48 protein-coding genes and 1 other RNA gene (1 of these 49 cut by a window edge) are annotated in these 57,542 nt (G+C 64.6%); 21 read left to right on the top strand and 28 right to left on the bottom strand.

Annotated features, from left to right (window positions below; genetic code table 11):
* Positions 1-566, top strand: partial view of a glycosyltransferase family 2 protein gene (locus tag DESPIG_RS13380; protein ID WP_006009181.1) — the 3' portion only. Its footprint begins 265 nt before the window's first position; the window shows 566 of its 831 coding nt (coding positions 266-831); its start codon lies beyond the left edge, outside the window; its stop codon occupies positions 564-566.
* Between the two features lie 200 nt (positions 567-766).
* A complete protein-coding gene (locus DESPIG_RS12065; protein ID WP_006009180.1) occupies positions 767-3,043 on the top strand; it encodes an inorganic phosphate transporter in 2,277 nt (758 codons plus the stop codon).
* Positions 3,044-4,003: 960 nt separating this feature from the next.
* Here the strand turns inward: DESPIG_RS12065 and DESPIG_RS12060 are convergent.
* The 4 genes from DESPIG_RS12060 to DESPIG_RS12045 are packed head-to-tail and all read right to left on the bottom strand — an operon-like array spanning position 4,004 to position 7,923.
* Complete coding sequence (locus tag DESPIG_RS12060; protein WP_006009178.1) at positions 4,004-4,687, bottom strand: phosphate signaling complex PhoU family protein; 684 nt, start codon at positions 4,685-4,687, stop codon at positions 4,004-4,006.
* On the bottom strand, positions 4,687-5,442 hold the full coding sequence (gene pstB / locus DESPIG_RS12055) for a phosphate ABC transporter ATP-binding protein PstB (RefSeq protein WP_006009177.1): 756 nt from the start codon (positions 5,440-5,442) through the stop codon (positions 4,687-4,689). Before pstB ends, DESPIG_RS12060 begins: the two co-directional genes overlap by 1 nt.
* A gap of 2 nt (positions 5,443-5,444) precedes the next feature.
* Positions 5,445-7,238 carry an ATP-binding protein gene (locus DESPIG_RS12050; protein WP_147588969.1) on the bottom strand — a complete coding sequence of 598 codons (1,794 nt, stop codon included), beginning with the start codon at positions 7,236-7,238 and terminating at the stop codon, positions 5,445-5,447.
* Positions 7,239-7,248: 10 nt separating this feature from the next.
* Positions 7,249-7,923 (bottom strand): response regulator, encoded by a 675-nt coding sequence (locus DESPIG_RS12045; protein ID WP_006009175.1) that lies wholly within the window; start codon positions 7,921-7,923, stop codon positions 7,249-7,251.
* 220 nt (positions 7,924-8,143) lie between these two features.
* Here DESPIG_RS12045 and DESPIG_RS12040 point away from each other — a divergent pair, with 220 nt between their 5' ends.
* The 3 genes from DESPIG_RS12040 (at position 8,144) to pstA (ending at position 10,921) form a co-directional block, all read left to right on the top strand.
* Positions 8,144-8,959, top strand: a complete 816-nt coding sequence (locus tag DESPIG_RS12040; protein WP_006009174.1) for a PstS family phosphate ABC transporter substrate-binding protein — start codon at positions 8,144-8,146, stop codon at positions 8,957-8,959.
* Between the two features lie 187 nt (positions 8,960-9,146).
* Positions 9,147-10,034 carry a phosphate ABC transporter permease subunit PstC gene (pstC, locus tag DESPIG_RS12035; RefSeq protein ID WP_006009173.1) on the top strand — a complete coding sequence of 296 codons (888 nt, stop codon included), beginning with the start codon at positions 9,147-9,149 and terminating at the stop codon, positions 10,032-10,034.
* Positions 10,035-10,045: 11 nt separating this feature from the next.
* The gene (pstA, locus tag DESPIG_RS12030; protein WP_006009171.1) at positions 10,046-10,921 is read left to right on the top strand and encodes a phosphate ABC transporter permease PstA; all 876 of its coding nucleotides are present in this window, start codon (positions 10,046-10,048) and stop codon (positions 10,919-10,921) included.
* 364 nt (positions 10,922-11,285) lie between these two features.
* On the opposite strand, the gene cmk is transcribed toward pstA, so the two are convergent.
* From cmk to DESPIG_RS11960, 14 genes are all read right to left on the bottom strand, one after another.
* The gene (cmk, locus tag DESPIG_RS12025) at positions 11,286-11,978 is read right to left on the bottom strand and encodes a (d)CMP kinase (protein ID WP_006009170.1); all 693 of its coding nucleotides are present in this window, start codon (positions 11,976-11,978) and stop codon (positions 11,286-11,288) included.
* Positions 11,975-13,114: a histidinol-phosphate transaminase gene (hisC, locus tag DESPIG_RS12020; RefSeq protein WP_006009168.1), complete on the bottom strand. Its 1,140-nt coding sequence runs from the start codon at positions 13,112-13,114 to the stop codon at positions 11,975-11,977. Before hisC ends, cmk begins: the two co-directional genes overlap by 4 nt.
* An 84-nt stretch (positions 13,115-13,198) precedes the next feature.
* The gene (locus tag DESPIG_RS12015) at positions 13,199-13,642 is read right to left on the bottom strand and encodes a universal stress protein (protein WP_040370153.1); all 444 of its coding nucleotides are present in this window, start codon (positions 13,640-13,642) and stop codon (positions 13,199-13,201) included.
* Between the two features lie 209 nt (positions 13,643-13,851).
* Positions 13,852-14,331, bottom strand: coding sequence for a pyridoxamine 5'-phosphate oxidase family protein (locus tag DESPIG_RS12010; protein WP_006009161.1), 480 nt, complete (start codon positions 14,329-14,331; stop codon positions 13,852-13,854).
* A 41-nt stretch (positions 14,332-14,372) separates the two neighbouring features.
* Entirely contained in the window at positions 14,373-14,975 is a 603-nt protein-coding gene (locus DESPIG_RS12005; protein ID WP_006009159.1) for a flavodoxin family protein, read from the bottom strand.
* Between the two features lie 189 nt (positions 14,976-15,164).
* On the bottom strand, positions 15,165-15,875 hold the full coding sequence (locus DESPIG_RS12000) for a Crp/Fnr family transcriptional regulator (protein WP_006009155.1): 711 nt from the start codon (positions 15,873-15,875) through the stop codon (positions 15,165-15,167).
* A gap of 128 nt (positions 15,876-16,003) precedes the next feature.
* Positions 16,004-17,590 (bottom strand): hydroxylamine reductase, encoded by a 1,587-nt coding sequence (hcp, locus tag DESPIG_RS11995; RefSeq protein WP_006009153.1) that lies wholly within the window; start codon positions 17,588-17,590, stop codon positions 16,004-16,006.
* A gap of 154 nt (positions 17,591-17,744) precedes the next feature.
* Positions 17,745-19,274, bottom strand: coding sequence for a DUF697 domain-containing protein (locus DESPIG_RS11990; RefSeq protein WP_006009151.1), 1,530 nt, complete (start codon positions 19,272-19,274; stop codon positions 17,745-17,747).
* 287 nt (positions 19,275-19,561) lie between these two features.
* Complete coding sequence (locus tag DESPIG_RS11985; protein WP_006009149.1) at positions 19,562-20,659, bottom strand: lytic murein transglycosylase; 1,098 nt, start codon at positions 20,657-20,659, stop codon at positions 19,562-19,564.
* 1 nt (position 20,660) lies between these two features.
* Positions 20,661-21,350, bottom strand: a complete 690-nt coding sequence (locus DESPIG_RS11980) for a LexA family transcriptional regulator (RefSeq protein WP_006009147.1) — start codon at positions 21,348-21,350, stop codon at positions 20,661-20,663.
* Positions 21,351-21,357: 7 nt separating this feature from the next.
* Complete coding sequence (hflC, locus tag DESPIG_RS11975; protein ID WP_006009145.1) at positions 21,358-22,206, bottom strand: protease modulator HflC; 849 nt, start codon at positions 22,204-22,206, stop codon at positions 21,358-21,360.
* Entirely contained in the window at positions 22,206-23,366 is a 1,161-nt protein-coding gene (gene hflK, locus DESPIG_RS11970; protein ID WP_006009144.1) for an FtsH protease activity modulator HflK, read from the bottom strand. The genes hflC and hflK overlap by 1 nt, the downstream gene beginning before the upstream one ends.
* A gap of 349 nt (positions 23,367-23,715) precedes the next feature.
* Positions 23,716-25,380, bottom strand: coding sequence for a ribonuclease J (locus DESPIG_RS11965; RefSeq protein WP_006009140.1), 1,665 nt, complete (start codon positions 25,378-25,380; stop codon positions 23,716-23,718).
* A gap of 10 nt (positions 25,381-25,390) precedes the next feature.
* Positions 25,391-26,872 carry a TolC family protein gene (locus DESPIG_RS11960; RefSeq protein WP_246118329.1) on the bottom strand — a complete coding sequence of 494 codons (1,482 nt, stop codon included), beginning with the start codon at positions 26,870-26,872 and terminating at the stop codon, positions 25,391-25,393.
* Between the two features lie 244 nt (positions 26,873-27,116).
* Between DESPIG_RS11960 and DESPIG_RS11955 the strand changes: the two genes are divergently transcribed.
* The 13 genes from DESPIG_RS11955 (at position 27,117) to ffs (ending at position 40,541) form a co-directional block, all read left to right on the top strand.
* Complete coding sequence (locus DESPIG_RS11955; protein ID WP_006009134.1) at positions 27,117-27,866, top strand: sulfite exporter TauE/SafE family protein; 750 nt, start codon at positions 27,117-27,119, stop codon at positions 27,864-27,866.
* A 47-nt stretch (positions 27,867-27,913) separates the two neighbouring features.
* Entirely contained in the window at positions 27,914-29,068 is a 1,155-nt protein-coding gene (locus DESPIG_RS11950; protein ID WP_006009132.1) for a sulfotransferase family protein, read from the top strand.
* 98 nt (positions 29,069-29,166) lie between these two features.
* Complete coding sequence (locus DESPIG_RS11945; RefSeq protein ID WP_006009129.1) at positions 29,167-30,645, top strand: SLC13 family permease; 1,479 nt, start codon at positions 29,167-29,169, stop codon at positions 30,643-30,645.
* Positions 30,646-30,994: 349 nt separating this feature from the next.
* Positions 30,995-32,908 carry a sigma 54-interacting transcriptional regulator gene (locus tag DESPIG_RS11940; protein ID WP_006009125.1) on the top strand — a complete coding sequence of 638 codons (1,914 nt, stop codon included), beginning with the start codon at positions 30,995-30,997 and terminating at the stop codon, positions 32,906-32,908.
* 242 nt (positions 32,909-33,150) lie between these two features.
* Positions 33,151-33,846, top strand: a complete 696-nt coding sequence (locus DESPIG_RS11935; RefSeq protein WP_006009122.1) for a MotA/TolQ/ExbB proton channel family protein — start codon at positions 33,151-33,153, stop codon at positions 33,844-33,846.
* A gap of 1 nt (position 33,847) precedes the next feature.
* Entirely contained in the window at positions 33,848-34,303 is a 456-nt protein-coding gene (locus DESPIG_RS11930) for an ExbD/TolR family protein (RefSeq protein WP_006009120.1), read from the top strand.
* Positions 34,304-34,309: 6 nt separating this feature from the next.
* On the top strand, positions 34,310-35,305 hold the full coding sequence (gene tolA, locus DESPIG_RS11925; protein WP_006009118.1) for a cell envelope integrity protein TolA: 996 nt from the start codon (positions 34,310-34,312) through the stop codon (positions 35,303-35,305).
* A 164-nt stretch (positions 35,306-35,469) separates the two neighbouring features.
* Positions 35,470-36,273, top strand: coding sequence for a TonB family protein (locus DESPIG_RS11920; RefSeq protein ID WP_006009116.1), 804 nt, complete (start codon positions 35,470-35,472; stop codon positions 36,271-36,273).
* A 25-nt stretch (positions 36,274-36,298) separates the two neighbouring features.
* Positions 36,299-37,612: a PD40 domain-containing protein gene (locus DESPIG_RS11915; protein WP_006009114.1), complete on the top strand. Its 1,314-nt coding sequence runs from the start codon at positions 36,299-36,301 to the stop codon at positions 37,610-37,612.
* A gap of 214 nt (positions 37,613-37,826) precedes the next feature.
* Positions 37,827-38,294: a peptidoglycan-associated lipoprotein Pal gene (gene pal / locus DESPIG_RS11910; protein ID WP_006009112.1), complete on the top strand. Its 468-nt coding sequence runs from the start codon at positions 37,827-37,829 to the stop codon at positions 38,292-38,294.
* A gap of 212 nt (positions 38,295-38,506) precedes the next feature.
* Positions 38,507-39,469 carry a D-2-hydroxyacid dehydrogenase gene (locus tag DESPIG_RS11905; protein ID WP_006009111.1) on the top strand — a complete coding sequence of 321 codons (963 nt, stop codon included), beginning with the start codon at positions 38,507-38,509 and terminating at the stop codon, positions 39,467-39,469.
* Between the two features lie 157 nt (positions 39,470-39,626).
* Positions 39,627-40,424 (top strand): amidohydrolase family protein, encoded by a 798-nt coding sequence (locus tag DESPIG_RS11900; RefSeq protein WP_006009109.1) that lies wholly within the window; start codon positions 39,627-39,629, stop codon positions 40,422-40,424.
* Positions 40,425-40,455: 31 nt separating this feature from the next.
* Positions 40,456-40,541, top strand: an RNA gene (gene ffs / locus DESPIG_RS13375) — signal recognition particle sRNA small type.
* 633 nt (positions 40,542-41,174) lie between these two features.
* Here the strand turns inward: ffs and DESPIG_RS11895 are convergent.
* From DESPIG_RS11895 to DESPIG_RS11850, 10 genes are all read right to left on the bottom strand, one after another.
* Complete coding sequence (locus DESPIG_RS11895; RefSeq protein ID WP_040370150.1) at positions 41,175-42,554, bottom strand: sigma-54-dependent transcriptional regulator; 1,380 nt, start codon at positions 42,552-42,554, stop codon at positions 41,175-41,177.
* A 178-nt stretch (positions 42,555-42,732) separates the two neighbouring features.
* Positions 42,733-44,325, bottom strand: a complete 1,593-nt coding sequence (locus DESPIG_RS11890) for a sensor histidine kinase (protein WP_006009101.1) — start codon at positions 44,323-44,325, stop codon at positions 42,733-42,735.
* 72 nt (positions 44,326-44,397) lie between these two features.
* Positions 44,398-45,738: a hypothetical protein gene (locus DESPIG_RS11885; protein WP_006009099.1), complete on the bottom strand. Its 1,341-nt coding sequence runs from the start codon at positions 45,736-45,738 to the stop codon at positions 44,398-44,400.
* Between the two features lie 83 nt (positions 45,739-45,821).
* Positions 45,822-46,175, bottom strand: a complete 354-nt coding sequence (locus DESPIG_RS11880; protein ID WP_040370148.1) for a hypothetical protein — start codon at positions 46,173-46,175, stop codon at positions 45,822-45,824.
* A gap of 12 nt (positions 46,176-46,187) precedes the next feature.
* Positions 46,188-46,700: a YchJ family protein gene (locus DESPIG_RS11875; RefSeq protein ID WP_040370146.1), complete on the bottom strand. Its 513-nt coding sequence runs from the start codon at positions 46,698-46,700 to the stop codon at positions 46,188-46,190.
* 327 nt (positions 46,701-47,027) lie between these two features.
* Positions 47,028-47,870: a hypothetical protein gene (locus tag DESPIG_RS11870; protein ID WP_006009094.1), complete on the bottom strand. Its 843-nt coding sequence runs from the start codon at positions 47,868-47,870 to the stop codon at positions 47,028-47,030.
* Between the two features lie 110 nt (positions 47,871-47,980).
* Positions 47,981-48,295, bottom strand: coding sequence for a hypothetical protein (locus DESPIG_RS11865; RefSeq protein ID WP_040370144.1), 315 nt, complete (start codon positions 48,293-48,295; stop codon positions 47,981-47,983).
* Positions 48,296-48,425: 130 nt separating this feature from the next.
* Entirely contained in the window at positions 48,426-49,016 is a 591-nt protein-coding gene (locus tag DESPIG_RS11860) for a DUF4881 domain-containing protein (RefSeq protein WP_006009090.1), read from the bottom strand.
* A gap of 11 nt (positions 49,017-49,027) precedes the next feature.
* On the bottom strand, positions 49,028-50,083 hold the full coding sequence (locus tag DESPIG_RS11855) for a sulfite exporter TauE/SafE family protein (RefSeq protein ID WP_006009089.1): 1,056 nt from the start codon (positions 50,081-50,083) through the stop codon (positions 49,028-49,030).
* 18 nt (positions 50,084-50,101) lie between these two features.
* Positions 50,102-50,407: a DVU0150 family protein gene (locus tag DESPIG_RS11850; protein WP_006009087.1), complete on the bottom strand. Its 306-nt coding sequence runs from the start codon at positions 50,405-50,407 to the stop codon at positions 50,102-50,104.
* Between the two features lie 230 nt (positions 50,408-50,637).
* Between DESPIG_RS11850 and DESPIG_RS11845 the strand changes: the two genes are divergently transcribed.
* From DESPIG_RS11845 to DESPIG_RS11835, 3 genes are all read left to right on the top strand, one after another.
* Positions 50,638-53,205: a sigma 54-interacting transcriptional regulator gene (locus DESPIG_RS11845; RefSeq protein ID WP_006009085.1), complete on the top strand. Its 2,568-nt coding sequence runs from the start codon at positions 50,638-50,640 to the stop codon at positions 53,203-53,205.
* Positions 53,206-53,357: 152 nt separating this feature from the next.
* Complete coding sequence (locus DESPIG_RS11840) at positions 53,358-55,928, top strand: PEP/pyruvate-binding domain-containing protein (protein WP_147588968.1); 2,571 nt, start codon at positions 53,358-53,360, stop codon at positions 55,926-55,928.
* 174 nt (positions 55,929-56,102) lie between these two features.
* Positions 56,103-57,332 carry an MFS transporter gene (locus tag DESPIG_RS11835; RefSeq protein WP_006009081.1) on the top strand — a complete coding sequence of 410 codons (1,230 nt, stop codon included), beginning with the start codon at positions 56,103-56,105 and terminating at the stop codon, positions 57,330-57,332.
* Positions 57,333-57,542 lie beyond the last annotated feature (210 nt).

Raw genomic sequence — 57,542 nt, 5'->3', positions numbered from 1 at the left:
TCCCTGATGATGACTGCTGGTACGCCCCGGATACGCTGGCTCAGGCTGTGGAGGCCTTTCAGCGTCATCCCGAGGCTGGAGCTGTCCTAGGGTATTGGACTCCCTCGCCGGAACTTCCCCCTCCTGACAATAGGGAACAGCTTCTTTCCCCCACGGATCTTTTCTCTCAAGGGGGGACTTGCGTCCAATTCTTCCGGGCCGAAGCGGTAAAAGATCTTTGTTTCGACACCCGACTTGGTCCCGGTACGGGACTGCCCTACGGCTGTGGCGAAGATACGGACTACCTGCTGGAAGCGCATAAACGCGCTCCTGTTTGGCGTTGCCCGTCCATCCGAGTCTTCCATCCTTCACCGGATACGCATGTTCCATCTGATACCAAGATCGCCAGCTATGCTGCCGGCCGCATGTATCTGCTCAAAAAACATACCTTTCCCCTCTGGTTCCGTTGCGCCAACGTACTCTATCCATTGTGCATGCTGCCTCTGGATGCACTGCGCAAAGGCCGTAAGGCCGCACGCTATCGCTGGCGCATGTTCGTGGAGCGGCTACGCTATTTTTCATCATGATATACAAGATAAAGCCACCCGGTACCGGGTGGCTTTTTTCAGGCTCCTCTCACCAGCAGGCTGACCCCGTAAAATTACAAACGTCCTCTCCCGGCAGCCCTTCTCTTCCCTGCATTTTCCCGCCTCCGTCACCGATTTGTAACAAAACCTGCCTACACAGAATATGCCTCATTCTCAAACTATTCCGCAGGAGACGGGACGTGGAAAGCATCTTTCTGCTCATACTGGTATTTCTGGCCATCCTGGCCGCAGTGGACCTTTTCGTGGGCGTCAGCAACGACGCCGTCAACTTCCTCAACTCGGCCATAGGCTCGCGCATCGCCAGCTTCAAGGTCATCATGGTGGTGGCCAGCATCGGTGTGCTGCTGGGCTCCACCTTTTCCAGCGGCATGATGGAGATCGCCCGCAGCGGGGTCTTCAACCCCGAGATGTTCACCTTCAACGAGATCATCATCATTTTCTTCGCGGTGATGATCACCGACGTCCTGCTGCTGGACGCCTTCAACTCCATGGGCCTGCCCACCTCCACCACCGTGTCCATCGTCTTCGAACTGCTGGGCGGTGCCGTGGCCGCGGCCCTCATCAAGATCTCCACCTCGGACATCCTGCTCTCCCAGCTGGGGGACTTCATCAACAGCCAGAAGGCCCTGGCCATCGTGTCCGGCATCCTCATCTCCGTGGTGGTGGCCTTCGTGGCCGGTGTGGTGGTGCAGTACATCACCCGCCTGATCTTCACCTTCCACTATGAACGCATGTACCGCCGCATCGGCGGCATCTTCGGCGGCCTGTCCCTGACGGCCATCTTTTACTTCCTGATCATGAAAGGCGCCAAGGGCGCGTCCTTCATGAAGCCGGAATACCTGGCCTGGATCAATGCCCACACCCTGCCCATCCTGCTGGTGCTGTTCGCGGGCCTGAGCGTGGTGCTGCACCTGCTCATGGTGCGCCGCGGCGTCAACATCTTCAAGATCGTCATCCTGGCCGGGACCTTTGCCCTGGCCTTCGCCTTTGCCGGCAACGACCTGGTCAACTTCGTGGGCGTGCCGCTGGCCGCCTGGGAAAGCTGGCAGCAGTTCACCGCCAGCGGCATGGCCCCCGATGCCTTCACCATGGAGGGCTTGCGCAAGGCCGTGCAGACGCCCACCTTCTACCTGCTGCTCTCCGGCCTGATCATGGTGCTGACCCTGTGGTTCTCCAAAAAGGCCCATCGCGTGGTGCAGACCTCCATCAACCTGAGCAGCAGCACCCGCGGCGATCAGGAACAGTTCGGCTCCTCCCTGCCCGGCCGCCTCATCGTGCGCGCCGGTCTGAGCGCCAACAAGACCCTGCACCAGATCCTGCCCCAATCGCTCTTCAACGCTCTCGAAAGCCGCATGCAGCCCGTGGAACAGGTCAAAGGCGCCCCCGTGCTGCCCTTCGACCAGGTGCGTGCCGCCATCAACCTGGTGGTCTCCAGTATCCTCATCGCCTCGGCCACGTCCCTCAAGCTGCCCCTGTCCACCACCTATGTGACCTTCATGGTGGCCATGGGCTCCTCCTTCGCCGACGGTGCCTGGAACCGTGAAAGCGCCGTCTACCGCATCTCCGGCGTGCTGGCCGTCATCAGCGGCTGGTTCCTGACCGCCATGTGCGCCTTCAGCGCCTGCGCCCTGGTCACCTGGGCCCTGTTCGAAGGCGGCAGCGTGGTGGCCGTCATCTTCATGCTGGTGGCCGTGGTCAGCCTGGTGCGCTCCAACTTCTTCGGCAAGAAGAAGGACGAGAGCAGTTTCGACATCGTGGCCGACAACACCGACAAGGACAGCATCCGCGCCAATATCGGCGCCTCGGTGGACGAAAGCATCGATACCGCCGTGCGCCTGATGCGCGAAGGCCTCACCGCCTTCCAGGCCGAGGACGAGAAGGTCCTGAACCGCTGCAAGAACGAAGCCGTGAACCTTTTCGAAGACATCTCCCGCTCCCGCGGTTCCTACTACCGCATGGCCCTGCGCGGCGGTGGCGACGATCTGGACAACGAGGCGCGGCATATCTACTACCGCATCTTCAACGGCATGAAGGAATTGAGCCATGAGCTGCGCTCGGTGCTGGGCATGTCCGCCAACCATATCGCCAACCGGCACCGCCCCTATAGCGGCGCGCTGGGCGATAATCTGGAGCAGATGCTGGGCATCCTGGAAGACGCCGCCCGCCACTTCCGGACCTATGCCGCGGGCGAAGGCTCCCGCGCCGAACTCTCGGCCTATGCCGACCACTGCTCTTCCCGCATCAGCAAGATCCAGATCGAACTCTTGCAGCGCATCGATACCGAAGGCCTGTCCATGCGCAGCAGTGACCTGTATCTGAACTACCTGCAGTTCGCCCGCGCCTTCATCAACCGTTTCACCATCGTGGCCCTGCTGGAACGCGACCTCAACGACGCCTGCCGCCGCAACGTCGCCCGCAAGGAAGAAGATACGGCTGCCGCTTCGGCCCAGGCCTAAGACCGGACACAGACGAAACGAACATCGACGGAAGGGGCTCCTCTCACATGAGGAGCCCCTTTCCCAAGCGCCTCCCTTTCCGGCCATTTTTTCAGATGGTACGGCATGCCCGCCCAATGGCAGACATGGCCGTACGCCCTCCCGAGGACAGTCCCGGAAGCCTGTCCGCCCATCGGGAATGACGAAGCCTCCGCATGGAGGGCTTTTTTGCGTCCTGCGGGCCACCGCCTGCCCGAAACGAGCTGTACGGGGAGAGCTCCACACGGGCCCATCCCAACCACCGGACATGCCTGACAGAGACCGGTGCACGCCATGCCGCCCCCCGGCCCGGCATCAGCCTTCCCTACCAAGGCAGCCCCCAGCCGGAGTATCCCGGCCCGCGTTTCAGACCGGCCAGCCTCTCCCTGCCGCTCCGGGCCTGCTATGAGGCAGCAACCGCCGGGCAGCCCTACGAGTCCCTCCGGCATCGCTGCCCGGTATCCCCAAACACGCCTTCACTTCCCGACATCCGCACAAGACGGACCTCTGCCGAAGAGCGTCCCGCCCTGCGGCGTACCTGCAGCCACTTATCAAAGAGCTCTCCCGACGGTCCCTTCATCGCAGGAAGGCCCCGTCCCATACTTCCAGAGGTATTCCAGCGGCCCGGGAGCAAGCGCGAGCGAGAAAAAGAAAAAACTCCGGCATCTTCTCTCCCCAGCTTTTTCCCTCCCTCCTTTTCCCGGCCCCATGACCAGACATGTCCTTTCCTCCCAGCCGCCAGCCAGCGACGGGGACCGGCGGCCCGACCTGAGGAAAGTTTTTTCGGGGATGGGGAGAGCACGAGAGGGGAAGGGGCAGTTTTTACAAAAAACGCCCCTTCCCCTCTCGTCATCCCCCTACTCCACGGCCTTTCCCCAACAAAAAAAGCGGGGCAGTGGCCTGCACCCGCTTTTACCGGAAAAACAAAGGAACGCTGATAGATTACTTCTTGTCGCCGCTGTGCTTGAGGCTCTGACCGTGCTGCATGAAGTAGACCTGCTCGGCCAGATTGACGGAACGCCGCCAGATGCGCGTCAGGGCACGCACCACCAGCAGGGTATGCATGACCAGCTGGGGATCGGGGCGCTTGCCTTCTTCCTGGCGCAGCAGCTCCAGCAGGCGCTGTACGATGCGCATCTCGTTCTGCAGGGCCTCGTCCTCGCAATTGCGCAGGGCCAGGGCTTCCTGCCCGTTGCCTTCGCGGAAGCAGTCCATGGCGCGCATGAAGGCCTCGCGGGCACGCTGCATCATGCCGCAGACCTCGTCCGCCAGGATGCGGCGCCCGGGCACGTCTTCCATGAGCACGGTCTGCTCGGCCACGGTCACGGCCTCGTCACCGATACGCTCCAGATCCACCACCATGCGCAGGGCGGCCACCACGAAGCGCAGATCGCCGGCCACGGGCTTGATGCGGGCCATGAGGCGCAGGCACAGCTCGTCGATCTCGTTTTCCAGGGCGTCGATGGCCGTATCACCGTCACAGACGGCGATGGCGCGCACGGCCTCGCCCTTTTCATAGGAGCGCGCAGCCTCTTCCAAAGCGATGTCCACTTGCGCATACATGACCAGCAGGCGCGTGCGCAGCGTGGCCAGCATGTGCTGGGGCGTGTAATCCTGAAGAACCATTAACCGAACCTGCCTGTGATGTAATCTTCCGTCTCTTTCTGGGACGGACGGGTGAAGATGACGTCCGTGCTGTCGCTTTCCACCAGACGGCCCATGTAGAAGAAGGCCGTCCGGTCGGAGATGCGGGCCGCCTGCTGCATGCTGTGGGTCACGATGATGATGGTCAGGCCTTCCTTGAGCTCCACGATGCTCTCTTCCACCTTGCGGGTGGCGATGGGGTCCAGGGCGCTGGCGGGCTCGTCCATGAGCAGCACCTGCGGCTCCACGGCCAGGGCGCGGGCGATGCACAGGCGCTGCTGCTGGCCGCCGGAAAGGCCCAGGGCCGAGGAGGAAAGGCGGTCTTCCACTTCGTTCCAGAGGGCGGCGCGGCGCAGGGCCAGCTCCACCTTCTCGGTGATGAGGTTCTCGTCCTTGACGCCGTTGACGCGCAGGCCGTAGGCCACGTTCTCGAAGATGCTCTTGGGGAAGGGATTGGGCTTCTGGAAGACCATGCCCACCTTCTGCCGTAGGCGCACCACATTGGTGCGGGGCTGGTTGACGTCCTCGCCGTCCAGCATGATGCGGCCTTCCACCCGGCAGCCGGGAATCAGGTCGTTCATGCGGTTGAGACAACGCAGGAAGGTGGACTTGCCGCAGCCGGAAGGCCCGATGAGGGCCGTGACGCCGCCGGCCTCGAAATCCAGGCTGACATCCTGCAGGGCGTGGGAAGCGCCGTAGTAGACGTTGATCTTCTGCGCCGAAAGTGCTGTTGCCATAACTACTCCTGCACGGGCGTCCGGGGGGCGTCCGCGCGCCTCAAGGTAAAGATGATGGCCGTGCTGCCGTCCTCGGCCGGGCTTTCCGCCCAGATGCGGCCGCCGTGCCGTTCGATCACATGTTTGCAAATGGCCAGGCCCAGACCCGTGGAATTCTGCCCGCGATGGCGCTCCACCTGATAGAAGCGCTCGAAGATGCGCGGCAGGTCGTCCGCCGGGATGAGCACGCCGTCGTCCACCACGCGGATGACCACGTCGTCGCCTTCCACCCGGCCCGTGACGCGGATGGCCGTCTCTTCTTCGGCATAGCGGCAGGCGTTCTCCAGCAGGTTGCGGAACACCAGCGTCAGCAGACGGTCGTCGGCCAGCACGGGGGGCAGTTTTTCCAGATGGCCTTCCAGACGCAGCTTGCGCTCCTGCAGGCGGGTCTGGCACAGGCTGCCCGCCTCATCGAGGGTGGCGGCGCATTCCGTGGGGCAGAGCTCCAGGGCGCCTCCCTGCCCTTCCAGACGGGCCAGCACCAGCAGATCCTCCAGCATGCGGGCCAGGGAACAGCTGTGGCGGTAGATGATGGCCGCAAAGTGCTGCGCCTGCTCCGAGGAATCCATGCTGAGCAGAGTCTCGGCATAGCCCTGGATGGCGGTCAGCGGCGTGCGCAGCTCATGGGAAACATTGGCCACGAAATCGCTGCGGATGCGTTCCAGCTGCATCAGGTCGCTGATGTCGCGGAAGACCAGCACCGCGCCCAGACGGGCATCGGCCAGCACAGGCAGGGAGATGAGCACCGAGAAGACCCGGCCGCCCAGATGCAGCTGCACCTGGCGCAGCGAACGGGGCACGTCCAGATCCTCGTCCCCGTTGCCGGAGGACGAGCGGGCCACCTGGGCGGAACGCAGCATGGCATCCACGGCGTCCTGCAATTCGGGCGAGGGGATCACCTCGATGACCGGGCTGCCCGCCATGTCGGTCACCTGGGGGAAGAGGCGGGCAAAGGCGCCGTTGCAGCGGCGGATGCGGCCCTGCGGGCCCAGCACCAGCACGCCGTCGCTCATGGTGTTGAGCACGCTCTCCAGCTGGGCGGTCTTGTCCGAGGCGATACGCACCTGCTCGCCGATGCTGTCGGCCATGCGGTTCACGGCTTCGGCCAAGGGGGCGAATTCCGTGCCCGGCAGACGGCGCAGACGCCGTTGCAGACGGCCGCGTGAGATGGCCGAGACCACGTCCACCATCTGGCCTAGGGAACGCCGCATGGCGCCGGAGATGAAGGCGGCCAGCACCACGGCCAGCACCACGGCCAGCAGGATCATGGGCGCGAAGACGTGCAGGCGCTTCTGGATGAGCAGGTTGACGCTGTCCAGCGGCAGGGCCAGACGCAGGATGCGCCCGTCAGGCAGGTTGCGGGCCGCGTAGGCAAAATTCTTATGTAAGGTGCCGCTGGCGCGCAGGGAATAGCCCTGCCCCTCGCTGCGGGCCTGCACCACTTCGGGACGGTCGCCGTGGTTGTCCATGCCCTCGGGCGAAACGCCGCCGGTCTCCGCCAGCACGTTGCCGTCGGCATCCAGCAGGGAAAGGCGCAGGTCGGGCAGGTCGAGCACGCGGGCCAGGACCTCCAGATCGTTTTCGCCGCGCAGCATCAGTTCGCCCGCCACGCGCGCCTCGCGCAGCAGACCGGTGCGTGCTTCGTCGAGCTGGCGCTCTTCCAGCCATTCGCGCGTCAGCCACAGGGAAAGCCCCGCGGCCACCGCGGCCACCAGCAGGATGGCCCAGAAGATCCGGGCCCTAAAAGAACGGAACATCCCCGTCATCTCAGCCTCTCAAACGGTAACCGACGCCGCGCACGGTCTCGAGCGCGGCGGCTTCTTCACCCAGTTTGGCCCGCAGACGCCGGACATGCGTGTCCACCGTACGGGCGTAGCCTTCGAACGAATATCCCCAGACCGCGTTGAGCAGCTGTTCACGGGTACGCACGGCGCCCGCATGCCGCATGAGGTCTTCCAGCAGACGGAACTCCGTGGCCGTCAGGGCCACTTCCTGCCCGTCCAGGGTCACACGGTGGGCCTCCACATCCAGCAACAGGGCCCCGCGGCACAGGGCCGTGCCCATGCCGGGGCGGCTGCCGCGGCGCAGGATGGCCCGGATGCGCAGCACCAGCTCCCGGACGCTGAAGGGTTTGACCACATAATCATCGGCCCCCAGGGTCAGGCCCACGATGCGGTCCACTTCCTCGCCGCGGGCCGTGAGCATGAGCACGGGGATGGCCGCCGTGACCGGCTGGGCCTTGAGCCTGCGGCAGACATCGCAGCCGTCCATGCCGGGCAGCATGAGGTCCAGCACCACCAGGTCGGGCAGCTCGGAGGTCGCCATGTGCAGGCCCCCCAGCCCGTCGGCCGCTTCCAGTACCGCAAAGCCTTCGCGCTCAAGGTTGAAGCGCAGCAGCTGGCGGATATCGTTTTCGTCTTCAATAACAAGTATGCGTTGCATGGAGCTTTCCTTTGCCTTGGAGAAGTAGTGCCTTTCCCATGCGCCAGCAATGCGCCTGAAAGGTTACAATTGTGTGACAGGGCCGTAAAAACCGCGTTTTTCAAAGTGTCTCCGCATCTTCGCCGAGGCGTCACATTTTCGTAACAAAACCTGAAGAAAAGGGAGGTGCTTCGGGATTGAGCCGAAGCAAAGACTTTTTTCCTTTTGAAGGAGCACTATCATGAATCTCGCCAAAACTCTGGTCCTTACCTGTGCCGCCCTGGGTCTGAGCGTGGCCGCCCACGCCCAGGATATCGTCGTCAACGGTTCTACCACCGTGCTGCCCGTCATGCAGAAGGCCGCCGAATCCTTCATGGCCGCCAACCCCGACATCAAGCTGGTGATCTCCGGCGGCGGTTCCGGCAACGGCATCAAGGCCCTGGGCGAAAAGCAGTGCGACGTGGCCATGAGCTCCCGCGACATCAAGGACAAGGAACGCGCCGCCGCTGAAAAGAAGGGCGTGAAGCCCGTGCGCATCGCCGTGGCCGTGGACGCCATCGTGCCTGTGGTCAACCCCGAGAACCCCGTGAAGGACCTGACCCTGGAGCAGCTTTCCTCCATCTACGCCGGCAAGGTGCGCAACTGGAAGGAACTGGGCGGTCAGGATGCCCCCATCGTGGTCATCTCCCGCGATACCTCTTCCGGTACCTTTGAATCCTGGCAGGAACTGGTCATGAAGAAGGAACGCGTGACCCCCGCCGCCCTGATGCAGGCCTCCAACGGCACCGTGGTGCAGGCCGTGGCCAAGAACAAGAACGCCATCGGCTACATCGGCCTGGGTTATCTTGACAAGAGCGTCAAGGGCCTGACCGTGGGCAAGGTGGCCGCCAGCGCCAAGACCGCTCTGGACGGCGAATGGCCCATCGCCCGCGAACTCTACATCTTCACCAACGGCGATCCCAAGGGCGGCGTGAAGAAGCTGGTGGACTACCTGCTGGCCGCCGACAAGGGCCAGAAGGACGTCCTGGCCGTGGGTTACGTTCCCCTGCAGCATTAAGCCCGCAGCGCCGGGCAGACGCTCCCCTTCTCCTGTCGGGGGCCTCTGCCCGGTCCCCCGCAAGGGGAAAGGGCCCGTGCCGGTCTGAGGGATCATACCGGCGTGCGTCCCCCTTTCCCCCGTTTTTCCGCTTTTTTCCCGCTTCCTCCAGCGGGCGCGTCCCGCAAGGAAACCTTCGGAGAAAACCATGTTCAGCTCTTCCCACGAGCGGGCCATCCGCATCTGCCTCACCGCCATCGCGGCCTCGTCCCTGCTGGCGCTGGCAGGTATCGTCATCTTCCTGTTCACCGAAGGCCTGCCCCTGTTCCGGCATGTGAGCCCGCTGGACTTTTTGCTGGGCGACCTCTGGTACCCCACGGAAGATCCCGGCCTGTTCGGCATCTTCCCGCTGCTGGTGGGTTCCGTGGCCGTCACCGTGCTCTCCTCGCTGCTGGCCGTGCCCCTGGGCGTCATGACGGCCGTGTATCTGGCCGAGATCGCGCCGCCCTTCGCCCGCCGCATCATCAAGCCCTTCGTGGAACTGCTGGCGGCCCTGCCTTCGGTGGTGCTGGGCTTTCTGGGCATGGTGGTGCTGGCCCCCATCCTCCAGGACGTGCTGGGCGCCGCCACGGGCCTCAACCTGCTCAATGCCTCGCTGGTGCTGGCCATCATGAGCCTGCCCACCATCTGCTCCGTCTCCGAGGACGCCCTGCGCGCCGTGCCCCGCTCCCTGCGCGAGGCCTCTCTGGCGCTGGGCGCCACCCGCTGGGAGACCATCGTGCGCGTGGTGGTGCCCGCGGCCCTTTCCGGCATCGGCACGGCCATCATGCTGGGCATGTCCCGCGCCATGGGCGAGACCATGGTGGTGCTCATGGCGGCCGGCGGCGCGGCCATGCTGCCCCAGTCCCTGCTGGATCCCGTGCGGCCCATGCCCGCCTCCATCGCCGCTGAAATGGCTGAAGCCCCCTTCCGCAGCGACCATTACTACGCCCTGTTCGCCACAGGCATCGTCCTGTTCCTGATGACGCTGGCATTCAACATGATCGCTTCCCGCATCGCCGAAAAACACCGCCAGGTGGGCTCGGCCAGCCTTTAAGGAGCCCTTCCATGCCTCTTGCCACACCCGACCCGCGCCGCCGTCTTTTCGTCCAGGGCGCCATGCTCGGCACCCTGCGGCTGGTGGCCGCCTTCAACGTCATCCTGCTGGTGGCCATCTGCCTCTTCCTGCTGGTGCAGGGCCTGCCCGCCCTCAGCTGGGAATTCCTCTCCACCCCGCCCCGCGAGATGATGACCGCCGGCGGCATCCTGCCCTGCATCGTGGGCACGGCCATCCTGGCCCTAGGTTCCCTGCTGCTGGCCTTCCCCCTGGGAGTGGCCACGGCCGTCTACCTGCATGAATACGCGGGCAACACGCCCTTCGCCCGCATGGTGCGCCTGGGGGTCAACAACCTGGCCGGGGTGCCCTCGGTGGTCTTCGGCCTGTTCGGGCTTTCGTTCTTCGTGACCTTCTGCGGCATGGGCGTCAGCATCCTGTCCGGCATCCTGACCCTGGCCGTGCTGACCCTGCCCGTGATCATCAGCACCGCCGAGGAGAGCCTGCGCTCCGTGCCCGACACCTACCGCCAGGCCTCCCTGGCCCTGGGTGCCGGCAAGGCCCAGACCATCACCCGCGTGGTACTGCCCTGCGCCATGCCGGGCATGCTCACCGGCGCCATCCTGGGCGTGGCCCGCGCCGCCGGTGAAACGGCCGCCATCATGTTCACCGCCGCGGTCTTCTATACGCCCAAGAACCCGGACTCCATCTTCAGCTCGGTCATGGCCCTGCCCTACCACATGTACGTGCTGGCCACTGCCGGCACGGACATCGAGAAGACCCGCCCGCTCCAGTACGGCACGGGCCTGGTCCTCATCCTGCTGGTGCTGGGCATGAACCTGCTGGCCATCATCCTGCGCGACCACCTGCAGCGCCGTCACCACGCCTAGAAGGTCTCCGCACCACAGACCGGTCTTTTGGGAAAGGGCCCTCTCTCGCATCGGCAGAGGGGGCCCCTTTCCTTTTCCATGGCTTTCCCGGCACGCGCTTTTCGCGGACCGCCACGCCGTTACAGAGATGGCTTTCCTGCGGCACGTGCTCCCCCCCTCCACGACGCTGGGGAAAGCCTGAGAGCCCCCGCCCCTGCCGTGCGGCACTCTTTTCATCTCCCGGGCAGGGAACCGCCTGCCGCAAGAAGTCATCGGTTCCTCCTCCTGTGCCCTGCTCCCGTGGGCCGCAGCAGGAACGCGAACGGGCCGGAAGGGAGATCCCTTCCGGCCCGTCATCTTGCCATACGATGTTTGCCGTCCCCAGCTACGGCAGCAGGGTCACGCTGCCTTCGTGCACGCTGATGCGATGCACCAGCACGCCCAGAACTCCGGCGATGTCCAGTTCCGAGGTATCCACGATGACGGCATCGGCAGCGGGGCGCAGGGGCGCCACGGCCCGGTTGCGGTCCAGGGAGTCACGCTGGCGGATCTGCTCGGTCAGCGTCACCAGATCGGCTTCCACCCCGCGGGCGGCCAGATCGCGCAGACGGCGCAGGGCCCGCACTTCGGGGGAGGCATCCAGAAAGAATTTGAAACGGGCGTCCGGGAAGACCACCGTGCCCATGTCGCGGCCTTCCACCACCAGCGGCGTGGCTTCGCCCATGGCCCGCTGGGCCTCGCGCAGCACTTCGCGCACCACAGGCACCGTGGCGATGCGGGCGGCCAGCATGCCCACCTGCTCGGTGCGCACTTCGCCGCGGATGGGCACGCCGTTGCAGCACACCGCGGAGGCCCGTCCCTTGCCGGACAGGCTGAAGGTCCACTGGCGGCACTTCTCGCGCAATTCCTCTTCGGGCAGGGTCTCCGCACCGGGCCCCAGCTTGAGGGCCAGGCAACGGAACATGGCGCCGGTATCCAGATAGGCCACATGCAGGCTCTCGGCCAGCTGCTGGGCCAGCGTGGTCTTGCCCACACCGGCGGGGCCGTCCAGGGTCACCACAGGCAGGGTCGTCTTCATCCCCGCACCTCCTGCATCCACTGTTTCATGGCCTCCAGGAAGGCCGTGTTCTCTTCGTCGCTGCCCACGCTCACGCGCAGATGTTCGGGCAGGCTGTAGCTCTTGAGCGGCCGGATGATGATGCCGCGTTGCAGCAGGGCCTCGAAGCAGGCCGCCGCCGTGCCGCAGCCCTCGGGCAGCTGCATCATGATGAAATTGGCGGCGCTGGGCCACACCGTGCAGTCCAGGGCGCGCAGGCCTTCGGTCAGGCGACGGCGACCGGCGCGCACGCATTCCAGCGTGGCGGCCCGGAAGGTGCTGTCCTGCAGCACGGCGATACCGGCCTCTTCGGCCAGGATGTTGACCGAGAACGGCAGGCGGGCCCGCCAGTAATACTGGGCCAGCTCGGCCGGCAGGATGCCGTAGCCCAGACGCAGCCCGGCCAGACCGTAGCTTTTGGAGAAGGTGCGCATGATGGCCACGTTGTCCGGGATGTCGCCCGAGGCCAGCAGGGAGAAGCGGGCCTCGTCCTCGGGACTGTCGCCCGCAAAGTCCATGTAGGCTTCGTCCACCACCAGCAGGCAGTGGGGGAAGCGCTCGCCAAGACGCTGCGCCAGGCGGCGCACGTCGGCCAGCGGCGGGCAGTAGCCGGAGGGATTGTCCGGCGTGGTCACGAAGACCAGACGGGTGTCATCGTCCACCAGGGCGAAGAGCGCGTCGAGGTCGAAACTGAAATCCGCATTGAGGGGATGGCGGCGCACTTCCACGCCGCAGACCTGCGCCTGAATGGGATAGATGCTGAAGCAGGGCTCGAAGCAGACCACGGAATGCTTGCCCGGCACCAGGAGCATGCGAATCAGCATGTCGATGATCTCGTCCGAACCGTTGCCCACCACCACCTGGTCGGGGCTGACGCCGTGCGTACGGGCCAGGGCCGCCACCAGACGGGGGTTGCCGCCCTGGGGATAGCGGAAGGCTGTCCCGGCGTGCAGGCCCAGGGCCTCCTTCACCAGGGGCGAGACGCCCAGGGGATTCTCGTTGCTGGCCATTTTGACGACCTTGGACAGGCCGTATTTCTCCTGAATTTCGGCAATGGACATGCCGGGAACATAGGCGCTCAGGGCGGCTATTTCCGGGCGCACGGCGCAGGTGTACATACAGACTCCAGATGCAAAGAAAAAAGGGCCGCCGCAAGTGCGGCGGCCCGAGAAACCGTTGTCAGTTCCCGGTCCGGCCGGGACTTACCTGTTGGGGCGAACGGTCAGCACAGGCATGGACGCGTTCTTGACGACCTTTTCAGCCACGGAGCCGAAGAGGATGCGGTCGATGCCCTTGCGGCCGTGGGTACCCATGACGATGAGGTCGGCGCCTTCGTCATTGGCACGGGTCAGGATCTCTTCGGCGGCGTAGCCGATGAGCACCTGGCCCTTGGCTTCCACGCCGGGGAAGTTCTCGGCCACGAAAGCGTCCATGGACTTTTCAGCGCCGGAGACGATCTCGCCCACGAAGTTCTCGATGGTGTTGGGCGGCACATGGAAGCCCACATACTGGCTCAGCGAGGGAGCCGTGTAGACGACGATGATGCTGGCCCCCAGGCCCTTGGCCAGCATGGTGGCGTACTCTGCCACGGCCGCGCTGTGTTCGGAAAGGTCAACCGCGCAAAGAATCTTCTTGATTTCCTTCATGGTACGCTCCATTACCGCCCAAACGGACAGAAGTAAAATGTTGAAAATCCAGTTCCATCAGGAAAGGGGGGATGGCCCTTTCCTCCGCCGTGCGCCCGGAAATAGCCGCCCTGAGCGCCTATGTTCCCGGCATGTCCATAATGTAAGGACTTTCCCTGCACAAGACAAGGCCTTTTCTCCAATTTGTGCTAAAAAGCACAAACTTTTCCCTATTCCTTGTCCTTGCGGCGCGGCCCGTTCTTGTGGCGGCAGGTCAGGCTCTCCACATCGATGCGCAGGATGTTCACCCGGGCCAGGGCGGCATCGGGCGTGGGACGCGGGCAGCGCGCATCGAAGCGCAGGCTGATGGCGTCCAGGGCCCGGCGCTTCTCTTCCGTATCGGTCACTTCGCTCACCCGGCCGGTACCGCAAAGGCTGCGGAAGTGGGTGGTGGACTTTTCGCGGATGATGCACACGTCCACCGCCGTGGAAAAGCCCACCCGGCCATCCCGGCGCAGCACGTCGATCTTGCGCCCTTCCAGCGCGCAATGGATGTAGATGTGCCCATCCAGCCAGACATGGTTGAAGGGCAGCACATAGGGGAAATCCCCTGTCTGGAAGGCCACGTACAGCGATTCCGCCTTGTTGAGGATCTCGCCGGGCAGGGCCGGATCATCGCTCAGTTCCACGCGGCTCACGATCTTTTCCATGATGTTTTCTCCTCCCCTTACAGGATAACGGGCCCGCGGGCTCAGGACAAGCGTCCCGTCCCGGCGGACCAGGCAAAAAAGTGGCCGCCGTCCACTTCCCCGGCGGCATCGGCCCCGGGCAGGGGCAGGCCCTGACGGCAGCAGTCCCAGCAGCGCACCAGCGCCTGCCGGTCCGCCCCATCGGGATGGCGGGCGGCCTCGGCCAGACGGGCTGCGCGGGCGGGCGTCATGGGATGGTGCCCCGGCTTGCCCGCCAGCGCCACCAGGCGCGGGTTGACCCGCCCCTGGCACAAGAATCCGCCCAGTACCTCGTTGCCGTTGTCCTGCAACAGGCGGCGGGCCACCGCAAGACACTGGCGGGAATGTTCCGAGCCGGGACGTGTGCCGTGGGTGCCGAAAAAAAAGATGCGTTTGCCGCGTATGCCCTGCCACAAGCGCAGGCTGCGGCTGTCGGGCAGGCCGCGGCGCACCCAGAAGCCCAGGAGCAGAGTCCCGGCATGATCGAGCAGCGGCGGATGCCCCGCGGGGAACACGGGGGCCCCGGTGGCGTCGGCAAGGGCATCAGCCAAAGAACGGGTATTGCCGGTGGTGCTGGAGCAAAGGATGCACAGCGGCAAGGAAAGCTGGGGGATGATGTCTGTCATGGCTATCTGTGATACTGTATGCCGCCCTTTGTCAGGCCTGCGCCGCGGCATCACCGGAGCGCGACGCACAGTGGCGGGAGCGTCATGCAAAAAGGCACGGCCGAAGGCCGGGCCTGCCTGCGGCCCTCATCTATGCCGCATAGGGGCAGGCCCGTAAAGGCCGGAGCGAAAAACACGGCCGGAAAGCCGCTAGTCCTGGGCCCGGCGCTCCAGGGCCGCCATGTCCAGCAGTTCCACCCGCCGCCGCTCCAGGCGGATGGCGCCTTCCCGGGCCAGCTTGTTGAGTTCCCTGCTCAGGCTCTCGCGGCTCAGGCCCAGCAAGCGGGCCATGAGCTCCCGGGTACCGGGCAGTTTCAGCTGGCGGCGGCCCTCCTCCATGCGGGAGCGGTGCAGCAGCCATCCGGCCACCCGGCGGGAGACCGAGATCACGCCCTGCGAGCCGGCCACCTTGTTGACGAACAGACGCTGCCGGGCCGCCAGCACCTGCAGGAGCCAGCGGGCCAGCCGGGGATTCTCGTCCAGCAGCCTGTCCATGGTGGCCCGCTCCAGCCAGAGCAGGCGTCCCGGCCCCAAAGCCACGGCCGTGGCGGGCAGGGGGGCCTCGTAGAACAGGGCCCCCGGATCGGGGAAGGCCCCGCCACGGGTCAGGTGCAGGACATATTCCCTGCCCTGCGGCCCCATCTTGACCAGTTTCACCTCACCGGACAAGACGAAGGGCACATGGCGTATCTCGTCCCCTTCACGGAACAGCACATCGCCCGCCCGCATCTCGGCCAGACGGCCCGTGTCCAGCACAAGGCCGGTCTGCCTTTCGTCCAGCCAGCGGCCCAGCGGACTGTGGCGCAGGGCATCCCGCAGGCTCTGGGGATCGGTGGGGCGGTCCCCTTTTTTCCGGTCCATGCGCGACCTCCATGAAAGCTTCGCCCCTGCGGGGCAGGGGCAGGAAAAACGACCGGACGGGGCAGCGGCCCCGCCGGGCCCAAAAACACAGGGGAAGACCGCGTCACGGCCTTCCCCTGCGGAGAATCTTAGCCCAGGATCGCCTTGAGGTCTTCGTCAGGCGTGGTCACGGGCATGATGTTCCACTGCTCCACCAGCACCTTGAGGATGTTGGGGGACACGAAGGCAGGCAGCGTGGGCCCGAGGCGGATGTTCTTCACGCCCAGGGCCAGCAGGGTCAGCAGGATGCTCACGGCCTTCTGTTCGTACCACGAAAGCACCAGCGACAGCGGCAAATCGTTGACGCCGCACTTCAGGGCATCGGCCAGGGCCATGGCCACACGCACGGCGGCGTAGGCATCGTTGCACTGGCCCACGTCCAGCAGGCGCGGGATGCCGCCCAGGCTGCCCAGCTCCTTGTCGAAGAAACGGAACTTGCCGCAGGCCAGGGTCAGGATCAGGCAGTCGGCCGGGATCTTCTCCACCAGCTCGGTATAGTAGTTGCGGCCGGGACGGGCGCCGTCGCAGCCGCCCACCAGGAAGATGTGGCGCAGCTTGCCCTGGGCCACGGCATCCAGCACGGCGGGCGCGGCACCCAGCAGGGTCTCGCGGCCAAAGCCGGTCAGCACTTCCTTGCCGGGCACGTCTTCCTCAAAGCCGGGCAGCTCCAGGGCCTTCCGGATGACGGCCGAGAAATCACGGTCCTTGCAGTGGCCCAGGCCGGGCCAGGACACGTTGCCGGAGGTGAAGACCTTGTCGGCGTAGCCCTTGGGATCCTGGATGCAGTTGGTGGTGAAGAGCACCGCGCCGGGGAAGGCGGGCAGTTCCTTCTGCTGGTTCTGCCAGGCCGTGCCGTAATGCCCGGCCAGATGCGGGAAGGCATGCAGCACGGGATAGGCGTGGGCGGGCAGCATCTCGCCGTGGGTGTAGACGTTGATGCCCGTGTCGCGGGTCTGCTCCAGCAGGGCCAGCAGATCGGGCAGATCGTGGCCGGAGACGAGGATGGCCTTGCCCTTGCGCCGGCCCAGGGAAACGGGCGTAGGCACGGGCGTGCCGAAGGTACCGGTATTGCCCGCTTCCAGCAGCTCCATGGCGCGCAGGTTGGCCTTGCCGCATTCCAGCACCAGGCCCAGCCAGCCGTTGAGGTCACGGCTCTCGGGATCCAGCTCGGTACCGGCGCGCAGGCCGCGATACAGGAAGGCGGCCACGTCGGGATCGCGCTGGCCCAGTTCGGCGGCATGGTCGGCATAGGCGGCCACGCCCTTGAGGCCGTAGAGCAGGATCTGCATGGCGGAACGCACGTCCTCGTCGTCGGACAGGCGGTCGATGGCCGTATCGCGCAGGTCCAAGGCGGCCAGCGGCGAGGGCGACGGGGCACCGGGCACGCGGGCGGCCAGGGCGGTGGTGCGCTCCAGGCATTCTTCCTGCACGGCGCGCAGGGAGACGGGATCGAAATTCACATTGGTCAGGGTGGAGAACAGGGCCTTGAAGGCGAAGTCGTCGGTGGCGGTGTCCACGATGCCGGCGTCACGGGCCATCAGGGCCACGGCCGCCAGTTCGCGCAGCTGCCATACCAGCTTGTCCTGCTGGATGGCCACGGCCTCGTTCTTGCCGCAGATGCCAAGGCGGGTACAGGCCTTGCCCTTGGAGGTCTGTTCACACTGGTTGCAAAACATGGGGGGCTCCTTGTGCTGAGGGGGATGGGTGTCTGTCCATGTCACTAGAGCACATCTCCTCCACCGCAACTGTGACCATCGTCACAAAACAGGGAATCTTTTCACAGTCCCGCCGGACTGCCGGACGATATGCGGAAGATCCCGCCCCTTGCGCTTACTTCCAGAAGCGTTTCCAGCCGGAGGCGGGCGCCTCATGACCGCCCTGCAAACTGCCGCCCAGTCCCAGCCGGTGATCCAGCTCCGCCAGCCAGGCCGCGGCCGCCGCGCCGTGTTCCAGCTCCAGGGACCGGTGGCAGGCCAGCACGTCCTCTGCTCTGCCCCGCCAGAACGACAACTGCGGTTCCAGCAGGTCGAGATCGGGATGCCTGTCCACCAGCGTACGCAGCCCGGCGCTCACGCCTTCCGCATCGCACAGGCGGGCCAGCTGGCGACGGCGCTTCCAGCCCGGACGCCCCTGCGACCAGACCAGCGCCAGATGCAGGACGAAACGCTCGTCCGCCGTGGCTTCCCGCCGCCGGTTGCCGGGCAATATGCCCCGCACGGCCCCCAGCACGGCCTTGGTCCCGCTGCCCAGGGCATCCGCCACGGCACCGGTCCCAGAGCTGACGGCCCCGGCCACGGCCTGCCCGGCACCGATGACGGCACCGGCACCGGAACTCACGGCCTCGGCCACGGCCGTACCGCCGCGCGCCACGCTCTGGGCGGCGCCCCGGGTCTTTTCCAAGGCACTGTCGGCCACGGTGCCCACGGTCTCCGAGATCTTCTGGCCCATGGAGGCAGGCAGATCCATCAGCTGCTTGCGGAAGGCCTCCACGATGGCCCCCACGGTCTCCCGCGAGATCTCCGTCAGCATGGTGCCCGCCTCGCGGCAGCAGGCCTGCTGCCGGGCCTCTTCCCTGCCAAGGGCCGCGAAGCGGAAGGCGCTGCGCGTCACCACACCGGCCCGGATGGCCAGCAGGCAGTTGGCCGCCCCGTCGATGACCGCGGACGTGCACTGCTGCATCATGGGCCCCATGAGCGGCACGCTGGAGGCCGCCATGACGGGCGTGACCGCGGGCAGCAGCTCGTTCATGCTCTCGGTGATGGTCCGGGGGATGTCCAGGGCCTCGATGGAAAAGGAAATGAAGGTGGCCGAGGAGACCGTGCTGTAGACGCTCCACAGCTCCGCCGGGGAGGGACGCTGGTTGTAGATGCCGGAGACCCGCCAGATCATGCGCGCCAGCGAGACGAACATGATGAGCGCATCCAGACGGCCGTTCTGGGACAGGGCCGTGCCCAGGAACACCCGCTTGGCGTTGTTGCGGATCTCTTCCCCGGCACGGGCGTCCAGCACGTCGAGGGCCTTTTCCAGAAAATCCTCATCCGTAGCGCGGATGCCTGCGGCGCGGACGTGGGGATTCTTTTTCAGGCGGCGTGCCAGTTCCCGGGCAAAGGCCTGGCGTTCGGCTTCCGAGGGGTCGTCACGCAGGACAAGACGGGGCGCACGGGCAAACCAGGCCAGGCCCAGCCAGAGCACGGCGCCTGCCTCCAGGGCCAGCAGGGCCACGAAGGCCAGCCAGCCCCAGCCGGGGGCCAGCACTTCCACGGTCTGGAAGACCGTCAGGTCCAGCTGGACCAGCAGCATCAGGATGACGAGCATGAAAAGGGCCGCAGCCGCTTTCAACAAGGTCGAGATAAAGGTCATGTAAGGTACCTGCACAAAGGAAGGATGAGGGGCCCCGCCGCGGGAGTTGCCCGCAGGCCGGGCCTGTCGGGACGGCTCCGGCCAGTACGGTGGAGCCGCTCAAAGCACAACACGGAACGCGTCAGCAGGATGTCAGGAACAGCGGAAAGGATCAGCGGAGCGACGGAAGGCCCCGGGAAAGGAAGAAGGGAAGGCGCAGGATCGCGCCCGGAAAAACACCGGAACGAGCCGGGCCAAGGCACGGCCTGTCAGGAAAGGACGGCAGGCAAAGCCTGCCGTCCCGTGACTCACTTCAGAGCGGCGACACGGTCCGCCAGGGCCATGATGGTGTTGGCGTAGACCGTGGAGTGGTTGTAGCGCATCAGCAGGGCGTGCTGACGCTCGCGGGAAAGCCCGGCCTTCCAGCCGTGCCGGGCAAGATAGTTGGAGAGGCTGGCCACGGCATCGGGCACGGTGAACAGGTCCACACGGCCGTCGCCGTCACCGTCCGCACCATAGGTGGCGATATTGGACGGCATGAACTGGCACAGGCCCACGGCACCGTAGATGGAACCGGGCAGATGCTCCGGCGGCACGCGGTCGCGCAGCATGTGTTCCACCAGGGCCCTGGTCTCCTTGTAGGCCCAGTCCGCGCGCTTGGGCATGGTCTCGGCGATCCAGTCCATGTGCTGTTCATGGTCGCGCAGCTGCGGCAGCCAGTCGCTGATGCTCTCCGGCGTCCGGCTCACGGCCATGCTGGCCAGAGTGTAGAAGGCGTTCTCCGAGGTATCGCCCAGCACCTTGCCGAGGCGGGTCTCCACGAACAGCAGGGCTGCCGCGATGGACGAGGGCACGCCGTAGCGCTGTTCCGCCTGCCGGAAGGCCTTGCTGTTGGCCGTGATGAACTGGCGGCACAAACGCGCGTTGGCGTCCGTGACCACGCCCTTGTAATACTGCGCCTGCGGCTTGTCCGAAGGCGGTGCGGGAAAGAATTTGCGATTGTACAGGGCCTTGATCTTGCGGCCCATGGGCGACTGGGTGGGCGTGGCGGGCAGGCCCGCCAGCAGGGCGTCCACCTGGGGACCGGCGATGCCGTCGGCGGCCAGGCGGCGAGAGAGATCCTGCCAGGCAGGGGCCACGGCCGGGGTGGACGGACGCGCGGTCCTGGGGGCGGAGGACGCCACAGGCGTCACCACCGCAGGGGCCGCCGGAGAAGGCCCGAGAGAGCGTTCCCTGAGACCGTCATCGCTGCCGCCATCGGCGGACGGCGGCTCCAGGATCACGGTGCCGCTGGCCACCACGTCATCCACGGGTTCCTTGCCGCCGCAGGCAGCCAGCAGCAGACAAAACAGGGCGCACAGGACAAGGCGCAGGGCCTTGCGCCCGTCCCTGGCGGAGATGCTCATATCATACCTCCTGGAACGTCCAGACCACACGCCCCAGCATGCGGCGCTGCAACAGGGCGGCATCCAGGGACGTCTCGGGATAGTCCGGGGACTGGGCCCTCAGGACATAGCCCCGCTGCGAGCCGTCCAGGAACACCTGGCGGACCACCACGCCTTCCAGCGGGGCGAACAGGGCGTAGGTCCTGCCGGAGACAGGGGCCAGATCCTCCATGTCCACCCCGATGTAGGCGCCTTCGCGCAGCAGGGGCTCCATGGCCTGCCCGCGCAGGCGCAGCACCTGCAGCGAGGGCCGCAAAAAGGCCTGCGGCAGGGGGACCCTGCCGGAAATGGACAAGGCGGGCCTGGGAGCCTCGTCCGTATAGACACAGGCCATGTCGTAAACGTCCACCACGGTGGACCGGGTGAAGTCGTCCCCGTAGCAGGCCACGGTCTCGGCCAAGGCCTGGGGGGCCTCCTGCGGGCAATACCCTTTGTCCGTGCGCAGATAGAGGGGCCCCACCCCGTACTTGAGCCAGTCGGGGTTGAGGCCGAAGCGCTCGAAGAGCTTCATGTACCAGTCGCCCGGCACAGAATCACGGCGCTTGGCGTCCGAGATGCTGGACTGGCGGATGTTGAGCAGCTCCGCCAGCTCCACCTGGGTACGGCAGTTGGTGGCCAGCTTGATGCGTTCGTAGATTTCCGTAAAGCCCATGGTCCACCTACTTCTGCAGATCCAGCAAGGGCATCTGGCTGCCCAGCACCATCTTGCTGTTCTCCTTGAAGGACTTGCGCAGGGCATCGAGCCAGCGCTGATAGGAATAGAATTCCGGTGACTTGCCGTAGGCCGCGGCGTAGACGGCCGCCGCCTGGGCATCGCCCTGGCCGTAGAGCACCTGGGCCTCGCGATTGGCCTCCGCGAGGATGAGGGCCTTCTGGCGGTCGGCATCGGAACGGATGCGCGTGGCCTGTTCCTGACCTTCGGAACGGTACTGCTTGGCCTGGCGTTCACGCTCGGCCCGCATGCGGTCGAAAATGGAACGCTGGTTCTCCGTGGGCAGGTCGGTGCGCTTGATGCGCACGTCCAGTACCTCCACCCCGTAGGGCTTCATGAGCTCGGAGACCTTTTCCGTCACGCGGGTCATGATGGTGGCGCGCTCCTTGGAGACCACCTCGGTCAGGGTATAGGCGCCCACCAGGGCCCGCAGCTGCGAATAGACCACGTCGTCCAGGCGGGCCTGCGCACCGGGGATGGTACGCATGGTGCGGTAGAACTGCAGGGGGTCGCTGATGCGCCAGCGGGCGTAGTTGTCCAGCACGATGGTCTTCTTGTCCACGGTGAAGGCCTCGCGCGAGCTGGCGGCGTAGTCGAGCACACGGGCGTCGAAATAGACGACCTTCTGGATGAAGGGCAGTTTGAAATGCAGGCCGGGCCGGTAGATCTCGGGCAGGGGGTCGCCCAGCTGGAGCACCAGGGCCTGCTGGGTCTGGTGCACGGTGAAGCAGCACTGGGTCACGAAAACGGCCAGCACCAGCAGCAGGACACCGTAAAGGAGGGGATTCTTGGTCATTATTTCTTCTCCGAGGGCAGGACGCCGAAAGCGGGCGTACCCGGAAGAGGCATATGCGGCAGCACCTTGCCGGAGACCCCGCTGTCCAGCAGGGTCTTGTCCTTGGAGGCGGCCAGGATCTCTTCCATGGTCTCGTAATACAGGCGCTGGCGGGTCACGTCGGGAGCCTTTTCGTATTCCTGGCGCAGCGCGTCGAAACGGCGGGACTCGCCTTCGGCCTGCTGCAGGCGGGCCACCCGGTAGGCTTCGGCCTTGTTGAGGATGGCCGCGGCCTCACCGCGCGCCTGCGGCAGCAGGGCGTTGCGGTAGGCTTCCGCCTCGTTGATGATGCGGCTCTTGTCTTCGCGGGCACTGGCCACGTCCTTGAAGGCGTCGCTCACTTCCTGCGGCGGATGCACGTCCTGCATCTGCACGGCCAGCACCTGGATGCCGGCCTCGTAGCGGTCCAGGACCTGCTGGAGCAGCACGGTGGCGTCGCTCTGGATCTTCAGCTTGCCGTCGGTGATGGCCGAATCGATGAGGCTGTTGCCGATGACCTCGCGCATGGCGGCCTCGGCGGCGTTGCGCACCAGGTTGGTGGGGTCGGTGATGTTGAACAGATACTTGACCGCGTCGTTGATCTTGTACTGCACGCTGAACTGGACGTTGACGATGTTCTCGTCACCGGTGAGCATGGAGGCTTCCTTGGGCACGCTGCGCAGCTCGCCCTGGCGGAAGGTGGTGGCCTGCCCGGTGGAACGGAAACCCACCTCGCAGCGCAGCACCTGGGTCACCTGAGGTTTGTAGACGCTTTCGATGGGAGCGGGCAGCGCGTAGTGGGGACCGGGCCCTTCGGTGCGGTCGTACTTGCCGAAGCGCAGCACCACGCCTTCCTCGTCAGGGTTGACGATATAGATGCCGGACAAGAGCCACAGGCCCACCAGACCCAGCACCAGCCAGATCACCATGCCGCCCGGCATCTTCATGCCGGCAAGCTTCTTCAGGGCATTCCTGCCGTCAAAGCCGTTATCGTCGCCCCCGTTGCCGGAAGGCGAACGCCGGACACGCCGGGGCTGTTCGTCCTGCGTGTCGTTATCATCATCACCGAAGAGCGGACGGGAGGGGCGCTGCCCCTGCTGCCGTTGCCGTTTTTCCTGCAATTTATCCCAATCCCAAGTCATGTGGAGGACATCCCCTTTGCTGAATGGGGTTAAAGAACACTGTGGACGGCGACATTACGCCGGGGACCGGCCCGTACCGCCTTTGCCCGTGGCAGGGACCATCCTGCCGGAAGCCCGCTTTGCTGCCGGGCATACCGACGGGCAAGCTAAAAGACTACAAATATTATGATAATATGTCCCGGGGGTCAAGGCGGCTCGTCTTTCCTGACAGCCCGGAAAATGACAGTATTATAGTAAGAAATACCTGTCTCCTGTCAACGCACCCTGCCCTTCCCGCGTCCCGCAAAAAAGCAAAACAGGGCCGCGGCAACACCACGACCCTGTCCATTCCTGTAAAGATACAAAAGAGTTATACCTCGCTTACGATAGGCACCACCACCGGATCGCGTTCCAGGACCCGACGGAAGAAACGTCGTAACGAGGCCCGGATGCCTTCCTGCAAACGGGTGAGCTGGCCGGGACGGACGGACTCGATCTCGTCCAGCACCAGACACTTGGCATCCTCCAGCACATGGCTGTAGTGCTGCTCGAACACGAAGCCCTTGGAGAACATCTCCGGTCCGTGCAGCACGCTGCCGGTCTCGGCATCCAGCACCAGCACCACGATGACCATGCCCTCGTCGCCGAGGATGCGGCGCTCGCGCAGCACGGCCGAGCCCACGTCGCCCACGCCCTTGCCGTCCACCAGGGTGCATTCCACGGGCACGGGCGGCTCCAGGCGGATGCCGTCCGGCAGCAGGGTCAGGGGACAGCCGTCCTCCAGCAGGACCACGTTGTCGGGCTTGACGCCGCATTCGCGCGCCAGCTGGCCGTGCTTGAACAGATGGCGGTATTCCCCGTGCACGGGCACGAAATATTCCGGCCGCACGGCGCCCAGCAATTCGCGCAACTCGTCGCGGTGGGCGTGGCCCGAGGCATGGATGGCCCGCACGCTCTCGTAAAGGACCGTGGCGCCCAGACGGTACATCTCGTTGATGAGGCGCGACACGGCCTTGACGTTGCCGGGGATCATGCGCGAGCTCATGACCACGGTATCGCCCTTGCGGATGCTGAGCTGGCGGTGGCCGCCCAGCACCATGCGCGACAGCGCGGACAACGGTTCGCCCTGGGCACCGGTCACCACCAGCACCAGCTGCTCGTCGGGCAGGTCGGGCACGCCGTTATGGGCGTTGAAGAAACTGGGCGGCAGCTTGGCGATGCCCAGATCACGGGCCATCTCGATGTTGTTGGCCAGGGATTTGCCGCTGATGACCACGGTGCGCCCGCGCTCGCGCGCCAGGTCGAAGACTTCCTGGATGCGCTGGATGTGGCTGGAGAACAGAGTCACCACGATGCGGCCCGGGGCCTCGTCGAAGACCTTGCCCAGGGACTCCATGACGGCCCGCTCGGTAAGGGAACGGCCGTCGCGCTCCACATTGGTGGAATCGGAGAACAGCAGGCGCGCGCCCTCCGGCCCGGCGAAGTCGCGAAAGGTCGCCAGATCCGTGCCGCTGCCGGCCAGGGGCTGGGGATCGATCTTGAAGTCCCCGCTGTGGACGATGCGGCCCACGGGCGTTTCCACGCCCAGACCGAAGCCTTCGGGGATGGAGTGGCACACGGGGAAGAAATGGAAGGTCATGTCGCCCAGGGCCACCTGGTCGCCGGGCTCTACCGGGCACAGCTCCACCCAGTCCAGCAGCTCGTGCTCCCTGAGCTTGTGCTCCACCAGGGCCAGGGTGAAATAGGAACCATAGATGCGCGTGCCGCGCAGCTGGGGCACCAGCCACGGCAGGGCGCCGATGTGGTCTTCGTGGCCGTGGGTCAGGACGATGCCCAGCAGCTTGTCGCGCACGGCGCTCACGGCGCCGAAATGCGGGATGACCACGTCCACGCCCAGATGGAAATCATCCGGGAACATCAGGCCGCAGTCCACCATGACCACGCCTGCGGAGGTCTCCCACAGCTGGCAGTTGAGACCGATCTCCCCCAGACCACCCAGGGGGGTCACTGTCAAAAATTGTTCAGAATCACTCATACGGGACCGTTTATTTTCTTCTGGCGGCGCCACCTTCCCGCAGCAGGTCGGGATGATATTCGCCCATGGCTACATAGATCTGGGAAAGGGCCGTCAGATAGTCGGCCTTGGCACCGGTCAGGGAGGACTGGGCCGACGTGAGGTTGGCCGAAGCGTCCAGGACGTCGAAGTTGGTGCCCACATGTTCGTGATAACGGGCCAGGGCCACGTTATAGGCCTCCGTGGCCTGCGCCACGCTGTTCTGGGCCACGGCGATGCGCTTGCGGGCCTCCTGCACGGCCAGATACTTGGACTTGATGTCGTAGCCCACTTCCAGCTTGAGGTTCTCCTGCTCGTAACGCATCTTGGTCACCTGCCAGCCGGCCTGCTTGTCGGCGTAGTAGGTGGTGCCCCATTCGAACACGTTCCAGGTGGCCTGCGCCCCCACTTCCCAGTTGGTGACGTGCGAGCCGTTCTCGCCGGAACGCTGCATGCCGGGCGTGTTGCCGCTCTGCGTCATGCTGTAATAGCCCTCGATCTGGGGGTAGTAGTCACTCTGCACTTCCTTCTGGCTCTTGCGGGCGATCTCCACGGCCTTCTGGGCCACATACAGGTCGGGGCGCTGGCGGTAGGCCAGTTCCAGGCACTGCTCCAGCGTATAGCGGAAGCCCACTTCCTTGAGCGTGCCGGTATAGGTATTGACGGCCGTGGCGTCGAAGCCCAGCAGGGTGTTGAGCCTGGCCAGAGTGGTGGCCTGGGTGTTCTCGGCCTCGATGAGCAGGCGCTCGGCCTCGCTCACGTCCACTTCGGCCTGGAGCACGTCCAGACGGGGGCTCAGGCCCACTTCGAAATAGGCCTGGGCGATGCGCAGCTGCTCGCGCAGGCGGGTCAGGCTGTCGCGCATGCTGCGGGTGTTCTCGCCGGCTTTCAGGTATTCCAGGAACGCCGTCTGCACCTGCTCGGTCATGTCCAGCTCGGCCTTGCGCAATGAAGCCTTGTCGCTGTCGGCCTGCAGGGCGGCCTTCTGGTAGGTGGAGAGCAGGCGGAAGCCCTGGAAGATGGGCTGGGTCACTTCGATGCCCCAGCTGTAGACGCCCATCTTGGGGTTCTTGGTGCCCATGGTGGCGGAAGGATCACGCTTGCTCTCGGTCTTGGTGGCGGAATAGCTCACGCCCAGGCGCGGACCGAAGGCACCGCGCGCGGATTTTCGCCCTTCTTCGGAGGAACGGCTCTCGGCTTCCTGCGCCCCCAGGCCGGGGTTGAAGCGCAGGGCATGCTCCACGGCATCGGACATGCCGATGCTCTTGCCCGCCACGGGCCTGTCCGCCGTCTCGGCCGAGCGCTGGCCGCTATAGACGGGCTGCCGGGCAACGGCATCCTGCCGGCCGGCGGACGCGGCAAAAGAAGCCTGGGAAGACCCCAGCATGACCACGCACAAGACCGCCGTGCCCAGATGCCGGACACAGCGTCCCCGGAAGGAAGAAAAGCTTTTCATCAACATAGGTCGCAGCATACACCCTCACCGGCGGGCTTGCAATGCGCTTGTCGACGGCCTGGGCAAGGGCGGCGCGGGATAGCGGCCTTTTGTCCGCAACACTCCACATTTCGATCGTTTCACCTCTTTTTTGCAAAAAACGCATTGCGGCAGCCCGGCCCATATGCAGAAAAAGACATAATAAAAACAATATATTAAATATTATTTTTTCTTTGGCACGCTGCTTGCTCAGCTTGTGAACAACATCACATCGGAGCAAGCCATGATCATTATCCTCCTGGCCGTCGCCCTCATCGTCGGCGGCCTCATCGGAACAGTAGGCGTGGGCGGCATCCTGCTGATCCCCGCCCTGAGCGGCCTTGGCGGCCTGACGACCCATGCGGCCATGGCCACGTCCCTGTTCAGCTTCATCTTTACCGGGCTTCTGGGTACCTGGCTGTACTGCAAACACGGCAGCATCCACTGGGGCATCACCATACCCGTCTGCATAGGCGGTCTTGTGGGCGGCTACCCCGGGGCCCTGGCCAACGCCATCGCACCGGCCTGGATCCTCAACCTCATCCTGGGGTGCATCATCATCTTCGCGGGCATCTATGCCCTGTTCCCCGCCAAAGGCGGCACCATCACCTACCGCCCCGGTGACGGCCGGCAGCGTCTGCAACTGCTGCTCATCGGCGCCACCGTGGGATTCGGCTCGGGCCTGACCGGCGTGGGTGGCCCCGTGCTGTCCGTGCCCCTCATGGTCATCCTGGGATTCACCCCCCTCACCTCCATCGCCACCAGCCAGGTCATCCAGATCACGGCTGCCACTTCCGGCTCCATCAGCAACTTCGCCAATGGTTTCGTCGACCTGCACATGGCGCTTCTGGTCACGGTGGCCGAGCTCGCCGGTGTCGTGGCCGGCGCGAAGCTGGCCCACAGCGTCTCGTCCGGCGTCCTGAAAAAAATGGTTTCCGTCGTCTGCATCGTCGTGGGCGCATTCATCTTCGTCCGCGCCCTGCTGCAGGCCTGATCGAAAAGACCCCCAACGTCAAAAAATCCCCAACAAGGAGAAAAACCATGCCTCTCAACCTCCAAGAACGTCCCATCTTCATGATTGGTGCCGAACGCTCCGGCACGACCCTGGTCATGGCCCTGCTGGGTTGCCATTCCCGCATCGCCGTTCCGGAAGTGGTCTGGTACTATCCCCGCTTCTACCCCTATCTGCACACCTACGGCGACCTGTCCGTCGAAGCCAACTTCCGCACTCTGGCCCAGGAGATGGTCTTTGGCCTCAAGACTCCTTTCTGGGGGATGAAGGTCAACCCCCGTACCATCGTTGATGAAGTCATCGAGCTGGTCCCCGAACGCAGCTTTGCCGGTCTGTACGCAGGTATGCACATGCGTTTTGCCCAGTATGTGAACAAGCCCCGCTGGGGCGAAAAAACGCCGCACAACCTCTACTTCGTGGGCCCCATGCACCACGATTTCCCCAATGCCCAGTTCATCTACATCACCCGGGACGGCCGTGACGCCAGCGTAGACTACATGGAATCCTCCTTTGGCCCCACCAACATCTATTGCGCGGCCCAGTCCTGGAAGCGCTGCTGGAACGCCGTCAAGGAGTGGCGCGAACCTCTGCGTGAAAAAGGTCTGTGGCTGGACGTGCGCTACGAAGAGCTGGTGCGTGAACCGGAAAAAGTCATGCGCGGCGTGTGCGAGTTCCTGGGCGAGGACTTCGAAGAAGGCATGTTCGATTTCTACAAGACCGATATGTGCAAGGCTCGCGGCGCTTCCCGCGACCATGCGCCTCTGGGCAAGCCCATCAGCGACAAGTATATCGGTATCCACAAGGATCTGCTCTCCCTGCGTGACCAGCGCATCTTTGCGGCCGTGGCCGGCAAGGAGCTGGAAGAAGCCGGCTACACCAACACGGTGGAGCCCGAGATGCCCAGCCAGCGCATGATCGAAAAATATCTGGAATTCGACGGCCGCATCCGCGCCGCCACCCTGGATGGTTTTGAAGGCCACATCGTCTTCGAGAGCTATAATGACTGGCTGGTGGACCAGCGTGAAGAACGTCGCAAGCAGGGCCTGTGGGATCCCGCCACGGCCCCCAAGGTTTTCCCTGCCGGCGATCCCGACGAGGAATACATCATTGGCCTGCGCGCGTCCGACAAGTGGAAGAAGCACTTCTCCATCAAGCGCCGCTATGTTGGTGATGTCGTCCTTTAGGACGCCCGACCATCTGTAGTCTGCCCGGATCCCTGCGGGCGGCATGATATCGAGGGGCGGGCCACACGGCCCGCCCGGAATAAGGACTGGAGCCCGTCATGTCTGAATCGTCGTCTTCTTCCCGTCTGCTGCATCTCCTGGGAGGGCCTGCCCTGCTGCTGCTTGCCCTGGCCCTGCCCATTTTCGGCCCCATCGAGTCCCGCTTCGGTTTCGGCATCCTGTTCTGGATGGTCTGGTGGTGGATCACCTGCGTCGTGGACATCAAGCTGACCTGCCTCGTGCCCATCTTCGTGGCCTGCGTCTACAGCTACATGCCGCTGGGCAAAGTGCTGGAGGCGTATGTGCATCGTGAGGCCGTCCTCATCTTCGGCGCCACGGCCATCACCTGCGCCTGGGTGCGCTGGGGCTTTGCCCGCCGCCTGGCCCTGAACTTTCTCATGCGCGTCAACGGCAGCGTGCGCGCCCAGACCGCGGGCTGGTTCCTCCTTTGCGGGGTCACTTCCTTCGTGGTGGGCAACACCACCGTGGCCGCCATGTTCGCTCCTGTGGCCGTGGCATCCCTGATGTACGCCGGTTTCAACACCAACGAGCAGCGCTGGCAGTCCAAGGCGGCGTCCAACATCCTCATCGCCGTGGCCTGGGGCGCCAGTGTGGGCGGCATGGCCACCCCGCTGGGCGGCGGTCAGTCCGTGGTGACCTATGGTCTGCTCAACAAGTACCTGGGGCACGATATCTACTTCATCGACTGGACCCTGCGCATGGTGCCCATTTCCCTGCTTGTCATCGCCGGTGTGGGCCTCATGATGTACTTCATGCATACGGACATGGAGCGCTTCAGCGGCAGCAAGGAATTTTACCGGCAGGAGCTGGAAAAGCTCGGCCCCATGACCTATGAGGAAAAGGTTTCTCTCTACGGCTTCGCACTGGCCATCCTCCTGGCCGTCCTCCAGCCCCTGTACGCCCCGTACACCAAGGGGCCCCAGTGGTCCTGGCTCAAGCCGACCCAGTTGTTCTGCATCATCCCGCTGCTCATGCTGTTCTGGCCCGCCCGCAACGCCAAGGATGAGACCATCCTGTCCGTCAAGGCCCTGCGCGAGCATTTCCCTATCACCATCCTCTTCATGTGGCCCGCCTCTGTGGCCCTGAGCAAGATCTTGGCCACCACGGGCGCCGGTACGATGTTCGGGAGCTGGATCACGCCCTTGGTCGGCATCAATGACACCCTGTCCATCGTGGCCTGGAGCGTGGCCTCCAACGCCCTGTCCCAGGTGACCAGCGATACCGCGGCCGCCGGCGTCATGGTGCCCCTGGCCATCGAATCCATGGCCAACTGGCGCGGGCTGGCCTTTGGGGCCGTGCCCTGGGTCTGGGTGACGGGCTCGGCCATCAGCTGGTCGTACGCAGTGGCTTCTGCCACCGGTGCCCAGGGCATCGTGGCCGGTTATGGCGCCAACCTCCGCACCATGTTCGTCTGGGGCATGATCGCGGCGCTCATCTCCGTGCTGCTGACGATCCTCTACTTCTGGTTCACCGTCGTGGTCCTCGGTCTGGACTTCTACATCATGCCGCCGGTGTAGCGACCATGTTTCCCGCCATGTCCGGCCTGTTCCCTCGCTTCCGGGCCCGGCATGGCGGCAGATATTCGGCAAGGCGGCCGTGCCGCCCTTCCGATCCCGCGGCGGGGCACACCACACCTCCCCCCGCCGCTCCGGGGCTGTCGTACTGAGCGACAGTCCCGGACCTGCATTGACAGCCGCGACATCCCAAGACAATTTTATGGATAAAGATGAGAAAACTAGCTAATGCATAGACGATACTGAAAGATGTCGTCCGTCGCCTGTCTTTGCGGGCCCCCTGCCTCTTGAAGTCGTATGCCCGGTGTCATTCCGACGGCCCGCACCATATCCCATCGGAGCAGGAGACATTATGTTGTCTACTTCCTTTTCCTTCGCCTTCGTTTCGAACTCCGCTGTGGTGGCAGAAAAGGTCCAGACCTATGCTCAGGAGCATGGGTGGCCGCTGGAAGAAGTCCGTCTGGCTACCATGGAAGAGGCGCTGCCCGTGGCCAAACGATTGTTCGACCAGGGTGTGGATGTGATCCTGGGCGGCGGCGGAACCGGGAAGCTCCTGCGCCGTCATCTGAACGAACCCGTCGTCACCATCTCCCGGAGCCATATGTCCATCTTGCAGGCCCTGATGGAAGCCCGCGAATATACGGACAATGTGGCCGTGACATGCTATGACGCCATCCCCCCCTGGTCGGAACTGTTCTCCCGCCTGCTGCACATCCGCCTGCAGCCTATCCGTTTCACCAACTCCCGGGAACTGACCCTGGGCATCACCCAGGCCATCGCCCAGGGCGCCGGCTGCGTCGTGGGGGGCGGCGTCTGCGTCTCCATCGCGCAGGCCCACCACTGCCCGGGCATCGTGGTCTGTCCGGGCAACGAGGCCCTGGAACGGGCCTTCGAGGAAGCGTCCAACATCGCCCAGGCCCGCCGCCGTGACCGCGAACACGCGGCCTGGCTCCAGGACGTGGTCGATGCCCTCCATGAAGGAGTCATCGGGGTCGACCCTGCGGGCAAGCTGGCCCTCAGCAATCCCGTGGCCAGACAGGCCCTGGGGCAGGATCGGCTCCGGGACGGCTGGGCACTGCAGCACCTTGGCCTTGCCGAAAGCCTGGAAACGGGACGGCCCACAGAAGGGACCCTGAAAGGCGAGAACGGCCAGGACCTTGTCTTCACCAGCAGCGCCGTCGTGGTCGATGGCATCCAGAAAGGAGCCCTGAGCGTCCTGACACCCGATGTTGTCCTGACGGATCTGCAACGGCGGCTCAAGCATTCCCGCCAGGCAGGCCTGCGGGCCAAGTTCACGCTGAACGACCTTCTTGGCGAAAGCCCTTCCATGAGGACCCTGCGGGTACACGCCCAGCGTTTCGCCGAGTCCGACGCGGGGATATACATCCACGGGGAAAGCGGGACGGGCAAGGAGCTGCTGGCGCATGCCATCCACAATGCCAGCCCCAGGCGCCACGCGCCCTTCGTGGCCGTCAACTGCGGCGCCCTGCCGGAAAGCCTGCTGGAGAGCGAACTGTTCGGCTATGCCGAAGGGGCGTTCACCGGCGCCCGCCGCGGCGGCAAGCAGGGCCTGTTCGAACTGGCGCAGGACGGCACCATCTTCCTGGACGAGATCGCGGACATCAGCGCCGCCGTGCAAGTCAGGCTCCTGCGCGTTCTGGAAAGCGGCGAGATCTTCCGCCTTGGCGGAGACAGGCCCGTGACCGTCAATGCCCGCGTGGTCTGCTCTTCCTGGAAGGATCTCGTGCAGGAGGTCAGGGAGGGGCGCTTCCGGGCGGATCTTTATTACCGCCTGACGCTGCTGCGCCTGGAGATGCCCCCCCTGCGTGAACGCCTCCAGGACATGACCTTGCTTGTCCGGCATATCATGCGCCGCATGGGGATGATCCACAAAAAGATGCCCCCCGAAGCCATCGAGCTTCTTTGCAGCTATCCCTGGCCCGGCAACGTGCGCGAGCTGGACGCATTGCTGCGCCGCTACTGCCTGATGTCCACCAGCGATGCCTTCCAGATGCCCCTGCTGCAGGAGCTGCTGCTCGACATGCGCCAGACGCAGGGCATCCTGGCCTCGCCCCGCAGGGTAGCCGAGAACCGGGAGGAACAGGACCTGCCCGCAAGCGGCAGCCTGCGCCAGCGCCTGCGCCTCATGGAAAAGAAGATCATCCGCCAGGAACTGGTCCGCCAGCAGTACAGCAAAAAAAGCACTGCCCGCTCCCTGGGGATCAGCCTCAATACCCTCTGGCGCAAGATGTGCGATGCGGACTAGGGCGGGAGACAGCGCGCCCTGCCGCCGTCCTCCCCTGCGACACAGAAAAAACGCTTGAAAAAAGACGGCGAACGTTGCATTCTCCGGGCGGTTCAACGCCGCGCACAGCCGTTGCCTTCCGGGGCCGCCCGGATGGCAGGGGCTCTTTGGCGTTTTTCTTTTTTCCGGTGCATACATGCCGTGTCCGGCAGGGCACAGGATCCATCCCAGGCACACCATTTTTCCATCTCCAGGAGTGATACATGGAGTTCAGTTTCTTTTCGATGATCAGCCAGGCCAGTCTCGTGGCCAAGATCGTGCTGTGCATCCTGGTGCTCATGTCCGTGGGCAGCTGGGGCATGATGATCCAGAAAACCCTGGCCCTCAACGCCGCCTACCGCAAGGCCCTGCAGGGCACCGACCTGTTCGAGAAGGCCCCCAGCCTGCGTGAGGCCGTGCTCTCCCTGGGTTCCGACCGTGCGTCCCCGCTCTATTTCGTGGCCCATCAGGGCGTGATGGAGTTCAACCGCTCCAAGGAAGCCGGCAACAGCAGCGAGATCGTGGTGGACAACGTGCGCCGCTCCCTGCGCCAGGGCGTGGCCAGCGAGATGGCCCGTCTGGAGCGCTCCCTCTCCCTGCTGGCCACCACCGCCAACACGGCCCCCTTCATCGGTCTGTTCGGTACGGTGTGGGGCATCATGCACTCCTTCCACTCCATCGGCATGCTCAAGTCCGCGTCCCTGGCCACGGTGGCCCCCGGCATCTCCGAAGCCCTGGTGGCCACGGCCATCGGTCTGGGCGTGGCCGTGCCCGCCACCATCGGTTTCAACATCTTCATGGGCAAGCTCTCGCAGGTGGACACCCTGCTGGTGAACTTTGCCGGCGTGTTCCTCAACCGCGTGCAGCGCGAACTCAATGCCCACCGTCCCGTGCAGCGCACGGGCGCCACGGAGATGTAAGATGGGCGCCAGCGTGGGCGGCAACAACCGCTTTGTCTCCGAGATCAACGTGACGCCCTTCGTGGACGTCATGCTGGTGCTGCTGATCATCTTCATGGTGGCCACTCCCATGATGAGCCAGGGGCTGGAAGTGGACCTGCCCCAGACCAAACAGGTGGAAGTGCTGCCGACCGAAAACGACAACATGATGCTGACCGTCCGCCACGACGGCAAGATCTTCCTGGACGAATACGAGGTCCAGACCATGGATGACCTGGAAGGCTACCTCCAGACCCTGGTCAAGGAAAAGAACAAGACCCTTTTCCTGCGTGCCGACAAGGAAGTCCCCTACGGCGTGGTGGTGGATGTCATGGGCCGCATCAAGGCCGTGGGCATCGAAAAGCTCGGCGTGGTGGCCGATTCCTCCGAGAGCCTGTCGCCCGCTGCCGCCGCGGCAGCCGCCAAAGGCGGGAAGTAGTCAGCGATGAACTGGGCCTCGTATCTTCTTTCCCTCTGCCTGCATCTGGCGGTCTTCCTGCTGATCATGTTCTGGCCCAGCTCGCCTCCGGTGAACCTGGAGACGCCGCCGGTGATGATCAGCCTGGTGGGCGGCGCTCCGGGCGGCAACCGCACGCCCTCGAGCATCCTGGGCAAGATGGGCAAGCCCACGGACGGCCCCAAGGACGTCTCGCCCCCGGCCAAAAAGGCCGATGCGGCCGCGCCCGAACGGCCGGAGGTCAAGGCCGACCCCACGGCGGACAAAGCCCGTCCGGTGGAGGCCAAGCCCGAACCCAAGGTCGAGCGCAAGCCTGAGCCCAAGCATGAGGTCAAGCCCAAGCCCGAACCCAAGGACGCCACCCCGGTGGCCGACAAAAAAGACAAGAAAAAGAAAGAGGACAAGAAAAAGGACGACGACAAAAAGCCCGAAAAGCCCAAGAAGGACGACAAGAAGAAGGACGATAAAAAGTCCACGCCCAAAGACGACAAGAAGACCGACAAAAAGGCCGACAAGCCGTCCAAGGGCGATCCCGTGGCCGCAGCCATGAACCAGGCCCGCCGCGAAGCCACGTCCCGCGTCGAATCCGGGGACAAGGGCAGCAGCGTGGAACAGGCCCTGGCCCAGGCCCGCCGCAATGCCGGCGGCGATGGCGGCGGCGGTGGCGGCGAAGGCGACGGCCCCGGCGGCGGTGGCCTCAACGACGTCTACATGGGCCAGGTCATGCTTGCCGTGCGTCCCAACTGGAGCTTCACTTCCGCCACGCGCCTGAACCTGGTCTGCGTGGTCCGGGTCAAGGTCAACCTGCAGGGTGAAGTGGAAAAAGTCGACGTGACGCAAAGCTCCGGCAACGCGCAGTACGACTCCTCGGCGGCCAACGCCATCTGGCGTACCAGCCGGGCGGGGGCCTTCCCGCCGCCGCCGTCGGAACAGTACACCGAGCTGGACCTTGTCTTCACACTCAACGAACTCATGGGCCGCTAGCCGGTCCGTCAAGGCGGTCGTGCCCGGTGGTGCGGCCGCCTTGCTGTCTTGGAGATCCCGCATCGCCGGGGATGGCCCCGCTTTCCCCAAGGATGCGCCATTCTGGAACGGCATCGCTGCATGAGAGACGCATCCCCATGCACATATGCCTTCGTGGAGGTCACATGAAACGAACCCTTTTCCGCCCGCTGGCTCTCCCGGTCCTGTTGCCGGCCCTCATGCTGTGCCTGATGCCGCTGCACGCCCAAGCCACGGGCGCTGCCGCGGCGGACGTGGCCAACGGCTACGCCGGTGAGGCCATGGAAAAGATCCTGGCCAACTGGGCCGCCCCGGCCGACCGCGGCAAGGTGCGCATCGTGGTGCGCGTGGACGCGGAAGGCAAGGTGGAGCGCTGCGGCTATGTCGAAAAGTCCGCCAGCCAGGCCCTCAATGACTCCGTGTGCAGCGCGGCCATGAAGACCGCCGACCTGGGCAAGCCGCCCTACGGCATGAGCCAGGACGTCTACCTGACCTTCTGGCAGGGCAACATGGCCGACCTTTCCGGCATCAACCGCCGTCAGGCCGCCGCAAAGTCCGCGGCGGGCACGGCCGCGCCTGCCGCCGCCCCCGCTCCCGAGGCCAAGAGCGCGCCCGTCACGCTGGACAGCAAGCCCGCCACCCTGACCACGCCGCTGAAGGCCCAGGACGCCTACGGGCCCAAGCACGCGGCCTATTTCCGCAAGCTGGTCATGGAACTGCGTAACGCCACCTTCATCCCCGCGGAGCTGGCCAAGGGCACCTATTACGCCACGGTGCGCCTGGAGATGGACGCCTCGGGGAAGATCCTCAATTACAGCATCCTGCAAAGCAGCGGCAGCGAGCTGCTTGACAGATATGTCCGGCAGGGCATACGCCGGGCAGGAAAGGTCAGCCCCCCGCCCGCGGCTGTGGGCAGATTTGTGAACGCCACCCTAACTCTGGTGCGCTAGACACCACCACAAGGACCATTACGCCATGAAACGTCTTGCCATCCTTTTGGCCCTGGCCGTCACGCTGTCCCTGGGCAGCACCGCCCAGGCCGCCATGCGCGTCGATATCTACGGCCCCGGCCAGAATATCGTGAACCTTGCCCTGGCCGCCCCCATCACCGGCCCCCAGAAGCAGGCCAACGGCATGGGCGCCAAACTGCAGAAACTGGTGGAAGAGAACCTCAGCTTCCTGCCCTTCATGCGCCTGACGCCCGCCGCCTCCGTGCTGGGCGGCATCCTGCTGCCCGGCTACGAGCCCCCGAACCTGGACTTCAAGCGCTTCCAGCTGGCCGGTTCGGACATCGTGGTCACCACCTACTGGCCCAACGGTGACAGCGGCACCAGCTCCGTGCAGATCCGCGCCTTCGAGACCAACACCGGCGGCCGCCTGTTCGGCAAGGAATATCCCCAGGTGCGTGCCGGCGACCTGCCCGAAGTGGCCGACCGCTTCTGCGCCGACCTGCTCGAAGTGCTGACCGGCAGCGGCGCCTTCTTCCGCTCAACCCTGGCCTTCGTCAAGAAGTCCGGCCGCCTGTCCGCCAACGTGTGGCTGGTCAAGCCCACGGGCCGCGACCTGCGCCAGATCACCAACATCAAGGGCGAAGCCATGTCCCCGGCCTGGTCCCCGGACGGCCGCTTCATCGTCTTCACCCATATCGACGAAAAGTCCCACTCCCTGGGCGTGTGGGACCGCAAAAAGGGCAGCGTGCAGCGCGTGCGCTTCCCCGGCAACGTGGTCATCGGGCCTTCGTTCACGCCTGACAACAAGGTGGCCGTGGCCCTGTCCAACGGCCGCTACCCCGTCATCTTCCTGCTGAACCACGGCTTCCAGAAGGAACGCATCCTCGAAGGCGGTAACTCCATCAACGTGTCGCCCACCTTCGACAGGACCGGCACCAAGATGGTCTTCACCTCCTCGCGCCTGGGCGGCCCCCAGATCTTCATGAAGGACCTGAGCTCCGGCAGCATCACCCGCGTCAGCAAGAACGGCGGCTACAATACCGAAGCCAACCTTTCGCCCGACGGCACCCTGGTGACCTACAGCCGCATGACCGAGTACGGCCACCGCATCTTCGTGCAGGATATGGTCACCGGCCTGGAACGCCAGATCACCTTCGGCCCCGGCAGCGACGAGCAGCCCTCCTTCTGCGGTGACAGCTACTTCATCGCCTTCGCCTCCAGCCGCGGCGGCTCCCGCGGCATCTACCTGACCACCCGTCATGGCGGCGATGCCAAGAAGGTGCCCACCGGCGGCGGCGCGGCCTCGTTCCCCCGCTGGGGCATGCCCGACGGCAAGTAGTTTCGGACAAATTTTGTAAAATCCGGAGATCCTGCCCGGCTTTTCTGGAAAAACCGGGCAGATTTCTGGAAAAAATAGGGGAATCCCCCCTATCCTGACTTGACAAAACTTGGTTCACATATACCATCCGTTCTGCGGATGGGATACCACCATCCGCTGTGTACAGAAAGGAAAGGTACCTTTTTGGAGTTAGAGCTGTTCAGGAGGACACACAATGAAACGCTACGCTCTTATCCTTGCTCTGGTTATGGCCCTCGCCGCCGGTTTCGGCTGCGCCAAGAAGACCCAGGACGCCACCGGCGATGTCGATGACATGAGCCCCGAAATGCGTGCTGCCATCCAGCAGATCACTGACGGTCGCGTGCTGTTTGCTTTCGACAAGTTCGACATTCAGCCCCAGTACAAAGACATGCTGACCGCCAAGGCTGAACTGATGAAGAAGTACCCCAGCATCCGCGTGCGCATCGAAGGTAACTGCGACGAACGCGGTACCCAGGAATACAACCTGGCCCTGGGCGAACGCCGCGCCCGCGCCGCTTATGACTACATGGTTCGCCTGGGCGTGAACCCCGGCCAGCTGGAAATGATCAGCTACGGCAAGGAAAAGCCCGTGGTGCAGGGTTCCGGCGAAAGCGTGTGGGCCCAGAACCGCCGCGACGACTTCTGCGTGATCGCTCACTAGTCGTCAGCCATCCGGCTTTTAAGGGTCGCCCTTCGGGGCGACCCTTTTTTTTCGCTCCCTGTCCAAGGGCCGCCCCTTGCGGGGCCGTACGGCTAAGGCTACACTGCTCACGAAAAAGCAGGGACTGCCCCTTTTTCTTCCCCTGCCTGTCCGGGCAACAGGCCATGCAGACACTGCCTGCCCGTTTTGCAGTGCGCGCAGCAAGGATCCACATGAAGATAGTTGTGCTTGACGGCGACGTCATCAACCCCGGCGACATCAGCTGGGCGCCCCTGGAAAAACTGGGCGAGGTGGTCATCCACGGCCATACGCCCGAGGATATGATCGTGGAACGGGCCGCCGGCGCGGAAGTGCTGGTCACCAACAAAGTCCCCCTGCGGGCGGCCACGCTGTCCCATCTGCCCGACCTGCGCATGGTGGCCGTCCTGGCCACCGGGTATGACATCATCGATACTGCCGATGCCGCCGCACACGGCATCCCTGTCTGCAATGTGGTGGCCTACGGCGTGGACGACGTGGCCCAGCACGCCTGGGCCCTGCTGCTGGAGCTGTGCCGCCGCACCAGCGACCATACGGCCAGCGTCCGCGCCGGAGAATGGAAGGACACCTGGTGCTACTGGAAGACCACTCCCGTCTGCCTGCGCGGGCGGACGCTGGGCGTCATCGGTTTCGGCTCCATCGGCCGCCGTGTGGGCGAGCTGGGGCACGCCTTCGGCATGTCCGTCCTGGCCAACTGCCGCACGCCCCGCAACCCTCCGTCCTACAGCCCCTTCGCCTTCGCCTCCACGGATCAGATCTTCCAGCAGGCCGATGTCATCTCCCTGCACTGTCCGCTGACCGATGCCACCGGGGCCATCATCAACGCCAAGGCCCTGGCCCGCATGAAGCCCGGCGCCATCCTCATCAACACGGCCCGCGGCCCCCTGCTGGATGAAGCCGCCGTGGCCGAGGCCCTGCACAGCGGCAAGCTGGGCGGCCTGGGCGTGGACGTGCTGGCCAAGGAGCCCCCGGCGGCGGACAATCCCCTGCTGCACACGCCCAATACCCTCATCACGCCCCATATGGCCTGGGCCACGGCCCGTTCGCGGCAGAACATCATCAACCTCACGGCCGAGAACATCCTCCGCTGGCAACAGGGCACCCCTGTCAATGTGGTCAACGGTGTGAAGGACTAGGCAGCGACAGAACGAATAGCGGAGGCGCGGGCACGGCTCCGGCCGGTCCCACCCTCCGTCACGGAACAGCAGAGAGCGCCCCTCCGGCGGCATCTTCCCCAAGGAAGCCGTGCGGACGGCACAGGAACGCCTCTCCCACAAGACATCCGAGCCCATCATGTTTTTCGACATCCACACCCACGCTTTCCATCCCAAGATCGCCCACAAGGCCGTGGACCATCTCAACACGGTCTATCACCTGGACTGCCGCGGTGACGGCACCATCGAACACCTCCTGGAGCGTGAAAAGGCCGCCGGCATCGACAGATGCATCGTCCTCTGCGCGGCCACGGCCCCCGCACAGGTCATCCCGGCCAACAACTACGCCATGAAGCTGCAACGGGAACATGAAGAAGTCATCGGCTTCGGGACCCTGCATCCGGCCTATGTGGACTGGGAAGACGAGCTGGAACGCATGAAGGCGGGCGGCCTGCGCGGCATCAAGCTCCATCCCGATTTCCAGGGCTTCGCGCTCAACGATCGCCGCCTGCTGCCCATCTTCGAGAGCGCCCAGGACGACTTCGTCTTCGAGATCCATATCGGCAGCGACGATCCCCTGGAAAAGGCCCCTTCCAGTCCCTTCATGCTGGCCGACCTCATGCGTTCCTTCCCGCGCCTGCGGGTCATCGGTGCCCATTTCGGCGGCTACCAGATGTGGGACTACAGCCTGGAGGCCCTGGGCGACTTCGAGAACCTCTGGATAGACACCTCCAGCACCACGCCCTATGTGACGCCCTCGCTCCTGCAACGGTTGCTGGCCCGCCATTCCCCGGACAGGCTGCTGTTCGGCACGGACTGGCCGCTCTATGACCCCGCCCACGAGCTGGAGCGCCTGCGTACCATGAGCGGCCTGAACGAGGACGCCATAGAGCGCATCCTCAGCAATGCGGGCCGTCTGCTGAGGATCGGGGCTTGACAGCAGCCCCCTTTTACGGCTAGCTTGCCTTCAAGCCGGACGGCGGCAGCACTGCCAACCCCGTCAGGTTCGAAAGAAAGCAGCGGTAACAGCCGCTGCCGGGTGTCCGGCCCACAAAAGCCGCGAGCGTGGAAACGTTCGCGGCTTTTTGCGTTTGTAGCACATGGTTTTGGGGAGGTGCTTTTTTGGGGGAAGGGAGCCCCCTCATCTCTGCTGCCCATGCCCGTAAAGCTCCTTCGTCGCTGACGGGCACGGCCCTTCGGGCCGCCATTCGGTCGCTGCTCGCGCGAGAGGAGTCCCCCTTCACCCAAGCCCCCCTCCCCTCCCAGCGCGCTTTATAAGAACGCTGGCGCCGGTGCGTCACGAAATACGGCTTGATGGTCCTCTACCGAGCGGCATCAGGCCCGAAGCGCCACGTCAGGCTCCCCGCCCTCTCCAGGCTACCGGCTCTCTGCCCTGGCACACGCCTTCAAGCCACCCGCAATTCATAGGAACAGCCTCCCAAGAGCCCGCACGAAGGGAAACAGCCTGTCCTGCAAGAAAAATCATCCTCACAAAGCGCTCCATTCAAACGGCCTTCCCCAAAAACAAAAAGGCCCTGCCGGGGACCGGCAAGGCCAGAAATCTTTCCATGTCACGACAGCCGTCAGGGACCTGAATAAAAGGTTTTGGAAAGGTGGGGGGATCGGGGGGAGGGAGAACCTTTTCCCCGAAAAGGTTTCCCTCCCCCCGCAAACATCCTTCCCCACCCTAATGTCCGGTGATGGCGTATTTCTTGAGCTTGTACTGCAAGAGGCTCTTGGAGATGCCCAGCAGTTCGGCGGCCTTGACCTGGACCAGATCCGCGCGCACCAGAGCACGACGGATGAGGGCGGCCTCGATCTTCTCCAGGGTATCGGCCAGATCCAGCTGCACGGGCAGCAGGTCCACGGCGCTCTTGAACTGCGAGTCCTCGTCCCGGATCTCGGCGGGCAGGTTGTCCACGTCGATGACCGTACCGGGCACCAGAACCATGCAGGATTCCACCACGTTCTCCAGCTGGCGGATATTGCCGGGCCATTCGTAGCCGCTCAGATAGTTGAGGGCCTCGGTGGTGAACTTTTTGGCCGGCATGTTGTTCTCGCGCGCCACCTTGTCCATGAAGTGGGCCACCAGCAGCGGGATGTCCTCCCGGCGCTCGCGCAGGGCCGGCAGAGGGATCTGCACCACGTTCAGACGATAATAGAGGTCATCGCGGAACGTGCCCTTTTCCACCATGGCGGCCAGATCCTTGTTGGTGGCGGCCACCACGCGGATGTCCACCTCGATCTCCTCACCGCCGCCTACGCGCTCGAAACGGCGCTCCTGCAGCACACGCAGCAGCTTGACCTGCAGATCGGGCGTCAGCTCGGCGATCTCGTCCAAAAAGAGCGTGCCGCCGTCGGCCTGCTCGAAACGGCCGCGCCGCATGGCCACGGCACCGGTGAAGGAGCCTTTTTCATGGCCGAAGAGCTCGCTCTCCAGCACACCGGGGTTGAGGGCCATGCAGTTGACCGAGACGAAGGGCTTTTCCTTGCGCGGGCTGGCGTAATGGATGGCGCGGGCCACCAGTTCCTTGCCCGTGCCCGACTCGCCGGTGATGAGCACCGTGGAACGGCTGGGGGCGGCGCGGTCCACCATGACCAGCACATCACGGATGGCGCGGCTGCGGCCCACGATCTGGTGCACGCTGTAACGCTCTTCCATGGCTTCCTGCAGCAGGCGGTACTGGCGGTGGGCGCGGGCCAGCTCCGTGGCGTTGTGGATGGAGAGCAGCAGCTCGTCATTGGAGAACGGCTTGGTGATATAGTCGAAGGCCCCGTATTTCATGGCCTCCACGGCGCTTTCGATGGAGCCAAAGGCCGTCATGATGAGCACCGGGATGTAGGGCCAGCTTTTCTTCACATGCTGGAGCACCTCGCGCCCGGAGACCTTGGGCATCTTCATGTCCGTCACCACCACGTCCACTTCGCTCTCGGCCAGGAAGGCCAGGGCCGTCTCGGGATCACTGATAGCGGTGACGGTGTAGCCTTCATCCTCCAGCAGGGTCTGCAACACCAGCAGATAGTTCTTTTCGTCGTCGATGACCAGAATATGCGATTTGTCACTCATGGTGTCTCTCCCCATACAGGCGTGAGGCGGCTCCGATCAGTCCAGGACCGTATTGCCCGCAAAAAAACGGCTTCTCTGCCCAGCGGCCCCGCCGGCGGGAGACGCTGCAAGCCCCGCCTGCATCATCGTTCCTGCTCCGGACTGCCCGCAGGCGGGGGCAACCCGGCGTACGACACGTCTAGCTTTCCTTGCGGGGCTCCGGCGTCCCGTTTTCCTTTTTATCAGCAGGCTGGGCGGCGGTCTCCCCGCTTTCTTCCGCGGCGGGCTGGACTTCCGCCGGGGCAGGGACGGCAGCCGGAACTTCAGGCTCTTCAGGATGCTCAGGCTCCGCCGCAGGCAACAGGATGCGCACCAGGGCCCCGCCTTCGGGCCCGTTGGCCAGCTGGATCTCGCCGCCATGGCTGTTGATGATGGAACTGACGATGGGCAGGCCCAGGCCCGTGCCGCCGTCCTTGGTGGTGAAGAAGGGATCCAGCACGCTGTCCAGCAGGGCCGGATCGAAGCCCGGCCCCGAGTCCAGGGCTTCCAGCACCACGCGTCCGTCATCGCTCATGCGGCTGCTGATGCGGATGATGCCCGGCCCGTCCATGGCCTGCTGGCCATTGACCAGGATGTTGTAGATGGCCCGGTAGAGCAGGTCTTTGTCACCGCGCACCCACAGCCCGGGCGAGGTGGCCCGTTCCACGGCCACCCCCACGCGGCCCAGCTCCCCTTCCAGGAAGGCCAGCACCTGGCTCAGCACAAGATCCAGATCCACCAGATCCTGCCGCGGCTGGCGGGGGCGGGCATAGTCCAGAAAATCGTTGACCGTCTGCGACAGACGGACGGATTCGTCATAGATGGCCTGCAGGATGCGCGATGTCCCGGCATCGGCCTTGCCCATGCGGCGCTGCAGCAGCTCCGCGCTGGAGCGGATGATGCCCAGCGGATTGCGTATCTCGTGGGCGATGCTGGCGATGACGCGCCCCATGCTGACCAGTTTCTCGTTGCTGTGCAGCTCGTTCTCCAGCTGGCGGTTCTTGGCCATACGGTCGGCCAGGACACGTTCCGCCCGCTGGATGAGCATCAGGAGCAAGGCGAACATGATGACCGACGACAGCAGGCAGGTCACCACCACGACGCCCTGGAAAAGCAGGATCTGCTCGTAGTCGCTGGTGATGTCCTGCGTCAGCTCCAGGGCCCCCATGATGGGCGGCTCCGCCCCCGGCTGGAGGGGCTCCCCGCGCAGGGGATAGAGGGTCCGCAGGACAAAGGTCCCCGACGGCAGGGGCAGATGGAAGATGGCCCGCCAGTCCGGGATATTGGAGATGAGCTCCGGCTTGGGCACGCCGCCGCGCAAGGTATCGTCCAGGCTTTCCGGCCCCACGCCCATGCGCCCCAGTTCTTCCCGGCTGGTGGAATAGGCCACCACGCGCGTGAAGTCATAGATGCGCAGGCGTTCCATGGGCAGCCCGTGGACCACGGACTGCACCACCTGATCCAGCCGCTCGTACTGGCTGGGCTGGCGCAGCGCGATGCGGCCGTGGGCCAGCAGGGTGGGCAGGGCGAAACGCCGGTAGATCTGGTGGTTGAGGTTCTCGGCCAGCAGGCGGGAGAAGTTCTCCTGACGTGTCAGCAGAGCCTCACGCGCCGAATTGGCGATGAAGAACGACAGCACCAGACTGGTGGCCATGATGACCAGCAGCGAGAGCCAGGACAGCGTGCGGGCATAGCTCAGCGGCAGATCCTGCTCTGCCGTCGCTCCCGCTGCGGCGGTACCACCTTTGAACATGCGATGCTCCAGTCTGCCGTCCGCGGCCCGAGACAGGACAGGCCGGAGACGCGGCAGGGAAAAACGGGCTCCCTAGAAACTTTCGGGCTCCTGGGCCACAGCCAGATACTCGGCAAGGTCGGCAGCCTCCCGGGGATAACCGGACGCTCCCAGACGGGTATTGGCCAGCCGCTTGCCCAGCTCCACAGCGGGCTGGTCCAGCGGGTTGATGCCCATGAGCCAGCCGGTGAAGACCGTGGCAGCTTCCAGCAGCAGCATCATGCTGCCCGCCGCACGGGGCGTGCATTCGCCCATCTCCATGTGCATCAGCGGCACACCGCTCTTGCACAGGGCCATGCGCGTGCCCAGGCCTTCGGCTTCCAGCAGGGCCCCGAAAGGCTTGCCGCGCAGCCAGCTCCAGTTCTCCGGCAGATCCTGGCCGAAATGCCGTCCCTGCTCCAGCCCCCGGGCGGTCACGAAGATGCAGCCCTTGTCACGCTGCCCGTCCAGGAACATCTGGTTGACGGAATGCTGGTCCGTGACTCCGGTGGCGGGCACAGGCATGATGCCCTTGCCGTCCTTGCCCAGGCTCTCGGCCCAGAGCTGGGCGAACCAGGGGCCATAAGTGGACCATTGCGGCACATAGCAGAAGAAGACCAGCTGGCTGTAGCCGTGGCTCTCCAGGGCGTTGGCCCAGCAGGCCAGGTGGAAGGCGGGATGCCCGGCAAGGCAGGAGGGATCCTGGGCCAGCGGACGGGCCACAGAAGCCGCACCGTCCAGCAGGGCCTGCCAGTCGATGCCCAGAAAGGCGGCGGGCAGCAGCCCCACGGCCGAGAGGGCCGAATAGCGGCCGCCCAGATTGTCCGGTACTTCCAGCGAATCCAGACCGTAGCGGGAGGCCTCCTCCCGCAAAAAGCCCTTGTGCAGGTCCGTGACCACGATCATGTGCTCATGCCAGCGCTCGCCCAGAGCCTGGCGCAGCCAGTCCCGGCAGAGGAAATACTGGGAAAGGGTCTCGATGGTGCCGCCGGACTTGCTGATGCAGACCACGGTGGTCTCGCGGGGCGGCAACTTGGCCAGCCAGCTCTCGAAAGTGGCGGCGCAGACATTGTCCGCGATCCAGAGGCAGGGGCCGTCATGGCAGGGGCCATCCTGCCCGGGCGCAAAGGCGCGCTGCAGGGCGCGGGCGCCCAGCGCCGAGCCGCCGATGCCCAGCACCAGCATGTGGCGCCGCGCACGGACCCGGGGCAGCAGGGGCGGCAGTTCCCGCTCCAGACGCTCCCGGTACGGCATGGTCAGGAAGGGCAGCAAGCCCTGTGCGCATTCCGTCTCCAGACGGTGCGCCAGCTCCGGCGCACGTGCAGCGAAAGCAGCGGCGGTTTCCCGCTCCAGGCGGCCTGTATAGGCGCGGGACCATTCAAGCGTATGCATCATGGTGTCCTCCCCATAGACGGGACGGCTTCCGCAAGGGAAGCCAAAAGGCCGGAGCGGCACCGCGACGGCGCCGCTCCGTAAGATCAAAACAGTTTCAAGGGTTTGGGGGCAAAAAAGCGCCGGCGCACGTCCTTATAGGTCTGCGGCCGCACACCGAAACGGTAACGCCACAGCACGCAGTCCTCACGGGCGGCACACTGACGCACGTCGGCACGGCTGCCCGCACACATCATGCACTGCCCGCGGATGACGCGCAGGGCGCGGCGCGGCGCATCGGGGCCATGCCATTCCGGGCGGCTGTCCGCCTCGACGGCGGCCATACGCCACCCCCACAAGGGGCAGTCCTCATCCGCGCACTGGCGCACGGAACGGGAGGAATTGCCCTGACATTCAAGACAAAATTTCCGGATGGCGGCAACAGGGCCAGGATTGGCCATGGATCCCCCCGCCTAGGCCGATTCCCGGCCGCAGCACTTTTTGTACTTTTTGCCGCTGCCGCAGGGACAGGGATCGTTACGGCCCACCTTGGGCTCGGGACGGCGGTAGGCCTTGGGACGACGGGCCACGCCGTCCACATAGTACAGCTTGCCGTCCTTGCGCTGGAAAAAGCTGCGTTCGCCGATCTGGCGCACGGAACCTTCCAGCTCGTAGTAGGCATAAAATTCGGCCGTGTCGAAAAGCTCGCCGTTCTCGCCTTCGGGCTGGTCCTTTTCACAGGGGCCCATGTCCAGACGCAGCCAGTGGACGTCACGGGTCTGCTCTTCCAGCATCTGGGCGGTCAGATCTTCGCGATAGGCGGGATGGGTGGTCTCCACCAGATAATCGAATTTGCCGAGGCAATAGGCGCTGAAGCGCGAACGCACCATGGTGTCGGCATCATCGGGCCAGGCCTTGCCTTCCAGATAGGGACCACAACATTCGTCCAGAGGGCGGCCACTGCCGCAGGGACACAGTTCAGACATCTTGCAGTTACATCCTTGTTATGACAGCTGCCATGACAGGAGCCACGGCGCTTTGCAAGTGTAGCCCATGGCCGCCCCGGCGGCAAGCAGGACAGGCGGGGAACGGCGCCACGGGAGGGTTTACGGGACATGGCGGAGCTACCGGCCGACGATCAGCACTCCCGGGAGGCTGCCCATCGGACAGACACGCCCCGTCCCCCCGATGATGGAACATGCGGACAAGGCCGAAGCCCCGTCCGCTCCCAAACGTCACACACCCGGACCACGCAGGAGATGGAAAGGGCCTCCCTGCCGGGAAGCCCCTCATGCGATCTTTAGAAAAAGCGATCAGTTGCGCGGTGCCGACAAGCGCACGTAGCAACTTTCCGGGACCTCGTCTTCAGGCAGCTCCCCGGCAGCCAGCCGCAATTCCATGCAGGTGGCGGCCTTTTTCTCCAGCCTGGCCCGGCCCAGCGGTTGCCCGTCGGCATCCACCACCTCGCACAGGGCGCCTTCGGCGGGGCCTTCCTTTTTGGAGCCCGGGCACCAGAGCAGCAGGCTGCCGTCCTTCTGGGGCGCCGTGCGGAAAACTTCGCTGAACCCGGCGAACCAGAGCAGCCTGACGATGCGCCGCCCGGACAGGAAGGAGAGCAGGCCCGGCACGATGCCGATACAGGCCAGGATGCCGGACAGCCAGAAGGGATTGAAGCCCAGCAGGGACACGGTCAGGGAATAGGCTCCCTGGCGCTGACTGGCGGCGTCGCTCCAGACGGTGATCTCGTACCGCTGTGTGGCGCTGGCCGGTGTGCCGCGCACCCGGACGCTCAGGGCGTAGGTCCCGGGAGTGGCCCCCTGCTCCGCCACGATCTCGCCGCGCCACATGCCGTTGCCGAACCAGTAGCTGGCAAAGAAACCGTCCAGACGGAAGCTCAGCGGCGCGCCTTCCGGGGTCACGGAGACCAGCAGGTCGCTGTCGCGCGGCTTGTCGATACCGATGGGGCCGGAAAGCATGGTCCCCTGCCCGGCAACGATATCCAGATGGTAGGACCCGGCACGCATGAGGGCCTGCAGACCGTCCACAAGAACGAGGACAGCCAGCCCCAGCACAAGAGCAGCCAGCAGACCTGTGCGGCGCTGGCGTTCTTTGAGGGCTGGCAGTGCCTGCCAGAAGGAATTGGAGGAATCGCTCATACGGGCAGTCTAGAGGAAGAGCGGCCTTCCGGCAAGCCCGCCGCCTCCGCTTCGGGCCCCGGCCCAAAGCGGCGGGGACGGAGGGCAGCGGGCTTTTCCGGAGGCGAATGTCAGCGAACGATCCCCAGGTGATGCTGGGGCTGTTCCAGGACCCGCCAGTAGACCAGGCTGGCGCCCTGCCGGGGCAGTTCGATATAGGTGGCGCCTTCGTCGGCGTAGACCTGGCGGATCTTGCGGATCAGGGCGAACGCCCCCATCCAGACAGGAATGGAGATGCCAAAGAACCAGAGGCAGAACGTGCTCATGGAGGACATGGGCGAACGGGAGGCCATGTACATGCCCAGGAAGACAGCGCCGATCATCATCACATTGGCAACAATGCGGACGATGCTGGAATACAGGGAACGCTTGTAGCTGCTGGTCATGACGGGCTCCTTGGCGGGAAGAAGGTCTGTTATCAAAAGACTGCCGGGAAAGGCTTTTCACGGCAGTCTCGTCTAGCAGGAGGGGTGGGGGGCGGAGGGCCGCCCCCCTGGTTGTGGATGCTGCTGTTGTTTACTTCTTGAAGATGTTGGTGCGGGTGATGTTCATGAACCGCAGGGCCTGATGCTTGGCATTTTCCTTGTAGTACATGCGGACTTCGTCACCAGCTTCCCAGGTGGACGGGGGCAGGTCGATCTTGTCAGCAGGGATGGTGAAGGTCACCAGGGCCTGCAGGCGAGCCGAGTATTCGGTCACGGACATCTTGTCCTTGTCGATGATGGGGAAGGTCTTGCCGTGCACCTTGGGATGGGTGCGCTTGATGCCCTTCTCGACATCGGTGAAGGTCACGTTCAGGACTTCCAGAGCCTTGGTCTCGGGGTTGAAGATGGTGACGGTGGACTTTTCCAGGTCGAACATCACGCGGCCGCCGGGAACGGGCAGGGGACCGATTTCAGCCGGATCGGCAGGCAGGGTGTACTCATGGATGCCGCCGGAGTAGTGGGGGTTGAGCTGGTCATGGTTGACGTCCAGCACCACCAGAAGGGTTTTGGTTTCGGGATTGAAGGCCACACAGCGGCCCTGTTCCACCTGGCCAAATTCGCACGCGGTCAGACCGAGGCTGAGAGCCAGTACCAGAGTCAGGATTACGTTACGCATTCTCATGTGCTGCCTCCTTACGCCTGGCGCTTCTTGGCGGCCAGTTCTGCCTTGGCGCCCTGAACCATACGGACGGTGATGTAGAGGGAGATGGCGCTCACGAAGCCCAGGACCACCACGGTGGCCACGCCGTTGATGAAGCCGGCATAGGCGGGGAAGTAGGGCTGGATGAGCTTCAGGACCACGGAAGCGAGGCAGCCGAGCACGGCGCAGCCGAAGGCGATACGGATGCCGTAACCCTTGATGTACTTGGTGGCCACAGCGCCGACCTGGGCACCGATGGCAGCACCGACCAGCATGATGAGGGCGGCCACGAGTTCAGTACGACCCTTGAAGGTGAAGGAAGCGGCACCGTACAGGCCGGAGATGGCCACTTCGAAGAGGTCCGTACCCACGGCCACGTGGGTGGGGCAACCGACCAGGTACACGAGGGCGGGCATGCGGATCAGACCGCCGCCGATGCCGAGGATACCGGCCAGCCAGCCAGTGAACAGGGAGACCACGATGGGCAGCCAGGCGGAGCAGTAGATACCGGCGCCATGGAAGTGCACCATGGGGGGGATGCGGATGGCGTGCAGCTTGGAGGCCCAGTCGATACCGGTAGCGGTAGCGGAGAGCTCTTCACCGCGGGCGGCGGCTTCGCGTTCCTTCTTCTTGCGCAGGGCCACGTCATGGAAGACCATCCAGGCCATGCAGATCAGCAGCACGACGTACAGCCAGCGCACGACCTTGTCGACGGAACCCAGGCGTTCCAGCCACATCAGCATCTGGGCGCCCAGTTCCACACCCACGATGGTACCGGCCAGCATGGTCAGGCCGAGCTTGTAGTCAACGTTACCGAACTTGCCGTGCCGCAAGGTCGAGATCAGGGATTTGCCGGCCATGTGGGCAACGTCCGTGCCCACGGCGAAGGCCATGGGGAAGCCGAGGATGTTCAGACCGGGGGTAACCATCCAGGCACCGCCCATACCAAAGAAACCACCGATGATGCCGACGCCGAGACCCAGAATGATCAGACCGGGCCAGAAAATCGTCACGCCGGAGATGGGCATCAAAACATACAACCAATCCATGTTTTCCTCCCTTCCGGCCTAGTGTTCAGCCAGCTCGCGGTGCTTGAGGTCGATACCGATGTGCGACATCACAACGTCGGCCAGGAAGCCGAAGATGCAGCCGACCGTCGGGATAATGATGATGGTCAGGATGGTGAAGTACAGATGGCTGTCATTGTACATCTGCGCCCACCACAGCATGATACCGTCCAGGCGGCGGGTATCGGCCACGATGACCACGTTTGCCGCTGCCTTCTTGGCTGCCAGGGCCAGGGAAGGCATCATGACCAGCAGCATGATGAAGCTGCCCGCAATAGCTGTCCAGAGCTTGCGCATCATTTTCATGTTCTCCTCCGGGTCTTGGGGTTGTTACATCCAGATCCTGCGTCCCACGGCAGGACCATTCGTCCCAAACTTCACATGCCCTGTTTAAGCAACACCCGTGCCAATTTCGCTAAAAAACCCGGAAATCCTTGATTACCAACACCGCCAAGCGTTTTTCCGCTTGCGCAAACTGCGCATTGCGGATAGATTTTCAGGAAAGTTGCACGTTTTTTGCGTTATCGGGAGGATGTATGCGCATCTGGACCAGACCCGTCCTGGGAAATTCGCTGGAAACCACCCGGTTCTTCGTCAACCGCAGCATGACAAGCCGGGTGCTTTTGCTCGGTTTGCCGCTTTTGACGCTGGTTTTATTACTTGTTTTCCTCGCAACGGGACGCAGTATCGAAGCCCTCGTCAATCGCGCAATAGCCCGCAATGCCCAGCTGCAGGCGCAGGCCATGAGCCTTTCGCTTGAGCAAATTCTCACAGAGACCCGAAACCAGCTCCTCATCCTGGCCGCGGGCTCCATGGATCCCAAAGACATGGTGCGGCGCCTCCAGTTCCGCGTGCGGGCCGAAGGCCTGCGCTATCGCGAGGTGGCCTTCATGGGCACGGATCCCTCCCAGCGCTATCTGCTGCTCAGCTACGGCGGCGAGATCATCTCCATCCCTCCCGACATCGCCTCCGCCACCGTGGGCAACCCCTTCACCAGCCTGAGCGCGGCCCAGCGGCCCGAACATGTGCAGGTCAGCCAGCCGCTGGAAGTGGTCTACTCCATGGTCCCGCTCAACGATTCCGTGCAAAGCATCCCCCTGTACGTCATCCGCTTCTCCACGCCCATCTATGATGCCCAGGGCGTTTTCCAGGGCATGCTCATCCTTTCCCTGGACCTGACCGTCCTGCGTGACGCCATCAGCATGTTCTCCTCGTCCTCCGCGCCCCTGCGCACCGCCGACGACGAGACCCGCATCCGCAGCATCTTCTTCGACAATCAGGGCTGGATGCTCTTCCAGTCCGAGAACCTGGAGGCGGACGAGGCCAGCGGGCGCCTCAACAGCGACTCGCTGCGCGCGGGCTTCCAAGGCGAGTTCGGCCGCGCGGGCTTCAGCACAGCCTTCCGTCCCGGCCCCAACCACGTCAATTACTGGTCCATGGTCTCCAGCGTCCAGGGCGGCCATTCCGGCCAGATATTCCTGGACAACAGCGATGCCTGGGGCCACGAGAACAGCGCCGTGGAAGGCGTCAGCTTCGCGCCCGTCACCTTTGCCGCCAACCCCGACAGCCCGCGCACCATCATGGGCGGCCTGGCCGTGCTGGACACCAGCTTCACCGCCACCCGCACCGGCATCCAGATCATCGGCATCTACGGCATCTGCCTGCTGGCCGGCATCTGCCTGCTGGGCCTGGGCCTGGCCTGGCTGGCACGCGGCACCACCAAGCGCCTGCGCCGTCTCTCCAATGAAGTGAACCTGCGCATCGACAGCCACAGCTCCAACCCGCTGGTGCTGCCGCCCATGCCCCGCGAGCTGGAGCAGCTCAAGGACGCCATCAACGCCCTGCTCCACCGCCTGCGCCGCAGCGAGGAGGAACAGCTCAACCAGCAGCTCATGCAGGACGCCCGCTGGGCACGCGAACCTGCCGAGAACATGCCGGAGCTGGACGACATCCCCGACAACGGCCTCGTGGGCACCTCCGCCGCCATGCAGGACCTGCGCGCCAACATCCTCAAGGCCGCGCCCACCATGGCCGACGTCCTCGTCATCGGCGAGACGGGCACCGGCAAGGAGCTGGTCTCGGCGGCCATCCACCAGGCCAGCCCCCGAGCCAACGGCCCCTTCATCACCATCAACTGCGGGGCCCTGGACGAGAACCTGCTCATGGACACCCTGTTCGGCCACGTCAAGGGCGCGTTCACCGAGGCGCGCCAGCCCCGCAAGGGCGCCTTCCTCACGGCCGAGGGCGGCACCCTGATGCTGGACGAGATCGGCAACGCGGCCCCCAAGGTCCAGCAGGCCCTGCTGCGGGCGCTTTCCACCCGCATGATCCGACCGCTGGGCAGCGACGAGGACGTCCCCTTCGATACCCGCATCATCGCGGCCACCAACGCGGAACTGCTGCAGGACGCCCAGGAAGGCTCCTTCCGAGAGGACCTCTATTACCGTCTGGCCGTCATCACCATCCGCACGCCTCCCCTGCGCCGCCGCAAGTCCGACCTGCCTCTGCTGGCCGTTTTCTTCCTGACCCGGGCCGCGGAATCCCAGGGCCTGCCCACGCCGCGCCTCAGCCGCGGCGCCCTGCGCAAGCTCCAGGAATACCACTGGCCGGGCAACGTGCGCGAACTGCAGAACTGCCTGACCCGGGCCCTGGCTTTTTGCGAAAATGGCCTCATTTTTGCAGAAAACATCCAGTTGGGACCGGATACCCTTCCCGGGGACATTGCGCGACCGGAACGCGGCAAGCTCTCCTGCCCGCCCGCACGGGCCGACAGCAGGCAGCCCCACAACGAGGCTTCGGAAACGGCGGAACATCCTGTCGTCCCGCCCGCTCCGGCCGAAAGCGAGGAGCAGGACACGGCGCCCGTTGCGGAAGATGCCCAGCCGCGCCTCAATGCCCGCCTTGCCCGGCTGCTGCCCCAGATCGTGGAGCTCGGCAGCATCAGCCGGCAGGAATACCAGGACATGGCAGGCAAGGACATCTCCATGCGTACCGCCCAGTATGACTTGCAGATCCTGGTCCGTCTGGGCCTTGTCCGCAGGGAAGGACGCGGCCCGGCCCAACGCTATATAGTGTTGCCGGCAGCACGCGGGTTCCGCGCCTGAGGCGGCCCTTCCGGGACATGACGGCATGGCGGTACGCCCGCCTGCCGGATGCCGGACGGTCTGCCCGGACGGTCCCGGCCTTCCAGGAACAGGCCGGGCGTGCCTGCGCGTCTGCCTTCCATGCCCTGCCGGGGGAAGCAAAAGGAAGTTCCATGACCACGACCATCAAGATCCTCAAACGCATGTTTGGCCTGGAGCCGCGCATCAGCCGCGAGCAGGCCATGGCCGCTTTCGGCCGCCGCTACGCCTCCTTCAACGAGCTGCTCCAGTCCAATGCGGACCTGGCCGCCATCCTGGCCAAACTGGACGCGGCCCAGCGGGGCGACAAGCATCTGGAGACCCATCAGGTCCGACGCATCGCCCGCAAGGCGGTCTTCCACTGCGAACGCATGGCGGCCTGCCTCAACGACATGTCGCGCAACCGTTACAAGGATCTGGAAAAAAGCGTGGCCGCCATCGGGCAGCATATCGAGAACGAGCTGGAGAAGCACACCCGCGGCGACGTCAACGCGCTCATCCTGCCCCTGACGGAAGTGGACGCCAGCATGGGCTACAGCGTGGGCGGCAAGAACGCCAACCTGGGCGAACTGAGCAACATGCTGGACATGCCCGTGCCTCCCGGCTTTGCCGTGACCATCCAGGCCAGCAGCCTGGCCCTGCTGCGCCCCAGCGGCCTGTTCAAAAAGATCCACAGCACCCTGTGCAAGGTGGACGCCGACGTGCCCCACAGCCTGCAGGACGCCGCACGTACCGTGCAGAACCTGATCCTGGAGGCCCCCCTGCCCGAAGAAGTGGAAAAAGCCCTGTTCGAGGGCTGGGACGAGGCCTTCGGCAAGGACAGCCAGGTACAGGCCGCCCTGCGCTCCAGTGCCGTGGACGAGGACGGGGTGCAGTCCTTTGCCGGCCAGTACCTGAGCATCCTCGGCGTCACGCGCGAGAGCCTGCCCTCGGCCTTCAAGCGCGTGCTGGCCAGCCTGTTCTCGCCCCGTGCCCTGGCCTATCGCGCCCGCAACGGCTACCCGCTGGACGCCACCAGCATGGGCATGTGCTGTCTCAAGATGGTACAGGCCAAGGCGGCGGGCGTGGCGTTCTCCCGGCATCCCGTGGACCTGCGTTCCAACTGCGTCATGATCCAGGGCACCTGGGGCCTGGGCGAGATGGTGGTGGACGGCACGGCCACCCCGGACAACTGGCTGGTCTCGCGCGCCAACCTGCGCATCCAGCAGGAGACCATCGCCCACAAGGAAATCCGCCTCGTGCTGGCGCCCGGACGCCACGGCGTGGAGAGCAAGGAAGAGGACGTGCCCGAAAGCCTGCGCAACGTGCCCAGCCTGTCGCACGAACAGGCGCAGCAGCTGGCCTCCATGGCGCTGGAACTGGAACGTCACTACCAGTACCCGCAGGACGTGGAATGGGCCGTGGACGAAGACGACCAGATCATCCTGCTCCAGACCCGCCCCATGGGCCTGGATGCCTCGGTCAGCGAGGTGACGGCCCCGGCGCTCTCGCACCTGCGCCCGCTGCTCAGCGGCGGCGAAGTGGCGGCCAAGGGCGTGGGCTGCGGCCCGGTCATCCACGTGCAGCCCTCACAGGACCTCACCCATTTCCCCGAAGGCGCGGTCATGCTCCTCCAGCACACCTCGCCCGATGCCATGGTGGCCATGCAGCGGGCCTCGGCCATCATCGCCGAGACCGGCAGCCTTACCGGTCACATGGCGTCCGTCTGCCGTGAGTTCGGCATGCCCACGGTCATCAACCTGCCCGGTGCCACCAGTTTGCTGGAAGAGGGCGAGGTCGTGACCGTGGACGCCATCGGCGGGCGCGTGTTCAAGGGCGAGATCCCCGAACTGCTGGCCCTGCGCCTGCAGCCCCGCCGCCCCGCGGCGGATACCCCGGCCCTGATCCTGCTGCGCCGCATCGCCAGCTACATCATGCCCCTGCATCTGGTGGACCCGCACTCCGAGCTCTTCAGCCCGGCCAACTGCACCTCGCTGCACGACGTCATGCGCTACGCCCATGAAAAAAGCTACAGTGAGATGTTCCTCATCTCCGACAGCGTCACCGAAGGAAGCATGGGCGCGGCCAGCCAGCTGGTCTGTCCGGTGCCGCTGGACTTGTATGTCATCGACCTCGGCGGCGGCCTCAAGAATCCCGAGTCCCGCCGCGTCACGCCCGAGGACGTCATCAGCGAGCCTTTCGCGGAAGTGCTGTCCGGCATGCTCAATCCCGCCGTCCAGGCCCGTGGCCCCCGCCCCATCAACATGCGGGGCTTCCTGTCGGTCATGAGCCAGAACATGAGCGGCGGCAACCAGCAGGGCGGCCAGCGTTTCGGCGACCGCAGCTATGCCATCGTCTCGGACCGTTACGTGAACTTCTCCTCGCGCGTGGGCTATCACTACGCCATCCTGGACAGCTGGTGCGGCGAGACCCTGAGCAAGAACTACATCCGCTTCGAGTTCGCCGGCGGGGCGGCCGGCAGCGTGCAGCGCGAACGGCGCGTGCGCTGCATCGGGGTCATCCTGACGGAACTGGGCTTTACTGTAGAAATAGTGGGCGACCGTATCCGCGCCCGCTACCAGAAGTATCCCCGGCTGGATGTCCTCTCGCGCCTGGACCAGCTGGGCCGGCTGCTCATCATGACCCGCCAGATGGACATGCTCATGACCTCCGACGCGGCCGTGCACGGCTATGCCATGAAGTTCCTCAACGGCGAATATCACTGATCCTCCGCGGAGGACCGTTTGTTGTCATGGAAGCCCCTCCCTTGCGGAGGGGCTTTCCCGTTCCTCTCTCTTTCGGCGGAGTGACCACTTTTTTGTGTTGATCGGGTTGCGGACGCAACCAAATAGCCTTAGATTGTCTCGTCTCCCTCTCCCTTTTCAGCAAGGCGGTCTCCCATGCTCCCCACGCTGCCCGACAACGAAAAAAAACAGACGCTCTTCAGCCGCGATTTCATCCTGCTTTTCTGCATGGCCATGTGCAACAACAGCTATATGGCCGTCTTTTACTGCTTCGAACAATGGCTGGAAGGTTTGCAAGTCAGCCCCAACTGGCGCGGCATATTGCTTTCGGCCCTGTTCGCCATGGTCCTGCTCTGGCGGCCCCTGGCCAGCATCGTACTGCTCTCGCGCAGCAAGCTGCCCGCCCTGCTGGTCACCATCTGCCTTTCCAGCTGCATCATGCTGGCCTATCCCTTCATCCACGGGCCCGACAGCATCTGGCTGATCCTGGGCCTGCGCATCGCCCAGGGCATCTCGCTGGCGGTCTACTCCAGCTGCGTAGTGGCCGTGCTGGTCAGCTGCATCCCCAAGGGCCAAAGCGCCCGGGGCTTCGCCATCTTCTCCCTGACCACGCTGCTGCCCTATTCCATCATCCCGGCCGTGGGCGAGCAGATCCTGCCTCTACTGGGCGGTGAGCCCCGCCTGTTCGCCCTCATGGCCGTGCTGGCCATCCCCGCCCTGTGCATGCTCGTGCCCCTGGCCCCCAAGCTGCGCAGGCCCGAGATCTCCGCCGATACGGCCAGGAACCAGATGACGCCGCGGGCCATCCTCTATTCCATGACCCATTCCGGCCTGGGCTGCATCTATCTGGCCTGCCTTTCCTTCAGCATCATGACGGCCCTGGCCATCTACTTCATGAAGGGCCTGTGCGTGACCACCGGCGCCACCCCGGCCATGTTCTTCATGGGCTACACCACCACCATCATCCTGGTGCGCCTGTTCGGCGGGCATGTGCTGGATACCCTGCCCCGCTACCGCATCGTGCCCCTTTGTGCCGTGGCGCTGGCCATCAGCATGACCGGTCTGGCCTGGGGGCCCCTTTGGGCCTTCCTGCCCCTGACCATCCTGTACGGCATCGGCCTGGGCCTGCTCTATCCCCTGCTGGCGGCCACCATCTACGACCGCTCCACGGACGCCACGCGCTCCATCAATTCCAACGTGATGATGCTCACCTTCGATGCCAGCGGCATGCTGGGGCCCCTGCTGGGCGGCGCCGTGATCCATGCCGGTTTCGGCTACCGGGGCGTCTTCATGGCGGCGGCCTTCATGGTGCTGTGCAGTGGCGGTTTCATGGTCCTCGACCGCCTGCGCCTGGCCCTTTGGGATCGTCGGGAACAGCAGAAATAACGCAAGGGGTGGTAATTAATCCTAATTGCCATCCCTTTTCTTATCATATCTAACGTTTTAACTATATTTACATTTTTTAGATTTACAAAGACTCCCCCCCACAATTGGTTCTATTTATGGGCTTATTTTTACAAGGAGGTTCACAGCCCACCCGGGATCATGGAGGAATATCCAAACACATAACGTAGGGGGGAACATATGTTTGCAGGT

Source organism: Desulfovibrio piger ATCC 29098 (assembly GCF_000156375.1).
GTDB lineage: Bacteria > Desulfobacterota > Desulfovibrionia > Desulfovibrionales > Desulfovibrionaceae > Desulfovibrio > Desulfovibrio piger.
This window is presented reverse-complemented; position numbering and strand designations above follow the sequence as displayed.

Excerpts from the sequence above, each read along its gene's own strand:
- DESPIG_RS11950 (WP_006009132.1), top strand. The coding sequence starts at position 27,914 with ATGCCTCTCAACCTCCAAGAACGTCCCATCTTCATGATTGGTGCCGAA.
- DESPIG_RS11875 (WP_040370146.1), bottom strand. The coding sequence starts at position 46,700 with ATGTCTGAACTGTGTCCCTGCGGCAGTGGCCGCCCTCTGGACGAATGT.
- hcp (WP_006009153.1), bottom strand. The coding sequence starts at position 17,590 with ATGTTTTGCAACCAGTGTGAACAGACCTCCAAGGGCAAGGCCTGTACC.
- DESPIG_RS11840 (WP_147588968.1), top strand. The coding sequence starts at position 53,358 with ATGACCACGACCATCAAGATCCTCAAACGCATGTTTGGCCTGGAGCCG.
- DESPIG_RS11935 (WP_006009122.1), top strand. The coding sequence starts at position 33,151 with ATGGAGTTCAGTTTCTTTTCGATGATCAGCCAGGCCAGTCTCGTGGCC.
- DESPIG_RS11845 (WP_006009085.1), top strand. The coding sequence starts at position 50,638 with ATGCGCATCTGGACCAGACCCGTCCTGGGAAATTCGCTGGAAACCACC.
- DESPIG_RS11900 (WP_006009109.1), top strand. The coding sequence starts at position 39,627 with ATGTTTTTCGACATCCACACCCACGCTTTCCATCCCAAGATCGCCCAC.
- pstC (WP_006009173.1), top strand. The coding sequence starts at position 9,147 with ATGTTCAGCTCTTCCCACGAGCGGGCCATCCGCATCTGCCTCACCGCC.
- DESPIG_RS11880 (WP_040370148.1), bottom strand. The coding sequence starts at position 46,175 with ATGGCCAATCCTGGCCCTGTTGCCGCCATCCGGAAATTTTGTCTTGAA.
- DESPIG_RS11985 (WP_006009149.1), bottom strand. The coding sequence starts at position 20,659 with ATGAGCATCTCCGCCAGGGACGGGCGCAAGGCCCTGCGCCTTGTCCTG.
- DESPIG_RS11870 (WP_006009094.1), bottom strand. The coding sequence starts at position 47,870 with ATGAGCGATTCCTCCAATTCCTTCTGGCAGGCACTGCCAGCCCTCAAA.
- DESPIG_RS12045 (WP_006009175.1), bottom strand. The coding sequence starts at position 7,923 with ATGCAACGCATACTTGTTATTGAAGACGAAAACGATATCCGCCAGCTG.
- DESPIG_RS11850 (WP_006009087.1), bottom strand. The coding sequence starts at position 50,407 with ATGAAAATGATGCGCAAGCTCTGGACAGCTATTGCGGGCAGCTTCATC.
- DESPIG_RS11980 (WP_006009147.1), bottom strand. The coding sequence starts at position 21,350 with ATGGGCTTTACGGAAATCTACGAACGCATCAAGCTGGCCACCAACTGC.
- DESPIG_RS11965 (WP_006009140.1), bottom strand. The coding sequence starts at position 25,380 with ATGAGTGATTCTGAACAATTTTTGACAGTGACCCCCCTGGGTGGTCTG.
- hflK (WP_006009144.1), bottom strand. The coding sequence starts at position 23,366 with ATGACTTGGGATTGGGATAAATTGCAGGAAAAACGGCAACGGCAGCAG.
- DESPIG_RS11835 (WP_006009081.1), top strand. The coding sequence starts at position 56,103 with ATGCTCCCCACGCTGCCCGACAACGAAAAAAAACAGACGCTCTTCAGC.
- pstB (WP_006009177.1), bottom strand. The coding sequence starts at position 5,442 with ATGGCAACAGCACTTTCGGCGCAGAAGATCAACGTCTACTACGGCGCT.
- DESPIG_RS11860 (WP_006009090.1), bottom strand. The coding sequence starts at position 49,016 with ATGAGAATGCGTAACGTAATCCTGACTCTGGTACTGGCTCTCAGCCTC.
- DESPIG_RS11940 (WP_006009125.1), top strand. The coding sequence starts at position 30,995 with ATGTTGTCTACTTCCTTTTCCTTCGCCTTCGTTTCGAACTCCGCTGTG.
- DESPIG_RS12000 (WP_006009155.1), bottom strand. The coding sequence starts at position 15,875 with ATGGACCGGAAAAAAGGGGACCGCCCCACCGATCCCCAGAGCCTGCGG.
- cmk (WP_006009170.1), bottom strand. The coding sequence starts at position 11,978 with ATGAAGACGACCCTGCCTGTGGTGACCCTGGACGGCCCCGCCGGTGTG.
- DESPIG_RS12015 (WP_040370153.1), bottom strand. The coding sequence starts at position 13,642 with ATGAAGGAAATCAAGAAGATTCTTTGCGCGGTTGACCTTTCCGAACAC.
- hflC (WP_006009145.1), bottom strand. The coding sequence starts at position 22,206 with ATGACCAAGAATCCCCTCCTTTACGGTGTCCTGCTGCTGGTGCTGGCC.
- pstA (WP_006009171.1), top strand. The coding sequence starts at position 10,046 with ATGCCTCTTGCCACACCCGACCCGCGCCGCCGTCTTTTCGTCCAGGGC.
- DESPIG_RS11955 (WP_006009134.1), top strand. The coding sequence starts at position 27,117 with ATGATCATTATCCTCCTGGCCGTCGCCCTCATCGTCGGCGGCCTCATC.
- DESPIG_RS11920 (WP_006009116.1), top strand. The coding sequence starts at position 35,470 with ATGAAACGAACCCTTTTCCGCCCGCTGGCTCTCCCGGTCCTGTTGCCG.
- DESPIG_RS11885 (WP_006009099.1), bottom strand. The coding sequence starts at position 45,738 with ATGATGCATACGCTTGAATGGTCCCGCGCCTATACAGGCCGCCTGGAG.
- DESPIG_RS11960 (WP_246118329.1), bottom strand. The coding sequence starts at position 26,872 with ATGCTGCGACCTATGTTGATGAAAAGCTTTTCTTCCTTCCGGGGACGC.
- DESPIG_RS11945 (WP_006009129.1), top strand. The coding sequence starts at position 29,167 with ATGTCTGAATCGTCGTCTTCTTCCCGTCTGCTGCATCTCCTGGGAGGG.
- DESPIG_RS11990 (WP_006009151.1), bottom strand. The coding sequence starts at position 19,274 with ATGACCTTTATCTCGACCTTGTTGAAAGCGGCTGCGGCCCTTTTCATG.
- DESPIG_RS12005 (WP_006009159.1), bottom strand. The coding sequence starts at position 14,975 with ATGACAGACATCATCCCCCAGCTTTCCTTGCCGCTGTGCATCCTTTGC.
- DESPIG_RS11890 (WP_006009101.1), bottom strand. The coding sequence starts at position 44,325 with ATGTTCAAAGGTGGTACCGCCGCAGCGGGAGCGACGGCAGAGCAGGAT.
- pal (WP_006009112.1), top strand. The coding sequence starts at position 37,827 with ATGAAACGCTACGCTCTTATCCTTGCTCTGGTTATGGCCCTCGCCGCC.
- hisC (WP_006009168.1), bottom strand. The coding sequence starts at position 13,114 with ATGTACACCTGCGCCGTGCGCCCGGAAATAGCCGCCCTGAGCGCCTAT.
- DESPIG_RS11865 (WP_040370144.1), bottom strand. The coding sequence starts at position 48,295 with ATGACCAGCAGCTACAAGCGTTCCCTGTATTCCAGCATCGTCCGCATT.
- DESPIG_RS12010 (WP_006009161.1), bottom strand. The coding sequence starts at position 14,331 with ATGGAAAAGATCGTGAGCCGCGTGGAACTGAGCGATGATCCGGCCCTG.
- DESPIG_RS12040 (WP_006009174.1), top strand. The coding sequence starts at position 8,144 with ATGAATCTCGCCAAAACTCTGGTCCTTACCTGTGCCGCCCTGGGTCTG.
- DESPIG_RS11855 (WP_006009089.1), bottom strand. The coding sequence starts at position 50,083 with ATGGATTGGTTGTATGTTTTGATGCCCATCTCCGGCGTGACGATTTTC.
- tolA (WP_006009118.1), top strand. The coding sequence starts at position 34,310 with ATGAACTGGGCCTCGTATCTTCTTTCCCTCTGCCTGCATCTGGCGGTC.
- DESPIG_RS12050 (WP_147588969.1), bottom strand. The coding sequence starts at position 7,238 with ATGTTCCGTTCTTTTAGGGCCCGGATCTTCTGGGCCATCCTGCTGGTG.
- DESPIG_RS12060 (WP_006009178.1), bottom strand. The coding sequence starts at position 4,687 with ATGGTTCTTCAGGATTACACGCCCCAGCACATGCTGGCCACGCTGCGC.
- DESPIG_RS11905 (WP_006009111.1), top strand. The coding sequence starts at position 38,507 with ATGAAGATAGTTGTGCTTGACGGCGACGTCATCAACCCCGGCGACATC.
- DESPIG_RS11930 (WP_006009120.1), top strand. The coding sequence starts at position 33,848 with ATGGGCGCCAGCGTGGGCGGCAACAACCGCTTTGTCTCCGAGATCAAC.
- DESPIG_RS11915 (WP_006009114.1), top strand. The coding sequence starts at position 36,299 with ATGAAACGTCTTGCCATCCTTTTGGCCCTGGCCGTCACGCTGTCCCTG.
- DESPIG_RS11895 (WP_040370150.1), bottom strand. The coding sequence starts at position 42,554 with ATGAGTGACAAATCGCATATTCTGGTCATCGACGACGAAAAGAACTAT.